At 59.3% G+C, this 54,859-nt stretch carries 42 protein-coding genes and 3 pseudogenes; 24 read left to right on the top strand and 21 right to left on the bottom strand.

Going from position 1 to position 54,859, the window contains the following annotated elements:
• A pseudogene (locus HNR59_RS20875) lies at positions 1-93 on the top strand (RES family NAD+ phosphorylase); the annotation flags it as partial.
• Positions 94-298: 205 nt separating this feature from the next.
• Here the strand turns inward: HNR59_RS20875 and HNR59_RS20450 are convergent.
• Complete coding sequence (locus HNR59_RS20450; protein WP_183833156.1) at positions 299-1,189, bottom strand: LysR substrate-binding domain-containing protein; 891 nt, start codon at positions 1,187-1,189, stop codon at positions 299-301.
• A gap of 202 nt (positions 1,190-1,391) precedes the next feature.
• On the opposite strand from HNR59_RS20450, the gene HNR59_RS20445 reads away from it, so the two are divergent.
• The 4 genes from HNR59_RS20445 (at position 1,392) to HNR59_RS20430 (ending at position 5,220) form a co-directional block, all read left to right on the top strand.
• On the top strand, positions 1,392-2,207 hold the full coding sequence (locus tag HNR59_RS20445) for an ABC transporter substrate-binding protein (protein ID WP_183833154.1): 816 nt from the start codon (positions 1,392-1,394) through the stop codon (positions 2,205-2,207).
• 67 nt (positions 2,208-2,274) lie between these two features.
• Positions 2,275-3,195: an amino acid ABC transporter permease gene (locus tag HNR59_RS20440; RefSeq protein ID WP_183833152.1), complete on the top strand. Its 921-nt coding sequence runs from the start codon at positions 2,275-2,277 to the stop codon at positions 3,193-3,195.
• The gene (locus HNR59_RS20435; RefSeq protein WP_183833150.1) at positions 3,192-3,956 is read left to right on the top strand and encodes an amino acid ABC transporter ATP-binding protein; all 765 of its coding nucleotides are present in this window, start codon (positions 3,192-3,194) and stop codon (positions 3,954-3,956) included. Before HNR59_RS20440 ends, HNR59_RS20435 begins: the two co-directional genes overlap by 4 nt.
• A 1-nt stretch (position 3,957) precedes the next feature.
• Positions 3,958-5,220 carry an aminotransferase-like domain-containing protein gene (locus HNR59_RS20430; protein ID WP_183833148.1) on the top strand — a complete coding sequence of 421 codons (1,263 nt, stop codon included), beginning with the start codon at positions 3,958-3,960 and terminating at the stop codon, positions 5,218-5,220.
• A gap of 214 nt (positions 5,221-5,434) precedes the next feature.
• On the opposite strand, the gene HNR59_RS20425 is transcribed toward HNR59_RS20430, so the two are convergent.
• The 4 genes from HNR59_RS20425 to HNR59_RS20410 all read right to left on the bottom strand — a co-directional run bounded on the left by HNR59_RS20425 (position 5,435) and on the right by HNR59_RS20410 (position 12,660).
• Positions 5,435-9,058, bottom strand: coding sequence for a TonB-dependent receptor domain-containing protein (locus HNR59_RS20425; protein WP_183833146.1), 3,624 nt, complete (start codon positions 9,056-9,058; stop codon positions 5,435-5,437).
• Between the two features lie 109 nt (positions 9,059-9,167).
• Complete coding sequence (locus tag HNR59_RS20420) at positions 9,168-10,124, bottom strand: FecR domain-containing protein (RefSeq protein WP_183833144.1); 957 nt, start codon at positions 10,122-10,124, stop codon at positions 9,168-9,170.
• Between the two features lie 133 nt (positions 10,125-10,257).
• The gene (locus tag HNR59_RS20415; RefSeq protein WP_183833142.1) at positions 10,258-10,758 is read right to left on the bottom strand and encodes an RNA polymerase sigma factor; all 501 of its coding nucleotides are present in this window, start codon (positions 10,756-10,758) and stop codon (positions 10,258-10,260) included.
• A 441-nt stretch (positions 10,759-11,199) separates the two neighbouring features.
• Positions 11,200-12,660: an MFS transporter gene (locus HNR59_RS20410; RefSeq protein WP_183833139.1), complete on the bottom strand. Its 1,461-nt coding sequence runs from the start codon at positions 12,658-12,660 to the stop codon at positions 11,200-11,202.
• Between the two features lie 97 nt (positions 12,661-12,757).
• On the opposite strand from HNR59_RS20410, the gene HNR59_RS20405 reads away from it, so the two are divergent.
• The gene (locus HNR59_RS20405; RefSeq protein WP_183833137.1) at positions 12,758-13,543 is read left to right on the top strand and encodes a helix-turn-helix transcriptional regulator; all 786 of its coding nucleotides are present in this window, start codon (positions 12,758-12,760) and stop codon (positions 13,541-13,543) included.
• A gap of 636 nt (positions 13,544-14,179) precedes the next feature.
• Here the strand turns inward: HNR59_RS20405 and HNR59_RS20400 are convergent.
• A complete protein-coding gene (locus HNR59_RS20400; protein WP_183833135.1) occupies positions 14,180-15,475 on the bottom strand; it encodes an NAD(P)/FAD-dependent oxidoreductase in 1,296 nt (431 codons plus the stop codon).
• Positions 15,476-15,654: 179 nt separating this feature from the next.
• Here HNR59_RS20400 and HNR59_RS20395 point away from each other — a divergent pair, with 179 nt between their 5' ends.
• Together HNR59_RS20395 and HNR59_RS20390 are read left to right on the top strand one after the other, a co-directional pair.
• Complete coding sequence (locus HNR59_RS20395; RefSeq protein ID WP_246374893.1) at positions 15,655-16,254, top strand: dimethylsulfonioproprionate lyase family protein; 600 nt, start codon at positions 15,655-15,657, stop codon at positions 16,252-16,254.
• Positions 16,255-16,385: 131 nt separating this feature from the next.
• Entirely contained in the window at positions 16,386-18,362 is a 1,977-nt protein-coding gene (locus tag HNR59_RS20390) for an FAD-binding oxidoreductase (protein WP_183833133.1), read from the top strand.
• 37 nt (positions 18,363-18,399) lie between these two features.
• Here HNR59_RS20390 and HNR59_RS20385 read toward each other — a convergent pair whose 3' ends face one another.
• The gene (locus HNR59_RS20385; RefSeq protein ID WP_183833131.1) at positions 18,400-19,257 is read right to left on the bottom strand and encodes a helix-turn-helix transcriptional regulator; all 858 of its coding nucleotides are present in this window, start codon (positions 19,255-19,257) and stop codon (positions 18,400-18,402) included.
• 227 nt (positions 19,258-19,484) lie between these two features.
• On the opposite strand from HNR59_RS20385, the gene ggt reads away from it, so the two are divergent.
• From ggt to HNR59_RS20355, 6 genes are all read left to right on the top strand, one after another.
• On the top strand, positions 19,485-21,182 hold the full coding sequence (gene ggt, locus HNR59_RS20380) for a gamma-glutamyltransferase (RefSeq protein WP_343060883.1): 1,698 nt from the start codon (positions 19,485-19,487) through the stop codon (positions 21,180-21,182).
• Positions 21,183-21,224: 42 nt separating this feature from the next.
• Positions 21,225-22,808: an ABC transporter substrate-binding protein gene (locus HNR59_RS20375; RefSeq protein WP_183833129.1), complete on the top strand. Its 1,584-nt coding sequence runs from the start codon at positions 21,225-21,227 to the stop codon at positions 22,806-22,808.
• On the top strand, positions 22,808-23,749 hold the full coding sequence (locus HNR59_RS20370) for an ABC transporter permease (protein ID WP_183833127.1): 942 nt from the start codon (positions 22,808-22,810) through the stop codon (positions 23,747-23,749). The genes HNR59_RS20375 and HNR59_RS20370 overlap by 1 nt, the downstream gene beginning before the upstream one ends.
• A 10-nt stretch (positions 23,750-23,759) precedes the next feature.
• Positions 23,760-24,641: an ABC transporter permease gene (locus HNR59_RS20365; RefSeq protein WP_183833125.1), complete on the top strand. Its 882-nt coding sequence runs from the start codon at positions 23,760-23,762 to the stop codon at positions 24,639-24,641.
• Positions 24,638-26,251 carry an ABC transporter ATP-binding protein gene (locus HNR59_RS20360; RefSeq protein ID WP_183833123.1) on the top strand — a complete coding sequence of 538 codons (1,614 nt, stop codon included), beginning with the start codon at positions 24,638-24,640 and terminating at the stop codon, positions 26,249-26,251. Before HNR59_RS20365 ends, HNR59_RS20360 begins: the two co-directional genes overlap by 4 nt.
• Positions 26,252-26,367: 116 nt before the next feature.
• Positions 26,368-27,582 (top strand): CaiB/BaiF CoA transferase family protein, encoded by a 1,215-nt coding sequence (locus HNR59_RS20355; protein WP_183833120.1) that lies wholly within the window; start codon positions 26,368-26,370, stop codon positions 27,580-27,582.
• Here the strand turns inward: HNR59_RS20355 and HNR59_RS20350 are convergent.
• From HNR59_RS20350 to HNR59_RS20300, 11 genes are all read right to left on the bottom strand, one after another.
• Positions 27,555-28,526, bottom strand: a complete 972-nt coding sequence (locus HNR59_RS20350) for a LysR substrate-binding domain-containing protein (protein WP_183833118.1) — start codon at positions 28,524-28,526, stop codon at positions 27,555-27,557. The genes HNR59_RS20355 and HNR59_RS20350 overlap by 28 nt on opposite strands.
• A gap of 213 nt (positions 28,527-28,739) precedes the next feature.
• Positions 28,740-29,090, bottom strand: coding sequence for an AtuA-related protein (locus HNR59_RS20345; protein WP_183833116.1), 351 nt, complete (start codon positions 29,088-29,090; stop codon positions 28,740-28,742).
• Position 29,091: 1 nt separating this feature from the next.
• The gene (locus HNR59_RS20340; protein WP_183833114.1) at positions 29,092-30,429 is read right to left on the bottom strand and encodes an acyclic terpene utilization AtuA family protein; all 1,338 of its coding nucleotides are present in this window, start codon (positions 30,427-30,429) and stop codon (positions 29,092-29,094) included.
• Between the two features lie 68 nt (positions 30,430-30,497).
• Positions 30,498-31,220 (bottom strand): FMN-binding negative transcriptional regulator, encoded by a 723-nt coding sequence (locus HNR59_RS20335; protein ID WP_183833112.1) that lies wholly within the window; start codon positions 31,218-31,220, stop codon positions 30,498-30,500.
• A gap of 40 nt (positions 31,221-31,260) precedes the next feature.
• Positions 31,261-32,925 (bottom strand): hydantoinase B/oxoprolinase family protein, encoded by a 1,665-nt coding sequence (locus tag HNR59_RS20330; protein WP_183833110.1) that lies wholly within the window; start codon positions 32,923-32,925, stop codon positions 31,261-31,263.
• Between the two features lie 120 nt (positions 32,926-33,045).
• Complete coding sequence (locus HNR59_RS20325; protein ID WP_183833109.1) at positions 33,046-34,614, bottom strand: acetolactate synthase large subunit; 1,569 nt, start codon at positions 34,612-34,614, stop codon at positions 33,046-33,048.
• A gap of 28 nt (positions 34,615-34,642) precedes the next feature.
• On the bottom strand, positions 34,643-36,190 hold the full coding sequence (locus HNR59_RS20320) for an ABC transporter substrate-binding protein (RefSeq protein ID WP_183833107.1): 1,548 nt from the start codon (positions 36,188-36,190) through the stop codon (positions 34,643-34,645).
• Positions 36,187-37,836 (bottom strand): dipeptide ABC transporter ATP-binding protein, encoded by a 1,650-nt coding sequence (locus tag HNR59_RS20315; RefSeq protein WP_183833105.1) that lies wholly within the window; start codon positions 37,834-37,836, stop codon positions 36,187-36,189. The genes HNR59_RS20320 and HNR59_RS20315 overlap by 4 nt, the downstream gene beginning before the upstream one ends.
• Positions 37,833-38,663, bottom strand: a complete 831-nt coding sequence (locus HNR59_RS20310; RefSeq protein WP_183833103.1) for an ABC transporter permease — start codon at positions 38,661-38,663, stop codon at positions 37,833-37,835. Before HNR59_RS20310 ends, HNR59_RS20315 begins: the two co-directional genes overlap by 4 nt.
• A complete protein-coding gene (locus HNR59_RS20305) occupies positions 38,660-39,604 on the bottom strand; it encodes an ABC transporter permease (protein WP_183833163.1) in 945 nt (314 codons plus the stop codon). The genes HNR59_RS20310 and HNR59_RS20305 overlap by 4 nt, the downstream gene beginning before the upstream one ends.
• Positions 39,605-39,665: 61 nt before the next feature.
• Positions 39,666-41,657, bottom strand: coding sequence for a hydantoinase/oxoprolinase family protein (locus HNR59_RS20300; RefSeq protein ID WP_183833101.1), 1,992 nt, complete (start codon positions 41,655-41,657; stop codon positions 39,666-39,668).
• An 83-nt stretch (positions 41,658-41,740) separates the two neighbouring features.
• On the opposite strand from HNR59_RS20300, the gene HNR59_RS20295 reads away from it, so the two are divergent.
• Complete coding sequence (locus tag HNR59_RS20295) at positions 41,741-42,694, top strand: LysR family transcriptional regulator (RefSeq protein ID WP_210307509.1); 954 nt, start codon at positions 41,741-41,743, stop codon at positions 42,692-42,694.
• A 70-nt stretch (positions 42,695-42,764) separates the two neighbouring features.
• Here the strand turns inward: HNR59_RS20295 and HNR59_RS20290 are convergent, their stop codons facing one another.
• Positions 42,765-44,009 carry an NAD(P)/FAD-dependent oxidoreductase gene (locus HNR59_RS20290; protein ID WP_183833099.1) on the bottom strand — a complete coding sequence of 415 codons (1,245 nt, stop codon included), beginning with the start codon at positions 44,007-44,009 and terminating at the stop codon, positions 42,765-42,767.
• A 488-nt stretch (positions 44,010-44,497) separates the two neighbouring features.
• Here HNR59_RS20290 and HNR59_RS20285 point away from each other — a divergent pair, with 488 nt between their 5' ends.
• The gene (locus HNR59_RS20285; protein WP_210307507.1) at positions 44,498-45,280 is read left to right on the top strand and encodes an aspartate/glutamate racemase family protein; all 783 of its coding nucleotides are present in this window, start codon (positions 44,498-44,500) and stop codon (positions 45,278-45,280) included.
• Positions 45,281-45,512: 232 nt separating this feature from the next.
• The gene (locus tag HNR59_RS20280) at positions 45,513-47,060 is read left to right on the top strand and encodes an ABC transporter substrate-binding protein (protein WP_183833095.1); all 1,548 of its coding nucleotides are present in this window, start codon (positions 45,513-45,515) and stop codon (positions 47,058-47,060) included.
• Between the two features lie 205 nt (positions 47,061-47,265).
• Here HNR59_RS20280 and HNR59_RS20870 read toward each other — a convergent pair.
• Positions 47,266-47,508: pseudogene (locus HNR59_RS20870) on the bottom strand (DDE-type integrase/transposase/recombinase); the annotation flags it as partial.
• Here HNR59_RS20870 and HNR59_RS20270 point away from each other — a divergent pair.
• The 6 genes and pseudogenes from HNR59_RS20270 to HNR59_RS20245 all read left to right on the top strand — a co-directional run bounded on the left by HNR59_RS20270 (position 47,474) and on the right by HNR59_RS20245 (position 54,154).
• A complete protein-coding gene (locus tag HNR59_RS20270) occupies positions 47,474-47,863 on the top strand; it encodes a winged helix-turn-helix domain-containing protein (protein WP_343060882.1) in 390 nt (129 codons plus the stop codon). The pseudogene HNR59_RS20870 and the gene HNR59_RS20270 overlap by 35 nt on opposite strands.
• Positions 47,854-48,108, top strand: a complete 255-nt coding sequence (locus HNR59_RS20265; RefSeq protein WP_183833091.1) for a hypothetical protein — start codon at positions 47,854-47,856, stop codon at positions 48,106-48,108. The genes HNR59_RS20270 and HNR59_RS20265 overlap by 10 nt, the downstream gene beginning before the upstream one ends.
• 610 nt (positions 48,109-48,718) lie before the next feature.
• Positions 48,719-51,106, top strand: coding sequence for a TonB-dependent receptor (locus tag HNR59_RS20260; RefSeq protein WP_246374892.1), 2,388 nt, complete (start codon positions 48,719-48,721; stop codon positions 51,104-51,106).
• Between the two features lie 521 nt (positions 51,107-51,627).
• On the top strand, positions 51,628-52,206 hold the full coding sequence (locus tag HNR59_RS20255; RefSeq protein WP_183833158.1) for an RNA polymerase sigma factor: 579 nt from the start codon (positions 51,628-51,630) through the stop codon (positions 52,204-52,206).
• 135 nt (positions 52,207-52,341) lie between these two features.
• Positions 52,342-53,298 (top strand): FecR family protein, encoded by a 957-nt coding sequence (locus HNR59_RS20250; protein WP_183833089.1) that lies wholly within the window; start codon positions 52,342-52,344, stop codon positions 53,296-53,298.
• Positions 53,299-53,455: 157 nt separating this feature from the next.
• A pseudogene (locus tag HNR59_RS20245) lies at positions 53,456-54,154 on the top strand (IS6 family transposase).
• Here the strand turns inward: HNR59_RS20245 and HNR59_RS20240 are convergent.
• Complete coding sequence (locus tag HNR59_RS20240) at positions 54,119-54,664, bottom strand: efflux RND transporter periplasmic adaptor subunit (protein ID WP_484477026.1); 546 nt, start codon at positions 54,662-54,664, stop codon at positions 54,119-54,121. The pseudogene HNR59_RS20245 and the gene HNR59_RS20240 overlap by 36 nt on opposite strands.
• 48 nt (positions 54,665-54,712) lie before the next feature.
• Here HNR59_RS20240 and HNR59_RS20865 point away from each other — a divergent pair.
• The coding region (locus HNR59_RS20865) for an RES domain-containing protein (RefSeq protein ID WP_425488690.1) at positions 54,713-54,859 on the top strand (147 nt) is incomplete at its 3' end.

Below are 54,859 nucleotides of genomic sequence, written 5' to 3'. Positions count from 1 at the left end.
GATGACGACCTCAATCTGGTCCTCTGGCGCTGGGGCGACGCCGCACCCTGCCGGCTCACCCTGATCGACGACGAAGGCCGGCTGTCGCGGTAGGGCCATTCCGGGTTCGAATTTAAAGATGCTGACGGCACGGAGCCGGCGATCCGCAACGCAACTGCACAATCAGGGCGGCTGGCCTGAAGAGCATGATGTTTTGGTCCGGGCTCAATGAAAGCGTGCGCGTTGCGGTACAGGGGGTTGCCGTGCAGGGACCGAACCTGCTCGCTACGCTTTCCCTCCCCCGCATGCCGGCTTCCTGTCATCCAAGGAAGCCGGGGATCTGGTCGCGAAGCAGTTCCGAGAAGCTTTTCACCAGCCGTGATTGCCGGCTGGTGCGCAATTGGAGAAGCCAGACCCGGAAGGATACGCCCGGCTCGAAGGGACGTGCGATGATCCGCTCGGCACCGTACCAGGACATCGTCAGTTCATCGATGATGGATATACCTGTTCCCTCAGCGACGAAGCCGCAGGCAATGTCGGACTGTGTCGTCTGAACATGAAGCCGGCGGTTGACGCCGAGCGTCTCGAAAACCTCATCAATCATCATGCGGGAGGGATCTGTCCCGCCAAGGGAGATGAACGCCTCCCCCTCAAGGTCTTTGGCGTGAATAACGTCGCGATCGCGCAGGCGATGAGCGTGCGGCAAAATGCAGACCGCCCTCAGGGTGCCGACGATGCGTCCCTCCACCTCGTCGCGGTCACTGGGCAGGACCGACAGGGCAAGATCGACCTCGCGCCGCGCGATGAGATCCGCGATATTGCGCGACTGGATGGAATCCAGTGTGACATTCACTTCCGGCCGCTCTCGGCAATACTGCGAGATGATCCTCGGCAGAACCTGCCGGCTGATTGCCGGGAAGCCGGCGATGCGCAATGTCCCGTAGGTGTTGTGGCGCAGGCCCTCGGTCAGCCGCTCAAGCATCTTGACCCCCGAATAGACGCGTTCGGTCTCGGCAAAAAGAATGTCCGCCTCGGGAGTGGCTGAAATCTTGCCGTTGTGGCGGCGGAAAAGCTGAATCCCCGCCTGCTTCTCGAAGAGACGGATCATCTGGCTGACAGCAGGCTGGGAGATGCGAAGCAGCCTGGCCCCACCAACCATGCTGCCAGCGATCATGACGGCCCTGAACGCCTCAAGCTGTTTCAGATTCATGTCGCCCCCATCTATAAGAGAACCTTATATTTCATACCAATAATAGGATTGGACAGTTCGCAGACACTGAATGAAACATAGGCTCATCCTTATAAACAGGGAAGTTCGTCATCTTTACCTGTATAAGAAACTCGAATTGGAAAAGGGGAAGCCTATGTCAATCAGGAACGAAACACGCACTTTTTGCCGCGGAATTTCTGCCATGGCGGCGGTGGTTTTCACCGTATCCCTCGGTGCCGTTACGACTGCTTACGCGCAGGATCAGGATCTCGGCCTGATCAGGGAAGACGCCATTACAGTCGCGGCGACCGCTTCCTTCCCGCCGATCGTCTCGGTTGACAGCAGCGGTGCGTATGTCGGCATCGACGCCGAGATCATCGAAGCGATTGCGAAGGAACTTGGGCTCAGGGTCGAGTGGGTCAACATCAAGTTCGATGGCATTATTCCGGGCATCAGCGCTGGCCGCTTCGATGTCGGGATGACCGGCATTACCGACACCGTTGAACGCCAGCAGGTCGTCGATTTCGTCAATTACGCCGATGTCGGTTCAGGCATTATCGTCGCCAGAGGCAATCCAAAGGGCGTGAAGGGTATTGATGATATCTGTGGCCTGATCGTTGCTTCGCAGACCGGTGATCTTGCCACAACCTATGCGAAACGACAGTCGGAGAAATGTGTTGCTGAAGGACGGCCTGCCGTCACGGTCAACGAATTTCCTGAAGCCACCCAGTCCATGCTTCAGCTGCGCGGCGGTCGTGCGGACGTGATCATCCATGATTATCCGCTGTCGGCCTACAAGGTCCAGCAATCCGACGGCGTTCTTGATCTTGTCGGCGAGCAGTTCTCCGCTGCCCCTTATGGCATGGCGATCGCAAAGAACCGCGAAGCGCTGGCTCAGGCGCTGATGCGCGGTCTCGATGCCATCATCGCCAGCGGCGAATATGGGCGCATTCTCGAAAAATACGACGTGAGCCAGATCGCGATCGGCAAGGCGACCGTCAACGCGGCAGCCCGCTGACCCGCACCTGAAACGTGGCCCGGTGCCTTCCGGGTCACGCCCTATTTCTCCGGAGCGAATAGCGACAATGATAAAGGATGACTACGAGATCGTCCTCCGACGCCACCCGGGGCGGTGGGTGTTCAGCCTGCTCATCGCACTGCTGGTAGTCCTGCTGGTCTGGCAGGTGGCGCGCAACGAGATATTCCACTTTTCGACGGTGCCGGCCTATATGTTTGATCCCCGTATTCTCACGGGCGTCTGGATCACGTTGTACATCACATGCGGATCCATGCTGATCGGGCTGGTTTTGGGCATCATGCTTGCGGTGATGCGTGTGTCCGACAATCCCGTCATGCGCAGCACGGCCGGTGCGTTCATCTGGTTCTTCCGGGGAACGCCTGTTCTTGTGCAGCTGATCTTCTGGTTCAATATCGGCATCATCTTCCCAAGCATATCGCTGAGCATTCCCGGCGGCCCGGTGATGTTCGACATCTCAACCAATGCGCTGATGACGGCAACCCTCACGGCACTGCTGGGACTGGGCCTCAACGAAGGCGCCTACATGTCCGAGATCGTGCGGGCCGGCATATTGAGTGTCGATCGCGGCCAGCGCGAAGCCGCAAAGGCGCTCGGCATGCCGCCGGGCAGGGTTCTGTCGCGCATCGTGCTTCCGCAGGCGCTGCGCATCATCATCCCGCCAACCGGAAACCAGTTCATTTCGCTGCTCAAGACGTCATCGCTGATCTCGGTGATCGCGGCGGGTGATCTGCTGACCCAGGCCACCCGGATCTACAACGAGAATTTCCGCATCCTCGAACTGCTGGTCGTTGCGAGCCTCTGGTACCTGCTGCTGACCACGGTGTTCAGCATCATGCAGTTCTATATCGAGCGCCGCTATTCGCGGGGTTTTGCTGAAACGCAGGAGCCTCAGGCCCTGCAATCGCTCAGGGATTTCTTCGCCATCATGTTCGGGCGCAGCAGGAACAGGAAAGCCGGAACGCCATGAAAAAGACTGTCGTCGAGGTCCGGAACGTTTCCAAGTCTTTTGGCACGGTCAATGTGCTCAGGAATGTCAGCTTTGATGTTCTGGACGGCGAAGTGGCGTGTATCATCGGTCCTTCCGGAGCTGGAAAATCCACCGCCCTGCGCTGCATAAACCGGCTCGAAACCCAGAGCCGCGGCATGATCTATGTCGACGGCCAGCCAATGGGTTACGAGGAACGCAACGGCCGGTTCCACGAGCTGGATGAAACCGCGCTCGCACGCCAGCGTGCCCATATCGGCATGGTGTTCCAGCGCTTCAACCTGTTCCCGCATATGACGGTGCTGGAAAACATCATCGAGGCGCCGGTGATCCTGCGTGTCGCTTCCCGCAAGGAAGCGACCGCGAATGCGCGCGCATTGCTGGCCCGGGTGGGGTTGTCCGCCAAGGAAAACGAATATCCGGCACAGCTTTCCGGCGGCCAGCAGCAGCGTGTCGCCATCGTGCGGGCACTGGCGATGAAGCCACGCCTGATGCTGTTCGATGAACCGACATCGGCGCTTGATCCGGAACTGGTCGGCGAGGTGCTGGCGGTGATGAAAACGCTGGCCGAAGAAGGGATGACGATGATCCTCGTCACCCACGAGATCGGGTTCGCCCGTGAGGTCGCCGATACCGTGCATTTTATGGTCGACGGCGAAATCGTCGAGAGCGGTGCCGCGCGTTCCATCCTCACCGATCCGAAAGAAGAACGCACCCGTGCATTCCTGAGCAGAGTTATGTGAGATGGCAAACCATAATATCGAGACACCAAACAATCCCTCATACCGGTTTGCCGCGCGCGCGCTGAATTCCAGCCATGCTAGCCATGCCGCAGCAAATGATCTCGTCGAATTGTCGGGAGGCTATGCCTTTCCACGCTGCCTGCCCGATATCAGCATGGAGGCAGGCAAGGCGGCGGCGGCTCACCGAACGGAGACGATGCAATATTCCGACGTCCTTGGTCTGGAAGAGCTTCGCGACCAGATCGTCGACTATGTTGCCGCCGACGGCATCGTCTGCGCGCGCGACAATGTGATGGTCGTCAACGGCGCCAAGCATGGGCTTGATCTTGCCTGCCGGGTTTTCATCGAACCGGGCGACGCCGTCATCGTCACCGCGCCAACCTATATGACCGCGCTCAGCATCCTGCGCACGCATGAGGCTGATTTCTGGGCCATCCCGCAGGACGAGCAGGGAATGCAGGCGGATGTGCTTGAACAAAGGCTCGCGGCCGCTCAGAGCGCGGGAGATAAACTGCCCAAGCTGCTGTTTGACGTTCCTGATTTTCACAACCCGACCGGCATCACCACAAGCCTGGAGAGGCGGCACGAGTTGATCCGTCTCGCCCGGCGTTTCGGCTTCGTGATCATCGAGGACGACCCCTATCGGCGTATCCGCTTCGAGGGCGAGGCGGTGCCGCCCATGAAAAGCCTCGATGAGTCCGGCGTGGTGATTGCGCTGGGTACGGCTTCGAAAATACTGGCGCCAGGCATGCGCATCGGCTGGGTCATTGCCTCCGCGTCGATCATAGAGCGTATGGCCGCGCACAAGGCCGATGGCGGCACCAGTCCGTTCAATCAGCGCATTTTTCTCGAACTCCTCGCCGGTAATCAGGTGGCGCACCACATTGCCGCGATCATTCGCCAGTTGCGCATTCATCGGGACATGATGGTAGACGAACTGCGCCGCCATCTGCCCGAAGCGAGCGTCCATGTTCCGCAGGGCGGATATTTCCTTTGGGTGGAACTTCCGGACGACATCGATGCCGACATGCTTGCCGGTCTTGCGATAAAAAAGGGCGTGAAAACCTATTCGGGTCGCCTGTCCTATCCGCTGGAGCCTTCCAGAAATGCGCTGCGCCTTTGCTATTCCTACGAGGAGCCGGAACGCATCCGGCAGGGCGTCGAGGCTCTGGGAGAGGCATTCGCGTCGCTTCGCACAGGAGAGGTCGACAGTTCGGAACTGGAGGCTCTCGCCGACGCATCGCTAAAACTCCAGACCTTCTGATGCGTGTGAAGACCGCGGAACGGAAAGGGCTCCCGTTCCGCAGTCTGCCTCGTTCACGCGGCAATGCGCCAAACGGCTCGGAAGCCGATGGCCGAAGAACTGCAGGGCTATGTGCCCCAAGTCCCTTTTTGTCAAGAATTTTGCTGGACAACGGTCCCAGACAGGTTCGTGACGCTCCCTAAAGACGAGGAGAGCGCCAGACCCTGTTTCGCGATCAAAACCTGTAATTCAGGCCGATCCTGAAGGTGTGGAAGTCGAGCGCGTTCGACGCGCGGCGGCCCGTTGTGGGGCTGCCCTGATGGTGAACCGGTCCGTAGACATCCGCCTCAAAAGGATCGCAGAAGCCCGGGATCATGTCACACATCGCATCGCCGAAGATCTCGCGGTTCGGGTTTTCCCTCCACTCCTTGCCGATCACTTCCTGTGTCACGTAGTCCCGGGTCACGCCAGCACGCGCCTTGTCGAACCTGAAGCCCTTTCGCGAAAAGCCGCTGTATGAATAATCGGCATTGATGGACCATCGCTCGTTGAGCGCATATTCTGCACCGCCGCCGAACGTATATCCGATGCGCGTGGCCGAATCCTTCTCCACGAAGACCACATCCGTCGTGTCCTGCATGACTTCCTGGATGGCAAACTGATCCCGCCACTGGGTTTCCTTTGCAAAGGCGACACCGCCCGATCCGTAGAGCATCCACCTGTTGTCAAACGCATAGCCGACGCGACCGCGCAAGGCGGCTGTCCAGTCGATATTGTAGTGGGTATTCGCCTGAAGCCCTTCTCCGGGCAGTCCAACGGAGCTTGTCCAGCTTTCCGTCGTTGCCGCTCCCTGCGCTCCATTGAGATAGCTTTTCGTCCAGCCCGCCTCTGCGCCCAGAACCAGCCCGTTGCCAAACTGCCAGTTGTAGCCGGCCTGCACGCCAAAATTCATACCGTTGAGGTTCAGATCGGCGGATTCCGTTGCCGCTACGTCTGGTGCCGTGCCGTCGAGCGAGGTCGTGTTCCCCCATGTGCGGCCAACACCGGTGCCAAAATGAAACCCGGCATAGGCGCCGGTCCAGTCCACCTTGCCGCCCTTGAGGTCCCGGATAAAGGGCGCTGAGAAATGCGGAAGGGTCTGGTTTCCGCCAAAGGTACCCGTCAGGCCTGCATAAAATGTTCGCCCCGGGCCAGGTTGGCGGACAAGGCTCAGGGGATCGACATAATACTGGTCGGTCAGGTTCTCGACACGGACGGTTGCCGTGAGACTGTCCGAGACCCTGTATTCGGCGAATACGTCAACCAGCGTGTATGGCTTCCACGACACCAGCGAAATGAACTGCATCGCCCCGGTGGTGGTGACCTGCCCATGGCCGGCAGCGCGGGGGCCGACATGGAGCATGCGGCCGCCAAGCGTCAGGCGGTCGTCGAAGAGTTTCTGCGACAGCGACAGGTCGACGGAATATTCCGGTGGGACCTGATTGGTGGCATAGTCGCCATAGAGCGTGGCATTGGCACAGGTTCCGGCCGCATAGCAGAAATCGACGCCGAGATAATAGTTTGCGTTCAGTTCTGCCGTGAAGCCGCCGTTCTCGTAACGGCCGGTCAGTTCGATGCCGGAAAATTTCGCGCGATCGATGTTGTGGACATACATGCCGACATTTTGCGTGCCGCCAAGCGTGCCGTATTCGCGCGAAATGTAATCCTTCACATCCCAGTTGAAATAGCCAAGCTTGAGCATGGCGCTGTCGCCGGAGGACAGAAGGCCGTCCGTTGTAAAGTTCGCGCCAACGTCCCAGCTGTTGTTGCGCTCGGGGCTGAGATTTCCCGTGGGCACAACGAAAGTTCCGCCTGCCTCCACGATGCTCGGCATGCGCATCGCGCTGGCATAATTCGCATAAAGCTGGACGCCGCGGAGAGGCTCAAGCGTCAGGCCGACAGCCGGGGTGAAGCCACCATCGTTGCGTTTGCGCGATGCACCGTAATCGATGATGGGAACCTTGCGATCATCCGACCAGTAGTGCGAATAGCGCATTCCGGCATTCACCGTCAGCCAGTCGAGCGGTTTGTAAGCGAGGCGGGCATATGCTCCGGCCTCCTGCCTTGCGGCGTCGCGGATGACCGACCCGCGGCTGCCTTGCCCGGGAACCATCACGAGAGCATGTTTTGTCGGGCTGGTGTCCTCGGCGGTGTAGGAAAGACCGTATGAAAGATCGAGCGAGCCATATCCGGCAAGATCGAAACGCGACGTGTTGGCGACATCCCCACCCCACAGCAGCGAGTCGGAGCCTGCGCGGAAGTCGGTAGGCAGGCCCAGATCTTCCGGTTTGTTTTTGCCCTGGTCCCGCGGTGCGTAGCGCTGCCGCAGATGCGACACCCAGCCATTCACCGTCAGGTCGATGAGTTCGTTGTCCGCCGGCTGCCAGCGATACCGCAATGTGCCGGTATCGAGCCCCACCCCCGTGGTCAGGCGCTGTTGCACAGGCTGGATACGTTCGGTGCTTAACAGGGATGCCAGCAGGTCTCCGCCCTCGCTGCGGAAACCTGTATAGCCAAGATGCAGCGTTTGCTCATTCTCCAGATGCAACGTGGCTTTGGCCAGCCACGACTGCGTTTCGAGCTGCGTGTTCAGCACTTCCTCGCCGGGCCGGTAGTTGGTTATTCCTTCATTCTGATAGTAATTCTCCCAGGAGCGATCATCACAGATGCCGCCGGAATAGCAGTATGGCCGGGGCCCGAGATTGACCGGCGAGGCTGCCGGCCCGTTCCTGCCCGCATGATAGTTGCCCTGCTTTCGATATGCATATCCGGCCAGCAGGTCATAGTTCTCATCCTTTGTTGCGGCCACGACGCTGCCTGAGCCGCTGCTGGGCTGCAAAAGCCCCGGACGATCCAGACCCTGACCGGAGGCGACAGGCACCTTCGGCTCCAGCCATGGAACGATGGGCCACGCATAGCCGCCAACCGCCCCCTGCTCCGGCTTCGATGTGTTGGTGCCGAAACCGCCTTTGACGCGTACCCCCCAGGTGTCGCCGGGCCTGACGATGTCGTCGGCAGTCAAAGTGCGCAAAGCCACGCTGCCGGCGATGCCGCGCGATGAAACGTCCGCGCCCCTGATGACATCCACGCCGGCGATCAGGTCGGGGTCAAGAAAGGTGCGATTGGAAATGCCCTGATAGCCCTGACTGATCTGAAGCGCGTTCTCGGCGCCGTCCACGCTGACCTGAACACGCCCCATCCCCTGCATGCCGCGGATGTTGACGTCGACGGAACCGGCGCCGTTGCGCGCCTCGCCTGACAGCACGCCCGGCGTGCCACGAAATATGTCGGCCGGGCTCGATCCCCGGAAGCGTTCGATGCGCTCGGCCGGAATGTGGCTCGCTGCGGCAGCCGTCTCGAACGGCGTGTAGACCGTGCTCGCACCGCCGCCCTGTATGTTGATGGTGTTAAGAACTGTCGAGCCGTCTGGTGGCGGAGTGCCGGCGGCGGGTGTTGCGTGGGCAGCGGAGACGCGATCCTGCAAGACGATCGAGCGGGGACCCGAAACACGATAACTCACATCCGTTCCGGCAAGCAGGCGCGACACCGCCTGTTGCGGCGTCATGCTGCCGCTGAGCGGGGCACTGGTGCCGGACAGGTCGAAGGCATAAGCGATACGCCAGCCGGAAACCTTCCCCACATCGGCCAGAGCCGAAGCCAGCGGCTTTGCCGGGATGTCGAACTGATAGGCTTGTTCACTCGACGAGGCCTGAGCATGGGCGAGCCCCGGGCAGCCCGGCATTGCCGCCAGTGCTGCGGTGCTGCAAAGCAGGAGCGCAGCGACATTCCTGATACGATTCTTGTGGTTCGACCCCGACATCACGACTCCCCGAGCGAGCGGGGACATCCGTCATCCCCTACCCTTAAAACGAATGACGGAGGCAAGACCTCATGGTCGGGTCAAAAAATCCTGAGAAAAAAGCGCGACTTTAAAACATGAGGGTTACGAGAGGCAGCGCGCGGACGACGGTCGCATCCACCGCAGCCGCGATCGTGTCGAGCGACCCGTCTACATCGTCCAGCGAAAACGTGCCGGAAATCCGCCTGCCGGAAACGCTTCCTCTCACGAGAAGCCGCTGTGAGGTGTGCCGGCCGAGCGCGGCAATGACATCGGAAACCGGTACCTGACGAACGACCAGCCGCCCCGACAACCAGGCGAGTGAGGCGTCGAGGTCGGCTTCTTCCACTGTGCCTCCGGCCCCGGAGGTGACCGCTATCTGTTGCCCCGGCGTCAGATGACGGGACGTCCGGTCATGGGCGCCCCTCACCGCAACCTCGCCGTGCTCGACCGCCACCGTCGTCCGGCCGGACTTGCGGTCGACATTGAAACCCGTCCCGACCACCCGTATCTGGTCGCCATCGACATCGACAGTGAAGGCCGGCGTGCTGCCTGGCGTGACCTCGAAGAAAGCCTCTCCGCGCAGCAGGCGCACATGCCGGCGCGTGGTATCGAAGTCGAAGGCAATCGCCGTATCGGCCCCTACCCTTGCCACGGAGCCGTCCGGGAGCCTCACCGGCATCACATAGGCGTGTCCCGAGACGACATCGGCCTGCAGGTCTTCCAGAAAATGGGGATTGACCACCCAGACCGCGAACACGGCGACCGCGCCTGCACAGGTCGCCGTCAGCCATGCCTTAGGCGACATCATTTGCCGGGCCACCACGCCGCGCGGAGGTGAGGAGGCCGCGGCCTGTTGCGCTGGTTTCTCCAGGCGCGCCCAAAGCACCCGCATTTCATCCCAGGCCAACCGGTTGGCAGGATCGACATTCAGCCAGTGCTCCAGCTCGCGACGCTCATCAGGCGTGAGCGAGCCGCCCGTCTGCTTCGCCAGCCACAGTGCAGCGATATCCCTTTGTTCCTCAGTCGTATTGCGGCTTGGCGGCATCCATCCCCCTGGCTCGACCTCTCTTATCGTCCCCCGGCTTATCCCAGCTGGCCAATGGATAAACGAGCCTTTTAATCTGATAACGTCCGAGGAAAAAATCCTCACAGATGAAAAACCATTCGCCTCAGCCAGGTCAGTCGGACAGCGCCTTCTGACAATGGCGCATGGCGCGGGCAACATGCTTTTCGACCGAGCTCACGGAAATGCCGTATCGTTTGCCGATGTCGGCATTCGACATGCCGTGAACCCGGCGCAACAGGAAAATATCCCGTGTCATGCGTCCCAGCTCCATGAGCTTTTGATCAAGTTCCAGAAGCGCCTGACGGCCCGCAACTATCGAATCCGGTGTCGGAACATCGCAGGCAAGTTGCTCCGGCATTATGCGTCGAAGGAGTTCCCGTCGGCGCTTCTGCGTCCTCACATGGTCGATCGTCGCATTTCGGGCCGACACATACAGGATCCTGACGCTTTCTTCGTGAGTTCTTTCCTGATCGCCGTTCAGCACCCGCGAGAATACATCCTGCACGATATCGGACGCCACTTCCCGATCGCCAGTGGATCGCGTCACCAGAGATTCCAGCTTTTGCCTATGTTGCTCGAAAAGACGCGCCAGACGCTGGCTCCAGCCGGTCATTCGTCTGCTTCTTTCAAAAGGCCAGGCATGAGACACCGACTGGTTCCCCGCTTTCAGAAGCGGATCGGATGATAAAAGTTGTGTTTCTTAATCATGTTTAGGAAGGGACCACAATCCGTATGAATCTCAACGTCAGGACAGATCCGGTCCATGGATGCGGGCTTGAGCGGATTCCGGCCTTTGGCGGGGCAGTCCATGCAGCCTCTCCATCGCGACGGTCGGATTTTGGTATTTGCAGACAAGCGGCTGGTTAGAGACTTCCATCTGCTGAGGTTGAGATGCCCTGTTCAACAGATGCCACCGACGATGGCGGAACAGGACGGGCTGACATGACGCGATACTCTTCCAGAAAAGGAGTCGCTGCGAAGAGAGCGTCTTCAGCCCGTTGCGAGGGCTGCGGCTGCGCACCTTGCGGCAAGGAGGCGGCCACACACACCACCCTCAGCTTTTCCGGCTTCCATGAACTGCCAGTCGTGCCAGCAGGATCGCTACCAGGATGGCCGCCGCAACATTGTAGCTCATGCCGGAGACGAAGGCCGAGGCGTAGCGCGCGGCCTGTAATTCGGCACCCTCCCAGAGCGCTGCACCGAAAAGGATGCCGACGAGGGCCACGCCGAGCGCCGCGCCGACCTGCTGGAGGGTGGAGATGACGCCCGATGCCATTCCGGCATGACCTTCCTCCACGAAGCCGAGCACGAGGTTGAGCAGAGGCGTCATGATCATCGCCTGCGCCCCGCCGATGACGATCAGCACCGGGATAAGATGCGCCACCACAAGATCGGCGTCGGCAATCCACACCTGCCCTACCAGCACTCCGAGTGAGGCCGCATATACCAGCGCGCCCAGAGCAATGGCAGGTGTGCCGAAACGTGCCACAAGGCGCGGAGCGCTGAGCGAGAGGATGACGAAAGCGATGGAGCAGGGCACGAAGGCGCTGCCTGCATCGAAGGGGCTGAGGCCAAAACCCGTCTGCACCAGAAGCGCGAAGCAGAGAAAGAAGGATGAGGCCGTCGAATAGATCAGGAGCACCAACAGTCCACCCTGGGCAAAGCGCGGCTGACGCATCAGCGCCATGTCGACGAGAGGCTGATGGCCGGCTTTGCGGCGACGTTCCTGATGGCGATAGAAGGTGGTGAGCAGGAGTGCAGCCCCGGCAAGCGACAGGAAACTCCAGAGCTGCCAGCCATGTGTCGGAGCCTCGACCAGCGGCACGAGAAGCATCGTCAGCCCGAGGGTAACCAACGCCACACCCGGCCAGTCGAGCGCCGGACGTTCAGGCGAACGCGTCTCCGGTATGAACCGCGCCATCAGGATTGCGAATATTCCGACAGGCACGTTGATGAGGAAGATCGTGCGCCATCCAAGATCGAAGATGTTGGCTTCAACCAGAAAGCCACCGACGATTTGTCCTGCAATGGCGGCCAGCCCGAGCGTCATGCCGAGAAAGCCGAAGGCGCGGCGGCTGTCCTCGCCGGAAAAATTCACCCGGATCGAGGCATAAACCTGCGGGAAGAGCAACGCCGCCGCCAACCCCTGCAATACGCGCGCGCCGATCAGGATTTCGACGGTTGGAGCAATCCCGCAAAAAAGCGATGCGACTGTGAACCCGGCCATGCCGAGAATGAACAGCCTCCGCCGCCCATGGAGATCGCCAAGCCGCCCGCCTGTAACCAGCAGGACGCCGAAGGCCAGTTCGTAACCCGCCACGATGAACCCGATCTGCGACAGGCTCGCTCCAAGTTCCGCCTGCATGGAAGGGATCGCGACATTGACCACGAAAAGATCGAAAATCGTCACGAACCCGGCCAGCAGCAGGATGAACAGGCCAGGCCATGGCGGCCGTCGGACAGCTTCGGGAGGAATGGGGGAAAGGCGTTCGGTGGTGCAGGCCTCGGAACTCATCTGGCGTCCTCGTGTGTTGACGCACCAGCGATTCCACGGACATTATCCTTTTACAATTTAACTGCTTATGCTGTTGCTTTTTGTAATGGGCGAACCGATGCGCACCCTTGAGCGAACCCGACCAGAGCTTGCCGATTTCCTGCGCACGCGCCGGGAGCGGCTGTTACCGGAAGACGTTGGCCTTCCATCCGGCAAGCGTCGGCGAACACCCGGGCTGCGGAGGGAGGAAGTTGCCGCCCTCGCAGGGGTCGGACTGACCTGGTACACATGGCTTGAGCAAGGCCGCGAGATTGGGGTTTCTGCCGATTTCCTCGACAATCTTGCCCGCGTGCTCAAACTCGATGCCGCCGAACGAAGGCATCTGTTTCTGCTCGCCCACGAGCGTCCGCCGGCAGAACCCGGCAAGACGTTCTGTATCGTGCCGGCACTCGCCGCCCGACTGGTGGAAGACCTTGCTCCCCACGCCGCCTATATCATTAACCTGCGCTGGGACGTGCTGGCTTTCAACGATCCCGCCGACTCGCTGTTCGGGTTCAATGGCCATGAACCCGGCCAGCGAAACATGCTACGGCTGCTTTTTACGGATTCCGCGCTGCGCGATGCGATCGTTGACTGGGAAGAACAGGCGCCGGCGATGCTGGCGAGCTTCCGCCGTGATTTCGCCGCCGCACGGGAAGATGCCGATGCCGGAAGGCTGGTGGCGGAACTGGAGGCGGTTTCGCGCGCGTTCAAAAGCTGGTGGCGCAGTCAGGACGTCCATGCGCCTTGCACCGGCACCCGGGTGATCCGTGTCGGGGGGAAGCCCCTGGAGTTTGAGCACACATCGCTTACCGTTGATGGCGGACAGCATCTGCGCCTCGTCGTCTACGCGCAAAAACGCTGACCACGCTGCATGTAGGCAAGAAAGTGTCCATGCGCCTGCGGCGCCGTGACGAGGCTGTTGGCGCGCTTTCGGCTGGAGAACTCTTGTCGGCTGAGCGGACTAATATCGGTGACAGCAGTCAACAATCGCGGTAGTGTTCTGGCACAGGTAGGACTGGAGATTGCTGATCAAAACGGATAATCGCTTGAACTGTTGGCTGGCTTTTCCAAGCCGAGGGCGCTGCTCCCAGTGGGAGAGAGTACTCTTCACGCTCTCGCTGCCTCTCTGACGTAGTCGTTACGCAAAAGATGCCGGACCTTGGGAATAGCAACAGTAACATCTCAAAATTAGATGTTCAGATCACCAACATACCCGATTTCTTTGCGTAACGGTCGTTTCCGTTGGCGGCACTACGCTTATCGGGTTAAAGCTGAAAGCGGCCAATCTTCGCCAACACGGATGGTGCCCTCAGCAACATGCTGTGGGATTATTTTCTCGCAGTAACTCGGCGCTATCCCGATTGGTCGGAACCGTGAACGAAGCGCCCGATCAGACGCGTACCGCACGGGAATACCCGCATAAACAAGAAGGGGGCATGCGTTGGTCCCCTGCTGGAATGACGGTCTCGGGGATTTGCTCTCAGATGTCATTGTCAGATCAGCGCTCCCGTCCGGCCTGCCATTGTTCGAACCGAATCTGAATTTTTGCGCCAAAGCCGCGTAGCGGTTCAGGGGGCAGCCAGTTCGGCCCCTTCATTCTCAAGCGGTTTTCAAGGAGTTTTGAGTGCTCACCGCAGGCAAGCTCAGCCAGAAGCTCGCCATGAATGGAACCGCGGACAACGCCCGCCCCTCCACAACCCGCCGAAACGAAAACACCGGGACGCATCTCTCCAAAGATGAAGCCGCCATTATGGGAGACGGCGGTAAGCCCGCCCCAGACAAATTCCAGTTCATCATTGCGCAAATGCGGGAAGCGGTTGCGGTAAAGCGTATGAAGCATCTGCCTTACCGCTTCAGGATCATTTTCATGCTCATAGGAATCGCCGCTGCGGATAAGAAGACGACGACCCACCTTTCGCAGGGTCGTGCCCATACGATGCGCCGGCAGAATTCCCCAGTCGGCCTCCGTGCCAAGTCCCATCAGATCATGATCGTCGAGTTCCGGTGTAAAGGCTCCATAAGTATATATTCCCACCATTCTGCTGCCCCCAAAACCAAGGGCGCGGGCATGCAGATTATTGGTAAGAAAAACCCGTCCTGTACTGAAATCCCCACGGCTGGTGCGAATGGAAAACGGTGCCTTTTCTCCAATCTCAAAGACCGTTGTTTCTTCAAGAAGCCGCACATTATCCGGCAAGACATCGGCAAGACCACGATGCAATGCAGCTGGTTGTACCAATGCACGGGTCAATGAATCCAAACCATAGCGATAATAGTCCGTACCGGTCAGCCGATGGAGAGCTGACTGGTCATATTCATCAGGGGCAAGCCCCCATTTTACATATTGCTCCCGGGTTTTACGGGCGGATTTTTCCACATTTGGTGTGGCCGCGGCGGTCACGGCAACCGGCGCATCATTCCAGTCACAGCCAATATTATATCGTCTGACCTGTTTTTGCAGGATCTCGAACCCGGCTCGTGCCAGGCTAAACTGGCGATTTGCCCAATCATCTGCAAAATTTGCGGCATTGGCGCTTGGTTCACCCGGATTGATCAGCAAATAGCCGGAGTTACGACCAGACGCGCCTTCGCCCATGACAGAAGCATCGATAAGCACAACCTGATCGTTGGGCCGCAATTCTGCCAGACGACGAGCGGTCGCAAGACCTGTAAAGCCAGCCCCAATCACGATCGCAGGGAAGCCCCGCTCAGCCGGCGCTTCAGTCCGGGCAATGCGTGGTGGTAAAAGAGCATTCCATCCCGAACCGGAATTATAGGCAGGGGCGCTGGTCATGGGCTTCTCCTCACCAGTTGGCGCAGGGAAACTAGTGACCTCAAGAGAACTCGCCAATGTCACAAAGCGGCGACTTCAATAGGAGAAACTTATCAAATATTGCAGCACCGCAAGATAGGTCGCCTCGCTGCGTTCAGTCATGATTCCTGCGAACCATGCCTGCAAAAAGGAGCGAGATAATGCCCGCAGAACGCCCACCGGAGTTGGCCAGATTTCTGGACGCCCTGAAGTCCGGGTTGGCACAGGTAAAGGCTGGTGAGCCCCGCTCCATGTTGGAACGGGTCTTTACAAAGCTTGAAAGCTGCGCGCCGCCCAGAGAAAGCGGCCCTGAAAAACTGCCTGTTTGTGAGCAGCTCGCTCCTGTCCTGCTGCAACTGAACCAGCCAGGACAGGCATTGACAGGGCTGGCTCACAGCCTGATCGAGCTTGCGCCTGAGTTGCGCTGGTCAGAGCGCCCCGGACCAGCGCCCGGCGCCAACGATCTTTTCCATGGCGGACATGCCAACGCGATGATCATCGGTCCGGGCGGGATCGAAAATCGCCGCGATTTATGGATCGGCATTTCCCTTCTGGCCCCGGGCGTACGCTACCCTGACCACAATCACGCACCGCCGGAAATTTATCTCGTTTTGACTCCGGGGCGGTTTATGCAAGGAACCGGAAACTGGTTTTCGCCGGGCACAGGCGGCAGCTTTTACAATCCTCCGGGAATATTGCATGCAATGGCAGCAAAAGACGCGCAGCCTCTGGTTGCCTTGTGGGTACTCGACGTAAGCTGAGCAGGGATTGCTCCCGTCCTTCTGGCCGCATTCGCTATAGTTCCCGCCGCATTTGCACGGCATGTTCCACGCGGAAGCGGCCTTATCCCGGCTATGCTGCGACAGCAGATCACGATGACGGTTGGGTTAGCATGGACAGCGAGATCAAAGATTTCATTGCGGCTTCGACGCTTCTGTTCATTGCATCACGCAATGAACAGGGAGCACTGGACGTGTCGCCGCGCGGCGGTCAGCCCAGCGTCCTCAGCGTCACCGAAGGCGGAGAATTGCTTCTGCCCGACTACAGGGGAAACAGGAGGCTCGACACGATCAGCAATTTACTGAGCAACCCTGAAATAGCGCTGATAATCGTCAATCGTGGAACAGAGCGGTTTTTGCGCATTCACGGCAAAGGCCGTGTTTCCTTCGAGGAAGAGCATCTTGCAGCCTTTCCTTCAGATGAAAGCCTGCCGATCAGCGTGCTGGTGCTGACTCCGGAACATTGTGAATTTGTAACATCCTCAGCCTTTGAAAATGGTGGCTTGTGGCCGGAAAGACGCAGGCGGCAAGCCCCGCTTGATCTGAGCGCTATTGTACGCAGCGACAAGGCAGCACAGGCGCGGGCCGGTTTCAGGCCGGTCCCCAGAAATCCGGACGAAGAACTCCTGCTTGCCGAACACGGTATTCGCGACATCTATGGCATGTCCAGCGAAGGGGTACAGACCAAGGTTGGTGAAATTGCCGGCCCCGGCGCGCTCGAATTCATGGGCGAGGCCCGCTTCATCGTTTTTGCGCACGAAGATGCACAAGGGCGCATGCGTATTGACCTGACCGGTGAGGCGCCACTTGAAGTTTTGCCATTCCATAATCGTCAGGCCTATCGCCTGCATCTCCCGCCCGAAACGGAAACCGTTTCCGACGGAAAGAGTGCGCTGCTTTCCATTGCTGCTGGACGCAGCGAGATTTTACGCGTCAACGGAAATGTCGAGAATGAAGAAGATCTGTCCGCCCATGCCGTAAGGATTTTTCCCGAGGAAGTGTTTTTCCATTGTCCGGCCGCTTTGAACCGCTCACGCATCTGGCAAGATGACCGGCGGGTTTTCTGGGTGGGAAGGCGGCGTTTCTTCTGTGCTGAGCGCCGCCAGGAAAATCCGGATGTGGTGTCTTTCGTCCTGCGCCCGGTGGACCGCGCTCCGGTCGGTCCATTTCAGCCGGGTCAATATGTTACCGTCTCTCTGCCACATGACCCGGAGCCGGTGCCAAGACAACGTTGCTATTCTGTGTCGGGAAGACCGGATGACAACAGCCTGCGTATCAGCGTAAGGCGTATTGCCGGTGGCGGTGTATCGCAGTTGCTGCACGATACCGTCCAAGAGGGAACCGAAGTCCTGTTGGGTATACCAGCCGGGCGCTTCACATTCGAAAGTGTACCCGGCCGGCGCGTGGCGCTCATCAGCGCCGGTGTTGGTATTACGCCTCTTCTGCCCATGCTGGAGCGACTGGCTGGTGAGGAAAGCGAGCGCGAAATCTGGTTTCTTCATGCTGCGCGCGATGCAAAACACCATCTTTTCCGTGAAGAAGTATGCGCTTTGGCGGCACTTGCCGGCCAGAGATCCATCAGGCTTTTTACGGCTTATTCGCAGGCAAATGAAGGAGATATCTGTGATCATCACGGACGGATCGATGGTCAGTTACTTGCGACGCTGGTGCCGGTAGCAGAAACGGATTTCTATATCTGCGGGCCAGATACCTTCATGCATGAATTGTGCGAACAACTTGTCGGGCTGGGTGCGGTTCCTGATGCACTGCGATGGGAAAAGTTCGAGACCTCCGCAGGAGCAGGTTTTGATCTTTCGGGATATAGCGCAGCTGAGGGATGCGAAGTTACATTCGCCCGTTCCGGCAAATCAGTGAAATGGACCCCCGCCGACCAATCGCTGCTTGATCTGGCACTGGCCCAGAAAGTGAAGGTTTCTTATTCCTGTCGGGTTGGCGATTGTCAGTCCTGTCTGCAGCGCGTGATCGAAGGAGCGGTGGATTATCCAATGGGCGACATGCCCGTGCTTGCCCAGGGGCAGGTGCTGCTTTGTCAGGCCATTCCACGCGGCAAGCTGGTCATCGACTGCTGAAATACACAGTGGGCTCTCCGGTTGGTTTTTGTTCGCATCAGCTTCTCCTATGCTTCACTGAAGCCGGAGTGATGCCGGTTGCCCGACGATACATGGCCGTGAACGCGCTCGGGCTGTCATAGCCCATTTTCCACGCCACCTGCTGCACAGGTTGGCCAGCTACAAGCAAAGGCGTAGCGGCCCGCACCCTGCACGCCTGTCGCCACTCGATAAATCCGATGCCTGTTTCCGCCCGGAACAGCCGCTCAAGCAGTCGGCGGCTGGCTCCCGTCTGAATGGCCCAGTCGGCAAGGGTGCGTCGGTCGCCGGGATTGGCGAGCAAGCTCTGACAAATGCGCCGTGCGCGCAGATCCAAAGGTAGTGGAAGATCCGGGTCACCCTGAAGCAGGCGTACCAGTTCATGCAGAAGTAACGGGGCAAGGTGGGCATAAAGCTCTGCATCACGTGCAAGGTGAGGAGTTTGTGTAAGACGCTCGATCAATCCGCTTACGAAATGGTCAACTGACACGACCGCACTGTAATCCGGCAGTCCGCGTGCGAGATCCGGCCTTATATAGACCGAATGAAACAACTGTGCCTGTCGGGCCGAAACACTATGTTCAAGTCCACCAGGCAACCAGACTGCCTCCCCGGGGCCAATGGCCCACACCCGACCAGCACAACGTATTTCGGCAGGAGCTGCAAGCGCCTGCACCAGTTGCGCGCGAGGGTGGCTGTGCGTGCGTCCGCTGATGCCGCGCTCGTGCCACGAAAGACGGCCAATGACCGGATCGTCCGCTCCCTGCAGAAGATTTCCAGCATCCCGTATGGTCGATGCTGATGTCAGATCCGCGGATATGAAATCAGAACGCAATGCACAAAACCTTCCGGTTGCAACCTGCACCATCTGAGACATCAGCATATCTGGACTGTCTGCCCGCAGCTTACAAGTCTGAAAGAAACCGTCCAGACAGCGATCAATCCATAAGTCTTACCTATCGCTTTCGCCTTACTCTCATATTGAAATGATATGATAACACGCCATGCTTTTCTGATCTGGTCAGCTTGCGAGCCGCAAGGATTTTAACTGCAGTCCAGCACGAAGATGACCAGCTGGAATTTCGATGGGGGAACAGACGCAAAGTGGCCAGCACCAACAGCAATCCGAGCACGACCTTTGCCTGTGAAAAGGGGCCTGTTACCGGAACCCGCGGAGTTGCCGTAACCAACCATCCGCTTGCTTCGGCCGCGGCTATGGAGATTTTCGCGGCCGGTGGGAATGCTTTCGACGCCACCGTGGCTTCTCTTTTCGCCCTGACTGTCGTCGAGCCGATGATGGTGGGAATTTTCGGTGGCGGCACGTCAGTCGTGCATTTGGCGGGTGGCGATGTGCACGTCTATGATGGTCTCGCCACGGCGCCCGCTTCGACACGTCCCGACAGCTATACGCCTGTCGCCGACAGCTGGCCGGACTACATGGAAACCAGGGGCCGTGAAAACCGTGTCGGCCCACGCGCCATCGCAGTTCCCGGCAACCTGATTGCCTGGTGCGAGATGGCGCAAGAACATGGTCGTCTGCCTCTGGAACAATTGCTTGAGCCTGCGATCCGGCATGCAGAAAAAGGCTTTCTGCTTTCGCCATATCTGGCAACTTGTATTGCCGAGATCGCACCGGATTTACTGCTCGATCCTGCAATCGCGGCAATTTTCATGCCCGGTGGATTGCCATTGAAGGCTGGCGACCGGCTGGCTCAGAAGGACTATGCCCAAACGCTGCGCGCCATTGCTGAAGGCGGCCCTGCAGCTTTGCTGCAAGGTGAAACAGGCGAAAAGCTTCGTGCTTTTCTGAACGACTCAGGCACATGGGTAACCGAAGAAGATATCCGCAATTATCGTGTTATACGGCGCGATCCGGTTGTGGGTACCTATCGGGGTCATGAGATAATTGGTCCGCCGCCGCCATGTTCCGGTGGGGTCCAGACACTTCAGGTCCTGAACCTGCTGGAGCCCACGGATGTCGCAGCTTCCGGTTTCGGCACCGAGGCGACACTGCACCGGCTGATCGAGGCATTGAAGATCGCTGCCGCCGACCGGCTGGCGGTCACTGCGGATCCCGCCTTTGTCGAAGTACCGCTTGAGCGGCTGATTTCCAAAGGCTATGCGGCTGAACGCGCAGGCGATATCGATCCTGACAAAGCACGGCAGCAAGCCGCCCGCATTCTCACCAATGAATCCGCTAATACGACCCATGTGACCATCGCCGACGGCGAAGGCAACGTTGTCTGCTCGACACAGACCATCAACAGCCTGTTCGGCGCGCGGGTGATCATTCCCGGCACTGGCATCATTCCGAACAACTACATGTATCTGTTCGATCCGCATCCCGGAAAAGCGCTTTCGCTGGCTCCCGGCAAGCGCATCACCAGCGGCATTACCGCCCTGATCGTGCGGCGGGATGGCAAACCTGCCTTTGCCCTCGGTCTGCCGGGCGCACATCGTATTCCGGCTTCGGCGATGCAAGGCGTCATCAATCTTATCGACCATGGCATGAGCTTGCAGGAAGCGGTTGAAGCACCGCGCATCTTCACATGGGGGCAGGAGGTCGAGGTCGAGACCGGGTTTCCAGAAGCGACCAGACAGGCGCTGGCTGACAAAGGCCACACGATCAGCCCCGTCGATCACGTCGCCGGAGGCATGGGAGCAATCCGCTTCCACGAAAATGGTGTCATGGAAGGGGCCTCTTGCTGGCGTGCTGATGGCGTGCCGATGGCGGCCGGGGGAGGAACAGCACGTGCCAATACTTCTTTCTGGCCCGACCCGCGTCGTGGACGCGTCTATTGACGTCATACCACATTTTTAAAATCAGACCGGAGGAGAGAAATCATGCAGTTGAATCGTCGTGAAGCCTTGTTGTTTTCGGCCAGTGCAATGTTGTTTGCGGCCACCAGCCGCACCGTATCGGCACAGGTAAACGGAGGCACATTGCGGTTTGCCCCTCACTCTGCGTTGCGCGTGCTCGATCCCGTAACCACCAGCGCCTATATCACCCGCAATCACGGCTACCTTGTCTATGATACTCTGTTTTCCGTTGATTCCGCCTCGGTTCCTCAGCCGCAGATGGTCGACAACTGGGAAATGGCCGAAGATGGTCTGAGCTGGACTTTCCGGTTGCGCGACGGGCTTGCCTTCCATGATGGCGCCCCGGTCACCTCGGAAGACGTGATTGCCTCAATCAGACGCTGGTGGCAAAGAGATGTTGTTGGTTTGCGCCTGAAGGCCGCGACCAGCGATATCGTCGCCATCGATGATCGCAGCTTTCGCTTCGAACTGTCCGGGCCATTTGGTGTGATGCTGGAAGCACTGGCGCGCACAAGTTCAATCCCGCTTTTCATCATGCCAAGGCGCATTGCAGAGTTGCCGCCAGCCACCATGCTGGAAGAAGTTGTGGGCTCCGGCCCCTATCGCTTTCTGCCCGATGAATTCCGGCCCGGCGTCAGCTGGTCCTATAGCCGCAACGAAGCGTATGTGCCCCGCCCGGAACCGGCCGATGGCCTGGCTGGCGGCAAGGTGCCGCGCGTCGAACGCATCGATACGATCTGGTTCCCCAGCCCGGACACGGCAATCAGCGCCCTGCTGAACAATGAGCTCGATATCATTGAATCGGTCAATCCGGATCGCAGGGCTTCATTCGATGGCACCGATGTGAAACTGGTACGCAAGGGCAGCCCGAGTGCTTCCACTATTCGCTTCAACTGGGCACAGCCGCCATTCGATGACGTCCTGTTGCGACGCGCCGTACAAAAGGTTGTATCCCAGATCGATTATCTCGATGTCGCCGTGGGCGATCCCGATGCCTATCAAGAGTGCGGTGCCTTTTTTGGCTGCGGTACGCCGCTTGAAACCGATGCCGGCTACGGCGACAACGGATTGCATAACGGCGACGAAGCCAGGGAACTGGTTGCCCAGTCCGGTTACAATGGCGAAGAGATCGTCATTATCACGCCCGGCGACGTTGCGTCATTTTCCACTCTGGCGCCGCTTACGCAGCAACTCCTGACGTCTATCGGTATCAAAAGCCGGATCGAGACGATGGAATGGTCCTCTTTTCTCGAACGCCGCTCCCGAACTGCTCCGGTGTCCGAAGGCGGCTGGAACCTTGCCCATGCTGTCTTTGACAGCATCGACCTTTTGTCGCCGCTGGGGAACATGAATTTCGATGCGCGCGGCAATCAAGGCTATACGGGCTTCGTCGACGACCCCGAAACCGAACAGCTGAAGAATCGATACCAGGGCGAACCCGATCCCGCAAAACAGAAAGAGATTGCGGAAGAAATGCAGAAACGAGCCCATGATCTCGTTTTCTACATACCGCTCGGTACCTACTATCAATATACAGCAGTGCGCCCTGAAATCAGCAATTACGTAACTGCTGTTCTTCCGGCATTGTGGTCTCTGGATAAGGCCTGATGCTCAGACTTGTCCTTATCCGCATGCTGTCGGCGGTGCCGGTCATGTTGATCGTGGCCCTCATTGTCTTCACATTGCTGCGGCTAAGTCCCGGCGATCCCGCCACCATTCTGGCCGGGGATGCCGCAACACCGGAGACGATAGCCGAACTACGCAATGAGCTCGGCCTTGATCAGTCGCTGCCGATCCAGTTCGTGACCTGGATCGGCGGGGTCGCCACCGGTGATTTCGGCCAGTCAATCCTGTCACGGATGCCGGTGCTGACGCTGATCTTCGACAGGCTGGAGGCAACCTTAGTTCTGGCCGTGACGGCCATAATCCTGACCGTCGTCGTGGCGGTGCCACTGGGCGCACTGGCCGCCTGGCGGCTGAACAGCTGGGTTGACCGGGCAGTGATGGCGATGTCGGTAGCGGGGTTCTCGATCCCTGCATTCGTTATCGGCTATATTCTGATGTTGTTCTTTTCCGTGAAATGGGAGCTTTTACCCGTACAGGGCTATGTCAGTCCTTTCGTTGATTTGTCGGCTGCCATTCGTCACCTCATCCTTCCTTCACTCACGCTGGCGCTGGTTTTCATGGCGTTGATTGCGAGAGTGACGCGCTCCAGCCTGCTCGAAGTGCTCAACCAGGATTTCGTGCGAACTGCCAGAGCCAAAGGAAACCCGGGCCGCAGGGTGTTATGGAGCCATGCGCTGCCGAATGCGGCGGTGCCGATAATTACGGTAATCGGCCTTGGCATCGCAATGTTGATCACCGGCGTCGTGGTGACCGAAAGCGTATTCAATATTCCCGGAATTGGTCGCCTTACCATCGATGCGATACTCGCACGCGACTATCCCGTGGTTCAGGGCCTGATGTTGTTCTTTGCGCTGATCTATGTCGGCGTGAACCTGCTGATCGACATAGCATATATCATTGTCGATCCGCGGATCCGCTATTGAGGTTCCTGGCATGAGTTTCCAAACAACCGAGACTGCCGGACGCAGAAACACAAAAGCCTTCTTCGTATTATGGCATAACAAGCTGGCTTTTCTGTGCATCGCAATCCTGCTTGTCATCATCATCACATCATTGATTGCTCCATGGCTGGTTGACGGCAGCGTCACCCAGATCCGGCCGCGCATGCGATTGCAGGCACCGTCGGAACTGGCGCTGTTCGGCACCGATGCCATGGGACGCGATGTCTTCGGCCTGACGCTTCAGGGCACCAAGACCTCGCTTCTGGTCGGTCTTCTCACCGCGATAGCCGCCGGCGTTCTTGGAACGATCATCGGACTTGTCACCGGCTATTTCCGCCGCGTCGATGGCGTGATGATGCGCGTCATGGACGCCATCATGGCTATCCCCAATATTCTCTTTGCCGTGGCCGTGGTCTCACTGCTGGGCGCTTCAGTGACGACTATCGTTTCTGCGCTGGCCTTTAACGAGATTCCGCGCGTCGTAAGGCTGGTGCGCTCCGTCGTACTGAGCGTTCGCGAAGAGCCTTATGTAAAAGCTGCTCTGGGTATGTCGATCCCGACGCCGCTCATCCTGATACGGCATATCCTGCCTAACTGTATCGCCCCGCTGACGGTGCAGATCACCTACATCTTTGCAGCCGCTATCCTGTCGGAGGCCGTGCTTGGGTTTCTCGGTGTCGGCTTTCCGCAAGGCACGCCTACCTGGGGCAATGTTCTGGCAGAAGGCCGGGCAGTGTTTTCCCGCGCACCATGGACCATTATCGCACCAGGGCTGATGCTGGCCCTGACGGTGATGGCCGTGAACCTTCTGGGAGACAACCTGCGTGACCGTCTCGATCCTCGGCTGTCGCGCACCATGAGAGTGTCGTCATGAATTCGAGCAAGAAGGCTGTCGTCACAATCCAGGATCTGAGCGTGAGGCTGCCGGCAGGGCTCGACCGGGAGCTCGCAGTCGAGAATGTTTCGCTCACGATCGCACAGCGTGAAATTTTGTGTGTTGTAGGAGAATCCGGCTCAGGCAAGTCGGTAACCGCATCGGTCATCATGGGGCTCCTGCCCCGGGATGTGCTGCGCATAGCCTCGGGCAGTGTTCTGCTTGAAGGTGAGGAGATTATCAACGCTCCCGAGGCACGACTGAACGAGTTGCGCGGCAATCGCATGGCAATGATCTTTCAGGAGCCTTTGACCGCGCTTAATCCGGTAATGCAGATCGGCCGGCAGATTGCCGAAGTTCTGATGCTTCACCGGCCAGAACTCAGCAAGTCAGCCATCCGCAAGCGCGTGATCGAATTGATGGGGGACGTCCATCTGCCTGTGCCGGAAGAGATGTACAGCCGCTATCCACACCAGATTTCGGGCGGACAGCGCCAGCGGGTGATGATCGCGATGGCGCTGGCGATGGAGCCCGCATTAATTATCGCGGACGAGCCGACGACCGCACTCGACGTCACCACACAGGCACAGATCCTGCACCTGTTTCGTGAGCTCCTCACCAAGCACGACAGTGCCGTTATGCTGATTACGCATGATTTCGGAGTTGTGGCTGAAGTCGCCGACCGGGTCATGGTGATGCGTAAGGGCAAGGTAGTCGAGGCTGGTCCCGCCGCGCAGGTGCTGAAGCAACCTGAACATCCTTACACCCGCGAACTGATCGGCGCCGTACCGCAGCTTAACTATCTGCCGCCGGTAGAACAAAATAAAGAACCAGCCCTTGAAGTCGATGATATTTGCCTGACTTATCGGCAGTCGGGCTGGTTGCGAAACGCAACGCAGGTTCGGGCGGTTCGGAATGTAAGTTTTAGCCTTCAGCCCGGAGAAACGCTGGGTATCGTTGGAGAATCCGGTTCAGGCAAAAGTACGCTCGCACGAGCGGTCGTTGGATTCGAGCGACCGGAATCAGGACGGATGCTGTTTCGCGGGCAGGATCTTCTGACCCTTCCCCTGGCACAGATGAATCGTATTAGGCATCGGATCCAGATGATTTTTCAGGATCCTTACAGCTCGCTCAACCCGCGCCGCCGCATCGGCCAATCAATGATCGAGGGACCGGTTCGCTTCGGGAAGACGACAGTGGAAGCACGCCGGCAGGCCTGTCGACTACTGGAAATGGTGGGATTGCAACCCTCGGCAATCGAGCGCTTTCCCCATGAGTTTTCCGGCGGCCAGCGACAGCGTATCTGCATCGCCCGTGCTTTGGCGCTGGAGCCGGAAATCATCGTTGCAGACGAAGCGGTCTCCGCCCTTGATGTGACGGTCCAGGCCCAGGTGCTTCAGCTTTTTTCCCTGTTACGCGCCGAGCTCGGCTTCTCCATGCTCTTCATCACACATGATCTGCGGGTGGCGTCAAATATCTGCAATCGCATTGCGGTGATGAGCCAGGGACAGATCGTCGAGCACGGAGATGTGCATAAAGTATTCGAACACCCCAGGCACGAATACACCCGCAAACTTCTGGCCGCGATGCCGGCTGCGGCTGGAATGTGATGCAATCCCGCCCACTATAGTCGGCTCAGGAAAAGGCCTGTCCGGCAAACCGGCAGCTCAGGCTGTCGGCAGCTGGAGCATGACGTTACGGCGATAGATAGAAGGAAAGACAGAAGATGGGACCGCTGAAAGGTATAAAGGTTATCGATCTCACCTCTGTTCTGATGGGACCGTTCGCTACCCAGTACCTTGGTGACTTCGGAGCCGACGTTATAAAGGTGGAACCACCAAGCGGTGATCTGATGCGCAATGTCGGCCCATCGCGCTCACCGGGAATGGGACCTCTCTTTCTCAATTCCAACCGTTCCAAGCGTTCGGTCGCACTCAATCTCAAAACTCCCGAAGGGCGCGAATTGCTGCTGGAGCTATGCCGCGATGCCGATGTACTGGTCTACAATGTGCGCCCGGCCGCAATGAAGCGTCTCGGTCTTTCATGGGAAGATGTCCGCGCCGTAAATCCACGGCTGATTTACGCCGGGCTTTATGGCTATGGCCAGAATGGGCGCTATGCCGCCCGGCCTGCCTATGACGACCTCATCCAGGGCGGCTCGACGCTGTCGCATCTCTTCCTGCTTTCCGGGAGCGCCTCGCCACGTTATGTGCCTGCTGCGATCGCTGACCGAATTGTCGGGCTGACCGCATTGAGCGGAATACTGGCAGCCCTGATCGGGCGCGGTGAAACAGGTCCGGGGCAGCGGGTCGATGTTCCGATGTTCGAAACTATGGTGAGTTTCGTTCTCAGTGACCATCTGGGCGGCCTCACCTTCGATCCGCCTTTGGATCAGGGCGGGTATGTACGCCAGTTGGCTGCAGACCGCCGTCCTTTACCAACCGCTGACGGACATGTCTGCGCACTTCTTTATACCGATGACCACTGGCGACGCTTCCTGAAAGCGATCGGGGATGAGGGGCTTCTGGAACGGGATGAAAGGTTTGCCACTTTCCAGTCTCGCATGGAAAATGTCGCTCATGTCTATGGCTGGCTGACAGAATTGTTTCGCAGCCGCACTTCTTCGGACTGGATCGATTTGCTCGATGCAGCCGATGTGCCGGTGATGGCGATGCACACGTTCGAAAGCGTGCTGCGCGATCCTCATCTGGCCGATGCCGGTTTCTTTCGTCCTGCCGATCACCCGAGCGAAGGCGCGACGATTACCATGGCGAATCCGGTCCATATGTCGAAAACGACACTGGAGATTGACCGTCTGGCACCACGACTAGGCGAACACTCGGTTGAGGTTTTGCGTCATCTTGGTCTGACATGTGAGCGAATTACGGATCTGCTGGAGCGGGGGATCACCTTTCAACCGTCAGAGGATGAACCGGCCTGAGAGGCTGCGGCCGCCTGCTCCTCATGCATGATGCGAGCAATCTTACGCGCCAGGGAAATGAAATGCCGTACGGCCGCTGAGGCATCCCCACGGCGATAGGCCACCGCAAGTTCAGCCAGCGGTGTCGTGCCGCTTAAGGGACGGTAGACGACGTTGGGCAGCTGGATGCATTGCACCGACTGTGGCACGAGGGCGATGCCGAGTCCGACCGAAACCATACTGGCGATCGTCATGAAATCCCGACCCTGAGCGCCTATGCGAGGCTCAAAGCCTGCTTCCCTGCCCGCTTCGATCGTATGGGCATTGAAACTGACCAGGTGCGGATGCTGAGGTGTAATGAATGTCTCTTCCTGGAGATCGCCAAAGAAAATGACGGGTTGCTGCGCTCGCGGGTGAGAGTGTGGCAACACAATCATCAACTCTTCCCTCATGACGGTAACAGAAGCCACCCCTTCGGGTAGCGGGACTGGTGGACGAATAAAGCCCACATCCAAAACGCCTTGCGCAATAGCGTCGAGCTGCCGGAGCATTTCCATTTCGGCAATATCAAGATTGATGTAGGGATGAGTCTTACGAAATGTCCCGACCAGGCGGGTGAGCGCCCCTGTATAGGCAGCTGAACCGACATAGCCGATAGCCAGCCGTCCGATTTCACCACGACCCGCCCGCTGGGCTGTCTGCACGCCATGTTCAACCTGCGCGAAGATCTTCTGAACCTCAGGCAGGAATAATTCACCTGCAAGGGTCATTCGCAACTGACGACGTGAGCGATCGAACAATACCACGCCGATGATCTGTTCAAGCATCTTTATCTGCTGGCTCAGGCCCGGCTGGGCGATGTTCAGGCGGTCAGCAGCCTGACCGAAATTCATGGCTTCGGCCACCGCCAGGAAATATCGCAAGTGGCGCAGTTCCAGATTGTTTGCCCGGGGACGCTGAGCCATTTTATCGCTCCAATTAATAGATACAAACTATCATTTGGAGCATACTCATAATCGAAGCGCAAATTATAAATGGCCATAATGTGACAGGCGCCCGGAGTACAGCGCCAATCTTCATTATGTAAGAGGCGCAATATCAGATAAATAAAAATATAAAAATGTTTATGGAATTTTCAGTTACATCCCATAAATAAATATTTAAGATAATATTATATTTTATCCACTATCCGCGGAATTTTTTCGATCCAGATCTTCAACAGAGTACGGCTTAACTGGAATCTCCAGCAAAAGAGAGCTGAAGCACTTGCCGTGCGGGTCAAGCGCAAGCGATCGCGTAACCCCTGTAGACAATGCGCGATATAGAACAAAATTCAGAATACCGAGATGCGGTAATTCAAATCGTTCGACCTTGCCATGAATGACCGCACCGAAAAGTTCCCTTATCGTTTCAGTGGTAATCTGAGAGGAGATCAGCTTGTAGGCAACCTCATCGAAAGCGATGACGGAAATCTGCGAGATGTCGCCCTTATCGCCCGAGCGGGCATGGGCAATCTGGCGCAACTGCATGTCAGGCCACCTCAATGTGAACGTGCGGCGCTACACTTGCACGCGGTATCAGCGTCGAGACGACAGCCACGACCTCCTTGGCGCTCTTCGTCACGCCGCCGCCTCCGGCGGGCCCGTTGGTATAAAGAGTTTCGACCTCGTTGCCGATCCTGACTGCGTCCTGCATCGTATCGGTTCTGGCAACCACTCTGGCGCGAACTTCGCGAGGCTCATGGGATGTCACCGTATCGTTGCGTACATCAACGGCATTCACTCCAATCAGTTCAAACCTGCTTTCCGCCATGGCAACACCGGTCAGCTTCAGCCGCTCGGCCACGATGTCCAGCGCCAGACGGGCCCGCGCCAGAGCTCCCGACCCGGCATAGGAAATCTGCCCCTCCCCGACGAAACTGTCCCGATATCCGACGGAAACCTTGAGGCGCTCGGGCCGGGCATGTCCGCTTCCTCCGCTCACCGCAATCCGATCCTTTTCAATCTCGGCAAGGCGCACGTGGGTGAAATCAGCGATCACGTCGGGCTGCACATAGGCAGCCGGATCTAGGATTTCATAGACAAGCTGCTCCTTGCACGTCGCCACTGTAAGGCGCCCCCCCGATTGCGGAACTTTCGTCAGGACCGCGCAGCCGTCAGCGCTGACTTCGGCAATCGGAAATCCGAGCCGCGCCAGATCCGGCACATCCTTAAAGCCGGGATCCGCAAAATATCCGCCGGTCACCTGTCCTGCGCATTCAAGGAGATGGCCGATTACAGTCGCCTGACCGAGCATAGCCCAGTCGTCTCTGCGCCAGCCGAAGCCATGAACGAGAGGCGCAACGAACAATGCAGGATCGCTGATACGTCCGGTGACGATAACCTGCGCATCCATGTTTAGGGCATCGACTATGCCGTCGATTCCCAGATAGGCATTTGCCGAAACAATGCGGTTGCCAAGAGAGGCGACCGTACCGGGCCGTTCGAGGAGTTCGCTGGCGGGATCCAGCACATCGATCACATTGTCGCCGGTAACGGCGGCGACCCTGAGACCGGCAAAGCCAAGCTTACGCGCCGTTCGCGCAACTTCGCGGGCTGCCTCGACCGGATTGGCGGCCCCCATATTGGTGATGATGCGAATGCCCCGCTTCACGCAACCGGGCAGCACAGCCATCATCCGCTCCGTGAGCAGCGGATCGAATCCGGCTTTGCCATCATGCAGCTTTGCCTTCTGCGCCAGCGCAATGGTGCGCTCCGCCAGACACTCAAAGACGAGATAGTCGAGCCCGCCATCTTCGACGAGTTCGACCGCGGGTTCGATCCGGTCTCCCGAATATCCCGCGCCGGCTCCAATTCTGATCGGTCTCATGCTCAATCCAGATGCTTCGTATCGAACGCGATTTCACGTGTGGGCGCTCAGGTTGCCTGCCGGCAACCTCATGATTTCTGTGTCGTTTCGCCGTCGCCACGGCGCGCCGCTTCCTCGCGTTCGCGAAGCCGCTGGGTGACATCGACCCCTGTTGCACTGCCATCCTGCGAGACGGTGGACAGCATAAGGTCGGCGATTTCTCTTGCGGCATCAGTCCCGCGACTTTTCAGACCGGCGGCGGCAGAACGTTTGTCGACGTCGGCATAGGTCTGGCTCAGCTTGAACTTCGGGTCGAAAGCAGTCACGCCGAGTTCAAAGCCGATGATGTGAGGCAGCAAGGCCGCCCTGCGCTCGGGACTGTAGCTTTCAAGCGGCCATTGCGCGGGCAGTTCAGCCTCGTTCAGCCGGACCAGATCGTCGACGATTTCGCTTGTCTCCGCTTCGCTGGCAGCCAGCCGGACCAGCCCGCTGACATGTACGACTGCATAGTTCCATGTCGGTGCCGCCGGGTGCCCGGGCGTGTACCACTGGGCCGAGACATAGGCATTCGGGCCGTTGAAGATGATTGTCGCGCGTGGGTCGGCTTCAAGTGCACGCCAATGAGGGTTGGCCCGTGCAAAGTGCCCCCTGATCCGCACGAGACGGCCATCCACCACATCCGGCAGCACAGGAATGTGCGAGAATTGCAATTCGTCTTCAAATATCGACACGACCATGCCGAATTTCAGCCGCCTCACCAGTTCGACGCCGGCTTCTTCAGGGTAGTCATGCCGCCTGGCTCTGTAGAGCATGCCCAGCTCCTTTCTTTTCACCAGCCACTGGCCGGCAGCATCACATCTGCCCGCTATAGTGCCGTTGCGCGAAATCCCTTGTGATGAGCCCGTCCGCCAGATCTGTCGCGACCCGTTCGGGAGCGCGCTTCTCCGGCGCGCCCCATCCGGCCCCGCCGCCGACAGAAAGCTCGACTATGTCGCCTTTCATGAGCGGTACGACATCGGTTGTGGGAAGGTTGATGACTTCGCTACCCCGCAACACCCTCAGCGATCCTGTCGCCGCATCGTTTCCACCATTCTTGCCTCGCGGCGGGTAGACGAAATGATCGGAGTAATAGCTCAGGATTACACCGTCCTCGAGCACCTCTATGGCGCGCGAAAAACCAAGCCCGCCACGAAACTCGCCCGCACCGCAGCTGTCAGGCACCAGCCGGTAATGGCGCATGCGCAGATGAGGATGAATCTGCTCGATGGCTTCGATCGGGGTGTTGCGGCTTGAACTGAGGACGCCGGCAAGCGCATGAGCGCCATCATAGCCGAGCGCGCCGCCATAGCCGCCGCCCAACACATCGCCGTAAATCCGCATCGGGGCGTTGTCGCGGGCCTGTGTGAGATAAAGGCCCGTTGTCGAATTATAGCCCTGCGCCGGCACACGCTCGGGGATCGCCTGCGAAAGGGCGTCATGGATGGCATCCAGCACCCGGTACGATGCCTCGATCCTTGCCCGCACCGGACGACCCGGCATCGGGTTGATGAACGATCCCTGCGGCATGTCGATGGTGATGGCGCGATTGCAGCCATCATTCGCCGGAATGGTCTTGTCAGCCAGAACGCTGCGAATGGCCGAGATCGCGGAGGCGAGCGAAGATGAGCGCGAAGAGTTGAACATGCTGGAAACCTGAGGGGCAGTGCCCTCGAAATCCAGCGTCATATCACCTTCCGACACTGTCACCGCCACCCGCACGGTCAGTGGCGTGGAGCCGCGCACGTCAGCATCGATCGACGCCTCACCAGTCCAGCTTCCATCCGGAATGGTCGCAATCGCCGCGCGCATGCGCCGCTCTGCATAAAGCAATGTTTCGGCCATGGCCTCCCGGATGGCCTTGACGCCAACCCGGCCCGCCAGTTCCGTCATCCGCTCGACCCCGGTGCGGTTGGCCGCAAGCTGGGCGTAAAAATCGCCGCGCCCAAGCTCTGGAGTGCGGATATTGGCAAAGATCAGCCGCTCAATCGCGCCACCGTGAAGATCCCGGGACATTTCAATCAGCAATGGCGGGATGACGATGCCTTCCTGAATCAGCTCATCGGCATCGATATTGATGCCAGCACCACCGCCGCCCACATCCAGATGGTGAGCGGTATTTCCCGCCCATCCGATCAGCTCTCCGTCGATGATGATCGGCTGGAAAAGGATAAAGTCGTTGAGATGCTGGCCACCGGCATAGGGATCGTTGAGGAAGACGGAATGATCGGGGCCGATTCCCGACAGATCGAGTTGGGCCGTCGCCGCCCGGAACGCTTCGCTCAACCCGCCATTGTGGATCGGGATCATCTCCGCCTGGGCAACGACATTGCCCTCTGCATCCAGCAACGCCGTCGAACAGTCGCGCGCCTCGCGCACGATCGTGGAGAAGGCCGAGCGTATCAGGATCGCTCCCATTTCGTCTGCGATCGCGTGGAACGCGTTTGCCAGAATTGCGAGCTGGGTCGCCTCATAACTCATCTTTTCGGCCTCCTTGAGGACCCATATCGGTAGGTTTCAGTGTCGTGTCTGGACAATAATCGAACCCGACAATTTGGAGAATTCGAAAATTCCATGCGATTATGCGGCCCGATCGATAGATCATGCCAGTGATGCCTCGATCAGATATGGGCCGCGCTGACGCAACGCGTCGTCTAACAGATGCCAAAACCGAGAGACCGTGGTTGCGCGCCCTGCGGGCACGCCCATGCCCGCTGCCAGACGAACCCAGTCCAGCCGGGGTGCATCGAGATCAAGCATGCGGCCGACATTTCGCCGCGCTTCCTCAACGCCCAGTTTGCGCATTTCGCCATGCAGAATCGCGTAGCTGTGATTGGCAAAAATGATGGTTACAACATCGAGCCCTTCGCGCGCCTGCGTCCACAGACCCTGAAGCGTGTACATGCCGCTGCCATCGGCCTGCAGTGCCACGATCTTCCGGTCGGGGCATGCGATCGCAGCCCCCGTGGCGAGCGGTATGCCGATGCCTATGGCACCGCCGGTAAGCTGGAGATAGTCGTGAGGCGCTGCTTCATGCGACAGATCGTAGAAGCCGGCGGAGGAAATGACCTCGTCGCACACGATAGCATTTTCCGGAAGCCGGTCGGCGATCGCGTGGTTGATGGCCCTGACAGTCAACCGGTCGACAGAGCTGCTGTCAGGGACAGCTGGCGCTGCCATTGATGCGAGTGGTTGTGGCGGGAGCGACCGTGCGCCGGCGAGATCGGCGATGCGTGCAAGGATGGCGGCCAGATCGTGCTGCGGACCTGCAAGATCGATGATTGCCGCCTCGCAAGGCGCAAGCCGTCCGGAACCTGTTGGATAGCCGAAGAATGTGACCGGTTCGGCCGCGCCGATCAGGACGATGATTTCAAGGCCCGCCAGTTGCGCACGACCGGGCGCCGCCTGATAGGAAAGCTTTTCAATTGCCACCCGGCCGCGGCCGCGCTCCATACGTCCGTTCGATCCCTGAGCGAAGAAGCGCGCTCCGGTTTGGGCGGCGATCCGGCCGGCGTCAGCCAGAGCCGCTTCCCGCAGCGCCAACCCCGACAGAACAAAGCCGACCTTCCCGCCCCTGTCCTTCAGCGCCGCGACAACCCGTGACAGCAGATCCTCATCAACAGAAGACGGTGTCGGCACAGCCGGGATTTCGACGTCTGCCGGAGCTTTGCTCTCTGCCCACGAAAGGTCCGCCGGCAGGATAAGCGTCGAGACCACACCGGTCATTGCTGCGGACCACGCTGCCGCCACATCTGCCTCGATATGTTCGGCGCGCTCCATGCGGCGAACGAAGGAGGACATAGGGCGGGCAAGAGATTCGATATCGCTCGTCAAAGGTGCATCGAGTGGCAAATGCTCGGTCGAATGCTCCCCTACGATATTGATGACCGGCGTCGCGGCGCGTCTGGCATTGTGCAGATTGGCAAGGCCATTCGCCAGTCCCGGTCCCAGATGCAGCAAGGTTGCGGCCGGCCTGTCGGTCATGCGCCCATACCCGTCGGCGGCACCTGTCACCACCCCTTCGAAAAGGCCAGGCACATAGCGCATTTCAGGGCGGCGATCGAGCGCCGCCACAAAATGCATTTCCGATGTGCCCGGATTTGAGAAGCAGGTGTCCACGCCCAGCTTCAGCAAGGCCTCGCACAGCCGGTCGGCTCCTGTTCTGGACATGGCGCCATTCTCCTTTCTGCAATGCAGCTTATTGCAGGCTGACGCCCCACAACCTTGGCAGGCGACCAGTCCAGGCAGCATAGCCCTTAAGGCTGGATTTATAGGCAGACGTTACCTCGCCCGTCCCCCAGACGATCATGGGCGCATCCTGAATGAACATCTCATGCAGGGCGTCATAGATCGGCTGCTGTTCGGCGATTGGCGTGCGGAGCAGCTGATCGGTAAGCGCGCGGGCTTCGGGGTTGGTCCACAGCTTTGACGCCTGTGTGTCCTTCGCACCGGTGAACCTGTCGATCACGAGGCTGGGGTCTGCCGACGGGTTGTAGTTCCAGGTCGCCATCTCGTAATTACCGGTGTTGTATCGCGAGAACTGCGTGGCAAAATCGGCAATGTCCAGCTGTGCGTTGATGCTTGCAGCTTGCAGATAACCCTGCACCATAACGCCCGTCTCGAACATCATCGGGTAGTTCTTGTTAGTGGTGATGACGATCGGCTCGCCCTGATAATCTGCTTCGACGAGTAGTTCGGCGACCTTTTCGGGATTGTAATCGAAGCCGTTTTCAACGGTACCGCGATAGAATTGCGACGACGCCGGGACGATGGTAGAACTGGCCGTCGCCATGTTTTCCGTCAGCGCCTCAACCATCGCCTTCCGATCGATGGCATAATTGACGGCACGGCGCAGCGCAGGATTCTGCAATGCCCCGGCCTTCGTCTGAATGGCAAGCGTATAGATGGACGGCGTGGCGGAGCTGTCGACCGTGAGACCCGGCGCAGCGGCCAGCGCCTGGGCGTAGCTGAGGTCAATACGCGGCCACAGATCGATGTTCCCTGCCAGAAGGGCGCCGCTGGTAGCCGCCGGATCGGGGATGATCACCAGCCTGATCTTGTCCACGAGCGCTTCCTTCTTGCCGGCGAAGCCGTCGGTGGGTTCACTGCGCGACTTGTATTTGTCGAATCTGGTGAGCACGATCTCCTGACCCGGGCGGATATCTTCGACCTTGAAGGGGCCGGTGCCGACAGGGACTGTGGGTCGCTCAGGGCTGTCGACCATGGACTCGGCCATGATTGCCCCCTCCTGACAATCCGTGCGGGCCATCTGCGTCAGCAGTTGCGGCGCAGGGTGGGCAAGCATGAAGGACACCTGCAAATCGGAAAGCGCCTCGACGGATTCGATCTTCACCTGTCCGCTGCCGTCGAAATAGGCGCGGCACACCCATGCGTTTTCCGCATTCAGATACCAGTTCCAGGTCTTGGCGACGGAAGTGGCGGTGACTGGCGTGTCATCATGGAAGGACAGCCCCTCCCGTAAGGTGAAGACATAGGTCAGCCCGTCCCCGGAGATCTCCGGCATATCGGCAGCCAGCATCGGTGCCACCGAACCGTCTTCGCGCCATGTCAGCAAGCCCTCATAGATCTGGACCTGGGGAACCTGCGTGCCCGGATCGGTGGCGCCAGCCGGAATGGCTGAGCGCATATCGCCGACATTGGCGACCTTTATCTCGCTGGCGAAAGCTGCCGGAGCGGCAAGAACAGCTCCGGCAGCGATGCATCCCATCCAAAAATTCCGGGTCATATGCGTACCTCCCTGTCTGGTTGTTCCCTTGTGGCCATGGTCGCAGCGTCTATCGCCGGCGAGGCGGCGATCAGACGTCTGGTGTACTCATGCCGGGGGTTTTCAAAGACGTCGTGGCAATCCCCTTCCTCGGCGATCTCGCCTCGATCCATGACCACGATGCGGTGCGCGATCTGCCGGACGGCCGCGAGATCGTGCGAAATGAACACGCAGGCAAAGCCACGTTCGCTCTGCAATCTTTCGAACAGCTCCAGAACCTGTTTCTGCACCGTCATGTCGAGGGCGGAGATCGGCTCGTCGGCAACGATCAGATCGGGCTGGCTGACGATGGCGCGCGCGATGGCAACACGCTGGCGCTGCCCTCCCGAAAGTTCATGCGGAAGGCGCTCCTCGTAACCGGGCAATCCGACATCGGCGAGCGTGGAGCGAACGCGGGACGCCTTTTCCTGAGCTGAAAGGCTGGCATCGTGCCGCAATGGCTCCCCGACGAGAGCTTTCACCCGCATGCGCGGATCAAGTGAGGAGAAAGGATCCTGAAAGACGATCTGGCAGGAACGCCGGAAATCGCGCAACCGCCTGTCAGGTGCGCGGGCGATGTCCTGCCCATGATAAAGCAGTTGCCCGGAATCCGTATCTATCAGGCGCAGCATGGCGCGCCCAAGCGTGGTCTTGCCCGAACCGCTAGCACCCACGACGGCTACCGTTTCGCCCTTTCGTATCGCCAGAGAAACGCCGCGCAGTACCGGCTTGCGGTGGCTGCGCAGTCCAAAACCGCTGCCGCTGGCAAAGCTGAGCTTCAGGTCACGGGCTTCAAGAATAGCCTTTCCCGCCGGACTGGTGCGCGCCACAGCCGGCGCCCGGGGCAGCGCCTCGACCAGCTGGCGCGTATAGTCCTGTTCAGGGCTGGCAAGGATTGCAGCAGAATGGCCTCGCTCCACAACCTCGCCCTGACGCAGGACGACCGTTTCATCCGCATAGCGAGCGACGAGGCCAAGATTGTGGGTGACGAGCAGGATCGAGGTTCCGACTTCGCGCGTCAGCTCGATCATGGTTTCGAGCACTTCGCGCTCGCTGAGCGTATCCAGCGCCGTGGTCGGTTCGTCCGCGATCAGAAGGTCAGGACGCAGCAGCATTACGCTGGCCAGCATGATCCTCTGACGCATCCCGCCGGAAAACTGGTGCGGATATGACGTCAGGCAGCCTTCCGGATCCGCTATATGAATGCGCCTGAGCATGGCGATGGAACGTTCGCGGATTTCGGCGGCTGACAATTTATGATGCAGCCGCAGCCCTTCGGCCATCTGCTCCCCGATCCGAAGCGCGGGGTTGAGCGAAACCAGCGGCTCCTGGAACACCATGCCGATCCGGGCGCCTCTGAGCCGGCTCATATCCTGCGTGCCCGCCTCTGACAAATCCTTGCCGTGATAGCGTATTTCGCCTGCGGTCTGGCGAATGCCTTCCGGCAGCAAGCGCAAAATTGCGCGCCCGATCAGGGTCTTGCCGCTGCCAGATTCGCCAACAAGCGCCATCACCTGTCCCGGTGCGATGTCGAAGCTGACCTTGCGCACCAGCGGCATTCCGTTTGCGAGTCCGATGTCGAGATCGCGGATGCTCAGTGTCGTTTCGCTGAGGGGAGAATGTTTCATGCGCCTTGCATCCGCGGATCGAGCCGGTCACGCAATGCGTCGCCAAGCAGGTTGACGGCCAGAAGGGTCATGGCGATGCAAGCCCCGGGGATGATCGAAAGCCAGGGGGCCGAAGCAAGATAGGGGCGGGCTGCAGAAAGCATGTTGCCCCAGGTCGCAGCCGGGGGTGGAACTCCCAGCCCCAGAAAGCTCAAAGCGCTTTCAAGCAATATCGCCCAGCCGAACATCGATGTCGCCAGAACGGCGATGGGCGCCAGAGCATTCGGCAGAACATGGCGGAAAAGCGTATAGAACGGCCCATTGCCCAATGCGCGAGATGCTTCGACATACTCACGCTGCCGCAGCGAAAGAACCGTGCCCCTTACAACGCGAACCGTTGTCGGCGTGAAGGCCACGCCCAGTGCCACCACAATGCCATATCGCTGCGGACCGATGACCGATACCAGCCCAAGCCCCAGCAGGATGCCGGGAAATGCCAGCAGCGCATCGTTGAGCATCATTACGACCCTGTCGATCCAGCCACGAAAGAAGCCGGACATCAGGCCTATCGCGCTGCCGGCGGCAATCGCAACGCACACGATGAGGAACGCAAGAGACAGGCTGGTCCATGCACCGGTCATAATACGACTGAGAATGTCGCGACCAAACTCGTCCGTTCCAAGCAGATACTCTCCCCCCGGGGGGGACAGCCTCCGGGCCACGTTCAGGCGGTTGGGATTTGCAGGCGTCCAGGCAATCGACAATATTGCCGCGGCCAGCACCACCGTTCCCAGAACGCCACCGATAAGGCTGCGTGAAGACAGCGAAAATGGAGCCCTGACACTCATTCCAGACCAATCCTGGGATCAAAAATCGGGTAGAGCAGATCGACCACGAGATTTACCACCACATAGGCGAGCGCGATGACCAGCAGGCAGCCCTGAATAACGGGATAGTCCCGGCCATAGATCGCCTCAACCAGGAGCCGCCCGAGCCCCGGCAGCGTAAATACGGTTTCGACCACCGCGATGCCGCCGAGGAGAGCACCGATGACGATGCCGATCATCGTCAGCGTGGGAGCGAACGCGTTAGGCAATGCATGCTTGAACAGAACGGTTCGCTCAGGCAGCCCCTTGGCGCGGGCGTGGGTTATATATTCAAGCCGCAGCACTTCGACGGCACTGGCGCGCGCCATTCTTGTCAGCACTCCCACCTCGACGACGACGAGGGTAAGGACAGGCAGGACAAGAAAGCGCCAGGCTTGAGCGGGGTCTTCAGAAAATGACACATAGCCGACGACCGGCAGCCAGTTCAGCTTGATGCCAAAGACGAACAACAGCAGCAATCCGATCCAGAAGCTTGGCAGCGACAGCCCAACCGTCGCCAGCGCCACGATCCCGACATCGGTCAGCGTGTTCTGCCGCCATGCCGCCAGAAGGCCGGCAGCCACGGCCAGAACTGACGCCACCGCAACGGCCAGGAGTATGATCATCGCCGACAATTGCAGACGGTCCAGCACCAGCATGCTGACAGGCTGCCCCAGCAGGATGGAACGCCCCAGATCGCCCCGCACGACGTGCTCCGCCCAGACGATGAACTGCACTGGCAAGGGCTTGTCGAGACCAAGCTCGCTCCTGAAAGCGGAAAGCGCGGCGTCATTGGCACCCTCTCCCAGCATCACCATTGCAGGATCGCCGGGAATCATTCGGATCAGAAGAAAGACAGCCACCGACACCAGCAATACCGTGGGAATGGCAGCCAGGAGGCGACGAAACAGAAACCCGATCAATCCCACCCTCCCCGGCAGTGTGCCCTTGCGTTTGCGTTGACGTGGAACGATGCTGTCGTCATCAGCTTTTTTCCAGCAGCAGATCGCCATCCGGCAGGCAGGTGCAACGCCAGCCGGGCGGAACGAACGTTGTCGAGGTTTGCTCTTCCAGCACCGCCGGACCGTCGACGAATTCCCCCACCCCAAGAACGGCACGGGCAAGAAACTGTGCATCCCAGCGCTTGCCATTGAGAAGGATATCTTTGCGCTCGCGGCTGGGCGAAGCAGGCGAAACCGGCGTTTTCAGACTGGCATCGTTGCGCTGGATGATGCGTGCCCGCAAATTGACGACCTGCGTCTTCAGCGCAGGACGCGCATAGCCATAACGGCGCTTGTGCTCCTCCTGGAAAACGGCATCGATCTCGCTGGCCGAAGCAGGCTTCATGTCCCGCCACAGCGTCAGCTCGAAACCCTGCCCCGCATAACGCAGATCCAGTCCCGCCTGTATCTCATAGCTACCCGGCGCGAGGTCGAGGCGCGCGGCCTCAGCCTCGCACAGCCGCTGCAGCGCCTCTATCGCCGCCTCATCGAGAGAGGTGTCCGACAGAAGCTCCATTTTTGACGCGACGACATCGACGATCAGATCGGCAACGAGCAGCCCGAATGCGCTGGCGATGCCCGGTGCCCACGGCACCAGAATGCGCCGCATGCCCACTTCGTCGGCGACCATCGCCCCGTGCAGCGGTCCGCCGCCGCCGAAAGCAACGAGCGTGAAGTCGCGGGGATCGATGCCTCTGGCGGTGGAAATCAGACGCACCGCGCTCGCCATATTGCTGTTGACCATCTGGAGGACGGCGTCGGCAGCCGCTTGGGGCGAGGTTCCGATCCCCAGACCGGACAAAGCCGCTTGCGCCAGATCGGTGCGGAGCGCCATCTGGCCACCGAAAAAGCGCTCGGGTCGCAAGAGACCCGCCACGACCTGCGCATCGGTTACGGTAGGTAAAGTGCCGCCACGGTCATAACATGCAGGGCCAGGCACAGCTCCCGCGCTGGCCGGACCGACATTCAGATAGCCGCCCGTGTCGATGGAAGCGATGCTGCCACCGCCCGCGCCAACGGTGGCCATGTCCATGGCCGTGGTGCGGATCGGCAGACTGTCGACCACGAGCTCTGACCCGATCCGTGCCTCCAGCCTCGGAGCAATTGCCACATCGGTGCTGGTTCCGCCCATGTCGAGGGTGAGGATATCGGAAATGTCGTTGCGACGCGCAAACCAGATTGCGGCACGAACGCCCGCGGCAGGTCCTGACAACAGCATCCGCACCGCATTGGACCCGGCGGCTGCGGCCGGCATGATGCCACCATTCGACTGCATCAGGCGTAGCGCACCACCATATCCATCATCCGCCAGCGAAGTATTCAGGCGCTCGACATAACCCTTGACCACCGGCCCGACAAAAGCGTTCACGACAGTTGTGACCGTCCGCTCATATTCACGGAATTCCGGCGACACCTCGTGGCTGGTGAAAACGTCCGCCTGGGGCGCCCGCTCCGCGATAAGATCGCGCAGAAGGCGCTCATGTTCGGGCGAGCGGTAGCCATGCATCAGGCAGATGGCTATCGAGGTCACCCCATCCGCAAGCAGACCCTCCACCTCACGCCAGGTGGCCTCCTTGTCGAGCGGCAGCAGCACCTTGCCAGATGCATCGATCCGCTCCGGCACCTCACGGATCAGTCGGCGTGGAAGGGGCGGCCGCGGCTTTTCATAAAAGGCCGTGTAGATATTGCCGGTTCTGTCATGGGTGCCGATTTCGACGATGTCGCGAAATCCTTCGGTTGTCAGCAGGCCAGTGACTGCGCCCGAACGCGTCAAAAGTGCATTGGTGGCGATCGTCGAGCCATGCGTGAAACGCTTTACACCGGCAAGGGGAGCGTCAACGGAACGTACCGCATCGAGAACCGCCTTCTCGACCTGCCCGGGGGTGGAAGGGACCTTTCCGGTCACAACCGTGCCATCATCCCGCAACCAGACAAGATCAGTAAACGTCCCGCCGATCTCTACGCCAACTTGCATGCTTCCCTTACTCCCGCTGCTGCCCGTTTCTTGCCTCATGGACCGCTGCATGAGGTTTACATCCGCTCGTCACATCTGTTAAATTGAAAATTCGAGCCGATTATACGGATTTCTCAATGAATTTCTCTCATCGTGATCTCGCCCTGTTTCTGGCCGTGGCCGAGGAGCATTCCTTCACCCGTGCGGCGCTCAAGTGCAATTTGTCGCAATCCGCCCTCAGCTCGCGCATCAAGCAGATGGAAGACGAGCTCAAAGCCACGCTTTTCGACCGCACCACACGCTCAGTGGAGCTAACCAGCGAGGGGCGGATCTTCGAGGAAATGGCGCGTCGTTTGTACAATGATTTCACCGAAGTTCTGGAGAACTTTCGCGACTACGCCGAAAGACGAAAAGGTTGGGTGCGCGTTGCGGCGCTGCCCTCCGTATGCGCGGCATGGCTGCCCAGCCTCATTGCGGAGTTTCGCTCACGCTATCCTGGCATTCAGTTCTTTCTCACTGACGGCCTTTCAGAAACCTGCCTTGAGATGGTCAAGACGGGTCAGGCCGATATGGCCATAACCTCGGCGACAGGCCATGAGGACGACCTTCAGGCAATGATGTTGGGAACGGACTTCTTTCATGTCGTCTGCCCCATCGGGCATCCTCTGCTGGACAAAGAAGACATCACGGTGGAAGACTTGGCCAGCTATCCGTTCATTCACGTTTCGCGCCACAGTAGCGTGCGCCAGCATGTCGAGGCCGCTCTCGGCCCGGTGGCGATGGATGCAAGGATAGAGGTCCAGTACATGGGAACGATCGCCGGTCTCGTCGAAGCCGGCATCGGGATCACAATCGTGCCGGCGCTTTCCCTGTGGCAATTCAGGCGTCCGCAGCTTGGCTCCCGCCGGCTGACGATCCCCCGGCTCGCCCGCCCCCTTCACCTTCTGAAGCGGCGGGGACATTCTTTGTCAGCCGCGGCCAAAGCGTTTTACGATCTGCTTTTGCATGAGCGCAGCAGTTTCGAATACATCGCCCACGAAGGCGGGGCAGAAGAGTAACTCCGCGCTGGCAATTCCTGCGGCCTTCAGGCCGCAGCGGCCAATATTGCCTGCAAAGCCGCTCAACAAGCTAGCGTTCCGCGCCGGCATGCTTCGTTCTTTGAGTCATTGCCAGTGTCACACCCCAGCGAAGAACCGGATCCGGCGGAATCCACGTCGGCGCATTCATCTGGCGAACGTCGCGAATATCGTCTGAATCCAACCCCATGATCTGCTCGGCCAGCAGCTTGCCATGAACGGTTCCCTTCATGATGCCAACGCCATTACATCCGGCCGAGACATAAAGATTTTCGGCAATTTCACCAAAACAGCTTTCGGAATTCATAGTGAGCCCCAGCGCGCCGCCCCAGACATACTCAAATTTATGCGAGCGAAGACCGGGATAGCGCTGCCGGTAAAGCTCCTCAAGGCTTTCATCGACCTGCCGTCCAGACCTGTCCGCTTCATATGACTGCAGGCTGCGAACAAGGAAACGGCGACCCGATGTTCGCCGCAGCGTCGTGCCCGCACGGGCTGCCGGCAAGATTCCCCATTCGGCATCCGTTCCGTGCGCGGCAAGCTCATCATCATCCAACTCCGGGGTGATACCCGCATAAGTGTAGACGTTGAAAATCCTGTTCTTGAGAAATCCGAGCCGTTTTGCAAAGCCGTTATTCGCGATCACCATCTTGTTGGCGCGAACCCGCCTGTTGAGCAGCTCGATCGTGAACGGACCCTTGCCCGAAACCGACGAGACCGGCGCCCCCTCCAGCAATATCACATTGGGCGGCAAGCTATCGGCAAGCCCGCGCACCAGCGCCGCCGGCTGGACAAAAACATTATGTCCCGTGTGAAATGCATATTTGTAGTAAGGGGATCCGATCCGGCGTGCAAATTCCGCTTGCGGAATCTCGTCCCAGCGAAGGCCACATGCCTGATATCGCTCCGCCAGAGCTCTGATATTGGCCACGCCCTCATCGGTGGCAGCGGCGTGATATTTCCCAACATCGTTCCAGCCGCACTCTATCGAGGCATCGCTTACGATCTGCCTGAGCCAGGCAAGCCCGCCATCAAATATCTCAAACTGTCGCGTCGCCTTTTTGACTGCCTGCGCATCGGTGTCGGCCGCGGTGAGGGGAGCTGTCAGAACAAAGCCTGAATTGCGCCCTGAGGTCCCCTCCCCGATCTGAGTTGCCTCGAGCAGAAGGATTGTTGCTGACGAATTCAGTTCGGCAAGCCGGCGCGCGACCGCGAGACCGGTATAGCCAGCACCAACAACCACATACTCATAGGAAGCCTCCAGCGTGATCTGGTCTTTTGGGATGCGTGGCGGCAACAGCGCGTTCCATCCCGACGGCCTTTCAAATATCGGGTACGTGGATGGACGAGGCATATCGATCTCTCCGTCATTGCCAGCACGCCAACATGCCGGGTGAATAAGCCTGCGCGCATATGAACACGCCCGCCGAGGCCATCAGTGAACATCTCGATAATGACACTGGCGTCCTGCAGGAAGTAATACAAAGTCCAGCTCGATTGAGAAGAAAAGCCAATCAATACACGTCCGGATGGCATGCAGGCGCAATAGGTTGCACCGCGTAAAACTCCCGTGCGGTCAATATCTTGGGGCCAAGGGATACTGTATGTCATCCCCTCGCACATCCTCAGCGCCACATCCCGCCAACGCGGCCAGTCGGTTGCCACCTGGTCGCATCTCTTGATTTCTGCGCTGATTGCGCAACGATTCATCCTTGTGCGGCAGCGCCGCTTCCTGAGCTCTCTTCAGAAGACTGAAGTAAAGAACCGACAACCGGGAGAATGTCGATGCCTGCCCATGACCCCACCATCCGCCGCATCCACGCCCGAACGAACCACGTTTGTTACGGGATGGGTCTGGGGATCATCGTCCTCGACGACGTTTATCCCGGTTTTCCCGGCGATGTTCGCAATGCCAGTGCCTATCCCTTCCCGATCCAGTACGAGATCGCCGAAGGCGTTGACATCGCAAGCCTTGTACGGGGGCCGTTCAGGGACGATCTTCTGGCCCCGGTCCTGAAGGCAGCACGCAGGCTGGAGCGAATGGGATGCCGGGCGATCGCGGCCGAATGCGGCTACTTCGCGTGGTTTCAGGAAGAGATAGCAGATTCCGTCTCTGTTGCCGTTTTTGCGTCCAGTCTGCTTCAGGTGTCCCTTGCCCAGATGGTGTGCGGTTCAAAACAGATCGTCGGTATCCTCGTTGCTTCCTCCCGCCATCTGGAGGGCCGTCATCTGACCTCAGTCGGCGTGGCGCCTGGGTCGAACTATGTCGTCCATGGCGCGGGAGACGATGGAAAGACCCCGCAATTTGCAAGCCTGTGGAACAAGGATCTGCGTCCGCAAACTCCGACCGCCGAATACGAACTCGCTGAAGCCGATATTGTAAGGGTCGCGCGGGATTTTGCCGCTGCGCATCCGGATATGGGAGCAATGGTGCTGGAATGCACCGGTTTCCAACCTTTCGCCCGGGCAATACAGCAGGAGATCGGGATGCCGGTATTCAGCTGGTCGACCTTGCTGGACTATGCCTATTCCGTTGCGGTTCACCGCGACTTCTACGGCCATGTGTGATCCTGCCCGTCAAAGGGGATCGCTGGCAAGGAGTGCGTCCACAATCGCGATCATCTTTCTCTTCAATGCCGATTTAGCTGTTTCATCAATCAATCCAGCCGGAATTGCCATTTAATATCGCCGCGGCAGCAAGGTATTGAATGTGGCTGAGGAAAGGCTAGTCGACGGACCTTTCCGATGCCTGTCACAGGACCGCAGGGAGGAAGTCGACGCCTGATTCATGGAGGAAACTATGTCACTCAAAGCAGGGATGCTGGCTTTGGCATCAGGCGTGTGCGTGCTGTCGGCCCAGACGCTTGCAAGCGAATTGCGCGTGGCGATCCCCGGCGACATGCGCTCTCACATTCCGGCAGGCAGTACCGAGCCGGCCAGCACCATTCCACTTTCGCACGTCTATGAAGGTCTGGTGGGCTGGACGGAAGACGGCACGGTTGCCCCCATGCTGGCAGAAAATCTGCCGGAAATCTCCGAGGATGGGCGAACCTACACGTTCACCTTGCGTGAAAACCTGAAGTTCCACGACGGCAGTGATCTGACTGCGCAAAGCGTGGTCGATTCATGGAATTTTCTGCTTGATCCGAAAGCGGCATGGTCCTGCCGCACCTATTTCAATGGCAGTGGCGCCGTCAAAATAACGAACATTTCGGCCCACGAACCACGCAAGGTCAGCTTCGAACTTGAACAACCGGCCACGACCTTCCTTGTTCAGATGGCAAGATCCGACTGCGGCTCGGCGGGCATCATGGCAAAAGCAGTCGTAGATGCCGGCGGAAAAACCGACAGGCCGATCGGCACCGGTCCTTACGAGGTCACCGAGATCAATCCCGGCCGTTTCATCACCATGAAGCGGTTCGACGACTATATTGAACGACAGGAGCCGATGAGCGGCTATGTGGGCAAAAAAGCGCGGCTCATCGACACCATCAAACTGGTCGTCATCCCGGACCCGGCAGCGGCCGTTGCGGCACTTAAAGCCGACGAAATCGATGTCTGGTACCGGATCGAAATGCGCTACCTGCAGGATCTGCAGCAGGACAATGCCATTCATCTGTCCAGCGCCAGGCTGCCGTCCTTCTACACCTTGCCGCTCCAGTCGACCAGGACAGTGCTGGAGAATCCGTTGCTGAGGCAGGCGATGAACTATGCAATCAACCGCGAAGAAATGACCGGCGCACTGACGGAAGGGCGTGCGTCACCGAGTTCGTCGATCATTCCTGCATCGTCGCAGTTCTTCGATATATCGGAGGCCCATGGGTTCACGTATGATCCGGAACGGGCACGCCAGCTCATCAAGGAAGCGGGCTATGATGGCAGTCTCATAACGATAAGCACGAACAAGAATTACGCCATCATGTATGAGACCGGCGTGATGGTTCAGGCTTATCTTCAGGATGTAGGGCTCAATGCGGAAGTTGAAGTTCTGGATTTTGCTTCGCAGCTGCCGAAATATTTTAGCGGCGAGTACGACCTTATGACTTTCAACTATGCCATTACGCTGGATTCTGCGCTGACCGTTGATCGGTTCACAGGTATGCGTGCCGCTGACGCATCAAAAGTATGGAACAACGCCGAAGCTCGGCAGCTGGTGACCCAGCTCGTCGCCACGCCCGTATCGGAACGCCGTTCTCTGTACGAAAAATTGCACTCACTTTACATGGCGGATCCGGGACTTCTCATATGGGCCAGCGGTGAAGTCACCACTGCGTACAGGGATCGCGTCAAGAACTATGGCGCCTGGGCCGGGGAACAGCCGCGTTTCTGGGGCGTATCGCTGGAGTAGACAAGGACTGGTATCAGTTGCGCTGCGCCCATTCTTTCCTCCGAGTGTGGTAAAGCAGACAGCCTGGTGCGGTCAGGTTGTTTGACGTACAGTCGCGCGGACGCTGTGAACTGAATTCAGGCGATCTGTAGCGCAGCGGTTGTCCATTCGGCCATGGCGCCCTAACGGAAGGATCGGATTTGGGTTGCAGAGCGGTTGACCTGGCGGGAACGAAGTGGTTTCGGCCAACTGAGAAGATCGAGACGAAATACTGCAGCGATCCGATCGACCGTAACCCTCGCCGGGTTCGTTCCCGCTTTCGGAATGGCAGATGAGAATTCTCTACTCTGTTGTTCAGACCCTTGTGAGCGCGATGCTCGACATGTGCCGTGACCTGGCGCCTGGCGGCACCACAGGATCGCAGCTTGTCGGTGATGATGCGCTTGACGCCAAGCCCTGCTCGCATCAAGGCTGGGCTGCGCCGTGCCGGCCATGAGGAGAAGGCCGCGCCTGAAACGAATACCTACAGTTTCGCGGACTTCGAGGTCGATCCGCAACTGCGCCGCGTCACGCGCTATGACGGCGCTGAAGTGAACCTGACCGGCGCCGAATTCGATCTCCTGAACACGTTTCTTGACCGTCCCGGCCGGCTCCTATCACGCGACCATTTGCTCGATCTGACGCAAGGCCGCGGCCGCGATCCACTGGATCGCTCGATCGATGCCCTGATGAGAGCCGGCTTCGGCGCAAACTTGGAGAAAGCCAAGGGCAAGCCGGTGTCCAAGACATGCGTAATGGCGGATACTAGCTCACCGTGCCGGTGAAAATGCAGGCAGTGACGCGATGTCTGCGCAACCGCTTCGTCGTGTTGCTGATCGTCGCGATCGTGACGGTTGTCGGTCTCGCGACATTTGCCGCCAGTCGCGCCCTGCGTCCGCCTGGTCCCGAAACCACGATGGAGGTGGTAGCGCATCAAGTCCATTTCCTGACAGGTCTGGTGCAACGGAACAGACACGACGCGATTGCGCTCGGCACAGACTCTCGCACGCAGCCGGCGCAAGGCAACTAAATCGAAGGCATGTCACGCTTCCGGACGAGAGCGCTTGGTAAAGCCGGGAGGCAATAACCGATTTCGTCACCCAGCCCACACCTCGACACTGGTGATTGCGTCCGTCGAGCTCGGTGTCGGCGACTGTCAGGCTGCCCCTTGCCGAGAGCAGGGAAAGCCTTTGACCTGAAGCTCCAGGTCAAGGCGTCAGCGGCGAAGGATTGCATTCCATCAGGCACGCTTGCGATCCATCAACAGCTTGCCCCTTGTACAGAGAAGAAGCCGCTCTGACATGATCGAAAGCGGCGAGCTGTGCTCGACATGCATGCTGAAACCGCCTAAAGAACGGGACGAAGAAGCGTGAGCGCAGCGATACGTCGCCGTCTCGGTTGCGGCGAAAGCGACACTCGCCACAGTTGCTGGAAAACACGAACCGGCAGGCGCGAAGATTTTTCCCCGGGCAGAGTCCCGATTGCCACTCCCCATTCGTCAAGACAGTGAGCGGATCTGTCATCCGCTCCCTGCAACAAATCGCGGCGCCTTGAACGCCGACTGAACGGGGGCTTTCATGGCTATGAAGAGACTACGGAGATTGACATTCGGACATCCCGGCCATCGGCGGTTTGCTCTGATGGCCAGCACCATGCTGGCGCTCACCTGGACGGTTCCGGCAGTCGCCCAAAGCACAGCCCCGGCGCATTCGGCCCAGCAACCCATCTCGGTTCCGGCCGGCCCCCTGACTCCCGCGCTCAACCGGCTTGCCGCGCAGTCCGGACTGCAGATCCTGTTCGATGCTGATCTGGCGCGAGGCAAGACCACACGCGGTGCCAGTGGCAATCTCACGCCGGCTCAGGCGCTCAATGCCGTTCTTGGCGGAACCGGCCTGAGCGCCCGTTTCGCCGGTGGCAATCAGGTCGTGCTATCCATCAGTGCCGCTTCCGCCAGCGACACAAATTACGCTGCCTCCATAGCGGGCGCGACAATGCTCGCTCCCATCATCATCTACGGTTCGCGTGACACCACGACGCTTGGCAGGTCGGCATCGAGCGTCAACGTCGTAACCGCACGAGACATCGAAGGCGGCAGCATCCGCACGCTCCAGGATAGCTTCCGCCGTATGGGCAACGTCATGGACGGCGCGGATGCCAATTCCGGTTTCGTCATTCGCGGCATGAGCTCGGAAGGTTTCGTTCCCGGAGGCACCCCGGTCGGGTCGCTCTACGTCGACGGCGTCCTGCAGACACGCTGGAATGCCCGCCGCGCGCCGAGATCCCTGTGGGATGTGGAGCAGGTCGAAGTCTATCGCGGTCCTCAATCGACGCTCAGCGGCCGCGCCGCCACGACGGGCGCGATCTACATCAAGTCGAAGGATCCCGTCTTCGAAAAGGAGGCCGCACTTTCGGCGACGGTCGGAAACAACAGCAGGGTTGGCGGCGCCTTCATGGTCAACACGCCACTTGTCGAGGACCAGATCGCCCTGCGCATGTCCGGCACCTACGAGCGCAGCAAGACGCCCATCAACATGCCGACATATGAGAGCTTTGCGAGGTTCGACGACTTTTCGACGGACCTGAGCTACAACATCCGCGGCAAGCTCCTGTTCGAACCGGCGGAAATGCCGGAAACGAAGGCGCTGCTCTCCTATGTCTTCTCCAAGGAAAATCCGGTCACCAATTTCATCGGGATCAAACCGGGTGAGTATGATTTCGACGATTTCCGCGGCGATTTCTTTTCCATACCGAACGATGCCGAATACCGCCCGCACAAGATGCACAGCGTCGGCCTCGAAATAACACATGATTTTTCGGAAACGCTGCGGCTGACCTCGCTGACCGGCCTGAATGACGGCGCGACCGTGCGCAAGTCGATCGAAACCGGAGAACCGGGTTATTCGACAAGCCGGCACGGCACGGTCGACGACACGCTGCTGTCACAGGAATTGCGCCTGAACTACGAGGCAGACCGCTGGCAATGGGTCGCGGGCCTCTACGGCAGCTACCAGAGCACCGATTCCGATCTGATAATCGTGGCTCCCTTCTCGCCGCTGCCGCTTGCACGGCAGCATCAGACCATCTATGGCCGCACAACCAATCTGGCGGTCTTTGGCGAGGCCACCTATGAATTCGTGCCGACCTGGGACGTCACACTCGGCGGGCGGCTCGATTATCTGCGCAGCAGGGACGAAGCCTATGTCTCGGTCGCGCATCCGGTCACCGGCACCGTGCTTGCTTCGGGCAGCGGCGTCCCGGTCATCGAAGAAGTGCACTTCGTTCCGAAAGTGGGCATATCGAAGAGCTTCGACGACAATCACCGGGTGGGCCTCACTTACTCGCAAGGCTTCAGAAGCGGCGGCTACTACATCAACACCCGCAGCAGGGCAGTCTTTACCTATGAGCCGGAGAAAGCGCACAGCTTCGAGCTGTTCTACAAGGGCCGCCTGCTCGACGACCGGCTGGCGCTGAATGCGAATCTGTTCCTGACGCAGTACAAAGACCAGCAGATCGAGGTTCGGCCCGACCCGTTCAATGCGGCATATCGGGAAACGCGTAATGCGGCGGAATCGCGGGCCTGGGGCTTCGAAATCGAGCCCACATGGCAGGTGACCCCCGCCTTCTCCGCATTCGCCTCGATCGGGTATCTTAACGCGAAGTTCGAACGTTTCGACCTGGGGCCGACCTATGGCGACTTGTCCGGCGAGCGCCTGCCGAACGCCCCCGAATGGACCGTCGGCTTCGGCGGGCGGTACGATTTCGACAACGGCTTCTATGTCGGCGCCGACGCGAAATACACCTCGGGTTCCAAGGCGATCTTCGGTGTCGCCCCGCAGGATTCGCTCGACTCCCGCTTCATCGTCAACGCACAGATCGGCTTCGTCCAGGACAACTGGGAAATCAATGTCTTCGCCGAGAATCTGCTGGACGAGATCTATTTCACCGGCACGGATGTGGACGCCATACCCGCTTACGCCCAGCTCGGCCCGAGGCGATCCGTCGGGCTCAACGTCAAGGCAAGGTTCTGACCTTTACGGGAGCGGGATAACAATTCCGCTCCCGGCGGCCGGCGCCAGCGGGCGGAAAACTCGCCATGGCGCCGAAGCGGAAGTTGCCTCCCAAGAGAACCTCAGGACGAAGCGCGTCGAAGAATTAAGGGTCACCGATCCTTCAGTTCGAAGGCAGGAAACTGTTGCGCAACTGCAACACGGGCCGAGATTAATTCCCAGGCAAACGGCCATTTCATTCGACCTCGAATTCCGTTGCCGAACCGATTCCTGCAACGAAATCAGACATAAACATGACTTCTTGTATCCACTTTAACCAGCTGTGTGCTTTGGTCAGTTGAAATGATCTAACCTGCTGCTATTGCACGTCTTTGCACTCCCGCTAAGCATGATGTGCCGTTGCATTGGCGGCAATTCAATCGGCGGGTGCCGACGGGTTGGAAGCGAGGGGAATGCAGGAACGCGGTTGCGCCCGCTTCCGTGTCCGAAGCCACCGGACGTCGGCCTACTTGCTGGAAGCGATCGGGGACGAAAGCGAAGCGATGCCAACCCTGTCCGGCTCTGTTTCCTTGAGCGACATCGACAGCAACGAATTGCTGAACCGCGCGATCGAGGACTATTACGAGGAGATAGTGGCGGCGGCTGGCCGACGCAGCCGGTCACGCGCGACAGCACTCGACATCGTACACGATCTTTATCTGAAGCTCGCCAGCCAGCCGGACGTTCTTCGCGACAAGCACTCGGTCAAGGCCTATCTGTGCCGGGCTGCCGTCAATCTGGGCATTGACCGTTTCCGTCGCGAACGCTTCGAGGCGCATCTGTTTTCCGGCAGCGAGCAGGAGGCGCGTTCCATCGCGGCGGAAGACGCCTCGCCTGATCGTGCATTGGAGATCGAGGCGCGCATCGCGATCCTTCGCGAAGCGATCTCCGAGTTGCCCGAACGCCGGCGTGCCGCCTTCATCCTGTACCGGCTGCACCAGCTCTCACCGGACGAGATCGCCGTCCGGCTAAGGATCTCGCGCAACATGGTCGACCGGCACTTGCGGCGGGCGCTCAGCCATTGCCTGGAACGGCTGACGACGATAGAAAAGGACCTGTCCGTCTGGTCATGGAACCGTTGAGCATGGCCATTGCGCCGGCCCGGACAGCCTCCGGCGAAAGACCATGTCATAGTCTTCGTGAGGGCGCTTCCAACGTCCCAAATCGGCGGGTTTGTTCGTCTCCAGAGTGAGGCAGCAGGATTTAGGGAAGCGACCATGCCGGCCAGACGAGCGACGCGCGCTGAGCGAAAACGCCATGAAGAGGCCGCCGACTGGATTCTGCGCAACAGAAATGCAGGGCAAGCTGCCGCCGACAAGGCGGCTTTCCGGCAATGGCTTGGCGGCGACCCGGACAACCGCCGGGTCTATGCGGCTGCCGAACGCCTGATGGGCGAGGCCCGCATCGCCATCGAATCCGATCCGGCCTTGCGCGATTTCGAGGTGAATCCGCGCAGCGCAGCCAAACCGATTGTCGGCTCCCTTCTTGTCCTGCTCCTTGCCGGCTCGCTGTTCATGATGCTCGACGGCCCCATGCGCCTTCGCGCGGACGTGATCGCCCGAACCGGCGAAATGCCGCTCATCACGCTCGAAGACGGTTCTTCCGTGCAGCTCAACGCCTCATCCGCGCTAGCCCATGATTTTGACGGGAGCGTCCGCACTGTCCGGCTGCTGCGCGGGCAGGCATATTTCGATGTGGCGCCCGATCCCGGCCGGCCTTTCCGGGTGGAAGCCGGCGACGTGCGCATCACCGCCCTTGGCACGGCGTTCGACGTGCGGCTGGGTGATACGGAAACGGATGTCACGGTCACGCACAGTGCGGTGCAGGTGGACATTGCAGACGCAGAAAATACCTCCATTCGCATCAGCGAAGGCGAACAGGCGATATATGACCCCGCAACGCGGGCCAGCGCAGTCAGACAGGCCGACGGCATGATGGCGGTAGCATGGCGGCGCGGACAACTCGTCGTCGACAATGCGCCGCTCTCCTATGTAGTCGAGGAGATGCGCCGCCACTTCTATGGCCGCATCGTCATCGCGCCCAGCGAGCTGGCGCAGCGGCGGGTCAGCGGAACGATGGCGGTCACAAACACCGATGCCGCGCTCGCCTTCCTCGAACAGGCCCTCGGCATCCGAACCAACCATGTCGGTCCCCTGATCGTCATCCGCAACTGAGTGGGCTGGCGATCAGGTCCTGTGGCAGGAACGGATCGTTGCTGTCATCCTTCGGTCTCCGGCAAGCATTGTTGAAGGTGATTACGAGGTTGTGCCGCAAATTCGACGTCAACGAAGCTGATGTTATGGATGGCGCTCCTTGTACTCAGGTGCTTCCATGTTTTCAGGCCGTCATTTCAACCGTTCGGTGATCCTGCTTTGCGTACGCTGGTACTTGGCCTAAAATCTGAGCCTGCGCGATCTGGAAGAGATGATGGCCGAACGGGGTATTCGCGTTGACCATTCCACGATCCACCGCTGGGTCATTCGTTTCTCGCCGCTGTTGCTGGAGCAGCTCAATCACCGGAGGCGTGCCGTCACCGGCAAATGGCATATCGATGAGACCTATGTGCGGGTTCGGGGTCGCTGGATGTATCTGTACCGCGCCATCGACAGCCTCGGCGACACGGTCGAATTCCTCTTCAGCGAGTATCGTGACCTGTTGGCCGCCAAGCGCTTCATCCGCAAGGCTTTGAAGCGGCATGGCCGGCCGGATCGCATTATCATTGACGGCAGCCAGACGAACCGGGAGGCAATCATTGCCTGCGACAGTCAAAACCGGTTGCGTGACCGTTCGCGGTTAACGTTGTAGCCGATCCGCATCCGACAAAGCCAGTATCTCAACAATCGCATTGAGCAGGATCATCGCCGCATCAAACGCCGAATACGATCTATGCTTGGCTGCAAGTCGTTGACCTGCGCCGCCACCATCCTTTCCGGCATTGAGATGGTGCACATGATGCGCAAACGACAGCCGAGGTATGCCTTCAATCCGGCGCCGTCACTTGCCGAACAGTTCGAAATCCTTGCTGCATAATGCTGTCGACCTTGGGTTCATTTCATCCCAAGATCGAATTTGCGACATAGCCTTCAGGCCTTCTTCGACAATCCAGCGATTGCCCACGTTACGTCCGACCTGCACCGGCCTGAGTTCGGCCAGCTTCGCGTCCGTCACCACATAGACCTGCGAGCGCCCGCCGGAATCGCGCTGGATCGCCTGCTGCGGAACGGCGACCGCGTTCTGCTCGACGCCCTGGTCGATCAACACGCGCACATACATGCCGGTCAACAGGTCGCCTTCGGGATTGGGAAATTCGCCGCGAAGCGTCACCTGCCAGGTGGTCGCGTTGACGGCTGCTTCAAGAAAGAGGAGACGGCCAGCGTGGGCATATTCGCCGCCATCGTCGAGGCGAAGCAGAACCCGCGCCTCCCCCGATCTAGCATTGGTGAGGGCGCCGTTTTCAAGCCCGCGGCGAAGACGCAGAAGTTCGTTCGCCGATTGGGTGAAATCCACATAAACCGGGTCGAGCTGCTGGATGGTGGCCAAGCTTTCGGCGCTGTTGGCGCTAACGAGCGCGCCCTGCGGGCCGAAGGTATGACCCCGCAAGCCCTTGCCGACGCCACCTGGCGCGACCAGATGAAAGCCACCGGCGAAGCCCCGACGCAGGCCTTCGCCGCAAGGCTTCTGGCCGCCGGCTACCACGGATTGCTGGTGCGCAGCTTCGCCCATGGCGCGAGCGAT

Origin of the sequence: Aquamicrobium lusatiense (genome assembly GCF_014201615.1) — a bacterium.
In the GTDB taxonomy this organism is placed as follows: domain Bacteria; phylum Pseudomonadota; class Alphaproteobacteria; order Rhizobiales; family Rhizobiaceae; genus Mesorhizobium; species Mesorhizobium lusatiense.
Note: the sequence above shows the minus strand (reverse complement) of the source record. Positions and strands in the feature narration are given on the sequence as shown.

What these genes read in the sequence shown, in the direction of transcription:
- HNR59_RS20285 (WP_210307507.1), top strand. Translation starts at nt 44,498, where the DNA reads ATGCCTGCCCATGACCCCACCATCCGCCGCATCCACGCCCGAACGAAC.
- HNR59_RS20390 (WP_183833133.1), top strand. Translation starts at nt 16,386, where the DNA reads ATGGACAGCGAGATCAAAGATTTCATTGCGGCTTCGACGCTTCTGTTC.
- HNR59_RS20310 (WP_183833103.1), bottom strand. Translation starts at nt 38,663, where the DNA reads ATGAGTGTCAGGGCTCCATTTTCGCTGTCTTCACGCAGCCTTATCGGT.
- HNR59_RS20350 (WP_183833118.1), bottom strand. Translation starts at nt 28,526, where the DNA reads ATGGCTCAGCGTCCCCGGGCAAACAATCTGGAACTGCGCCACTTGCGA.
- HNR59_RS20420 (WP_183833144.1), bottom strand. Translation starts at nt 10,124, where the DNA reads ATGCCGCCAAGCCGCAATACGACTGAGGAACAAAGGGATATCGCTGCA.
- HNR59_RS20340 (WP_183833114.1), bottom strand. Translation starts at nt 30,429, where the DNA reads ATGAGACCGATCAGAATTGGAGCCGGCGCGGGATATTCGGGAGACCGG.
- HNR59_RS20330 (WP_183833110.1), bottom strand. Translation starts at nt 32,925, where the DNA reads ATGAGTTATGAGGCGACCCAGCTCGCAATTCTGGCAAACGCGTTCCAC.
- HNR59_RS20425 (WP_183833146.1), bottom strand. Translation starts at nt 9,058, where the DNA reads ATGTCGGGGTCGAACCACAAGAATCGTATCAGGAATGTCGCTGCGCTC.
- HNR59_RS20270 (WP_343060882.1), top strand. Translation starts at nt 47,474, where the DNA reads ATGATGCGCTTGACGCCAAGCCCTGCTCGCATCAAGGCTGGGCTGCGC.
- HNR59_RS20255 (WP_183833158.1), top strand. Translation starts at nt 51,628, where the DNA reads ATGCCAACCCTGTCCGGCTCTGTTTCCTTGAGCGACATCGACAGCAAC.
- HNR59_RS20445 (WP_183833154.1), top strand. Translation starts at nt 1,392, where the DNA reads ATGGCGGCGGTGGTTTTCACCGTATCCCTCGGTGCCGTTACGACTGCT.
- HNR59_RS20430 (WP_183833148.1), top strand. Translation starts at nt 3,958, where the DNA reads ATGGCAAACCATAATATCGAGACACCAAACAATCCCTCATACCGGTTT.
- HNR59_RS20405 (WP_183833137.1), top strand. Translation starts at nt 12,758, where the DNA reads ATGCGCACCCTTGAGCGAACCCGACCAGAGCTTGCCGATTTCCTGCGC.
- HNR59_RS20410 (WP_183833139.1), bottom strand. Translation starts at nt 12,660, where the DNA reads ATGAGTTCCGAGGCCTGCACCACCGAACGCCTTTCCCCCATTCCTCCC.
- HNR59_RS20250 (WP_183833089.1), top strand. Translation starts at nt 52,342, where the DNA reads ATGCCGGCCAGACGAGCGACGCGCGCTGAGCGAAAACGCCATGAAGAG.
- HNR59_RS20400 (WP_183833135.1), bottom strand. Translation starts at nt 15,475, where the DNA reads ATGACCAGCGCCCCTGCCTATAATTCCGGTTCGGGATGGAATGCTCTT.
- HNR59_RS20435 (WP_183833150.1), top strand. Translation starts at nt 3,192, where the DNA reads ATGAAAAAGACTGTCGTCGAGGTCCGGAACGTTTCCAAGTCTTTTGGC.
- HNR59_RS20440 (WP_183833152.1), top strand. Translation starts at nt 2,275, where the DNA reads ATGATAAAGGATGACTACGAGATCGTCCTCCGACGCCACCCGGGGCGG.
- HNR59_RS20385 (WP_183833131.1), bottom strand. Translation starts at nt 19,257, where the DNA reads ATGTCTCAGATGGTGCAGGTTGCAACCGGAAGGTTTTGTGCATTGCGT.
- HNR59_RS20335 (WP_183833112.1), bottom strand. Translation starts at nt 31,220, where the DNA reads ATGCTCTACAGAGCCAGGCGGCATGACTACCCTGAAGAAGCCGGCGTC.
- HNR59_RS20300 (WP_183833101.1), bottom strand. Translation starts at nt 41,657, where the DNA reads ATGCAAGTTGGCGTAGAGATCGGCGGGACGTTTACTGATCTTGTCTGG.
- HNR59_RS20320 (WP_183833107.1), bottom strand. Translation starts at nt 36,190, where the DNA reads ATGACCCGGAATTTTTGGATGGGATGCATCGCTGCCGGAGCTGTTCTT.
- HNR59_RS20260 (WP_246374892.1), top strand. Translation starts at nt 48,719, where the DNA reads ATGGCCAGCACCATGCTGGCGCTCACCTGGACGGTTCCGGCAGTCGCC.
- HNR59_RS20280 (WP_183833095.1), top strand. Translation starts at nt 45,513, where the DNA reads ATGTCACTCAAAGCAGGGATGCTGGCTTTGGCATCAGGCGTGTGCGTG.
- HNR59_RS20325 (WP_183833109.1), bottom strand. Translation starts at nt 34,614, where the DNA reads ATGTCCAGAACAGGAGCCGACCGGCTGTGCGAGGCCTTGCTGAAGCTG.
- HNR59_RS20365 (WP_183833125.1), top strand. Translation starts at nt 23,760, where the DNA reads ATGAGTTTCCAAACAACCGAGACTGCCGGACGCAGAAACACAAAAGCC.
- HNR59_RS20370 (WP_183833127.1), top strand. Translation starts at nt 22,808, where the DNA reads ATGCTCAGACTTGTCCTTATCCGCATGCTGTCGGCGGTGCCGGTCATG.
- HNR59_RS20315 (WP_183833105.1), bottom strand. Translation starts at nt 37,836, where the DNA reads ATGAAACATTCTCCCCTCAGCGAAACGACACTGAGCATCCGCGATCTC.
- HNR59_RS20360 (WP_183833123.1), top strand. Translation starts at nt 24,638, where the DNA reads ATGAATTCGAGCAAGAAGGCTGTCGTCACAATCCAGGATCTGAGCGTG.
- HNR59_RS20355 (WP_183833120.1), top strand. Translation starts at nt 26,368, where the DNA reads ATGGGACCGCTGAAAGGTATAAAGGTTATCGATCTCACCTCTGTTCTG.
- HNR59_RS20345 (WP_183833116.1), bottom strand. Translation starts at nt 29,090, where the DNA reads ATGCAGTTGCGCCAGATTGCCCATGCCCGCTCGGGCGATAAGGGCGAC.
- HNR59_RS20395 (WP_246374893.1), top strand. Translation starts at nt 15,655, where the DNA reads ATGCCCGCAGAACGCCCACCGGAGTTGGCCAGATTTCTGGACGCCCTG.
- HNR59_RS20415 (WP_183833142.1), bottom strand. Translation starts at nt 10,758, where the DNA reads ATGACCGGCTGGAGCCAGCGTCTGGCGCGTCTTTTCGAGCAACATAGG.
- HNR59_RS20375 (WP_183833129.1), top strand. Translation starts at nt 21,225, where the DNA reads ATGCAGTTGAATCGTCGTGAAGCCTTGTTGTTTTCGGCCAGTGCAATG.
- HNR59_RS20450 (WP_183833156.1), bottom strand. Translation starts at nt 1,189, where the DNA reads ATGAATCTGAAACAGCTTGAGGCGTTCAGGGCCGTCATGATCGCTGGC.